This is a genomic window from Mesorhizobium kamtschaticum, assembly GCF_056174585.1.
Genome location: NZ_CM149691.1, coordinates 455031 through 512701, shown reverse-complemented (window position 1 = coordinate 512701; position 57671 = coordinate 455031). Strand labels below are relative to the sequence as shown.

General features: G+C 63.1%; 50 protein-coding genes, 1 tRNA gene and 2 pseudogenes (1 of these 53 only partly in view). 26 read left to right on the top strand and 27 right to left on the bottom strand.

The annotated features are described in order from the left end of the window. Nucleotides 1-32 precede the first annotated feature (32 nt). Nucleotides 33-1094 (bottom strand): CobW family GTP-binding protein, encoded by a 1062-nt coding sequence (locus tag AC0V7N_RS02420; RefSeq protein WP_475454370.1) that lies wholly within the window; start codon nt 1092-1094, stop codon nt 33-35. 424 nt (nt 1095-1518) lie between these two features. Between AC0V7N_RS02420 and AC0V7N_RS02415 the strand changes: the two genes are divergently transcribed. Next, the gene (locus AC0V7N_RS02415; protein WP_027040586.1) at nt 1519-1989 is read left to right on the top strand and encodes a MarR family winged helix-turn-helix transcriptional regulator; all 471 of its coding nucleotides are present in this window, start codon (nt 1519-1521) and stop codon (nt 1987-1989) included. An 18-nt stretch (nt 1990-2007) separates the two neighbouring features. On the opposite strand, the gene AC0V7N_RS02410 is transcribed toward AC0V7N_RS02415, so the two are convergent. Continuing rightward, a complete protein-coding gene (locus AC0V7N_RS02410) occupies nt 2008-2883 on the bottom strand; it encodes an AraC family transcriptional regulator (RefSeq protein ID WP_475454368.1) in 876 nt (291 codons plus the stop codon). A 52-nt stretch (nt 2884-2935) separates the two neighbouring features. Here AC0V7N_RS02410 and AC0V7N_RS02405 point away from each other — a divergent pair, with 52 nt between their 5' ends. Further along, complete coding sequence (locus AC0V7N_RS02405) at nt 2936-3343, top strand: DUF2000 family protein (protein WP_475460175.1); 408 nt, start codon at nt 2936-2938, stop codon at nt 3341-3343. 6 nt (nt 3344-3349) lie between these two features. Here AC0V7N_RS02405 and AC0V7N_RS02400 read toward each other — a convergent pair whose 3' ends face one another. Continuing rightward, the gene (locus AC0V7N_RS02400) at nt 3350-4534 is read right to left on the bottom strand and encodes a multidrug effflux MFS transporter (protein ID WP_475454366.1); all 1185 of its coding nucleotides are present in this window, start codon (nt 4532-4534) and stop codon (nt 3350-3352) included. Between the two features lie 539 nt (nt 4535-5073). Between AC0V7N_RS02400 and AC0V7N_RS02395 the strand changes: the two genes are divergently transcribed. The 4 genes and pseudogenes from AC0V7N_RS02395 (at nt 5074) to AC0V7N_RS02380 (ending at nt 8520) form a co-directional block, all read left to right on the top strand. Beyond that, nucleotides 5074-5958 carry a DMT family transporter gene (locus AC0V7N_RS02395; RefSeq protein WP_475454364.1) on the top strand — a complete coding sequence of 295 codons (885 nt, stop codon included), beginning with the start codon at nt 5074-5076 and terminating at the stop codon, nt 5956-5958. 78 nt (nt 5959-6036) lie between these two features. Continuing rightward, nucleotides 6037-7059 carry a LacI family DNA-binding transcriptional regulator gene (locus AC0V7N_RS02390; protein WP_081850252.1) on the top strand — a complete coding sequence of 341 codons (1023 nt, stop codon included), beginning with the start codon at nt 6037-6039 and terminating at the stop codon, nt 7057-7059. Beyond that, nucleotides 7056-8038, top strand: a pseudogene (locus AC0V7N_RS02385) (2-hydroxyacid dehydrogenase). Before AC0V7N_RS02390 ends, AC0V7N_RS02385 begins: the two are co-directional and overlap by 4 nt. Nucleotides 8039-8121: 83 nt before the next feature. Continuing rightward, on the top strand, nt 8122-8520 hold the full coding sequence (locus tag AC0V7N_RS02380; RefSeq protein WP_475454360.1) for a hypothetical protein: 399 nt from the start codon (nt 8122-8124) through the stop codon (nt 8518-8520). On the opposite strand, the gene AC0V7N_RS02375 is transcribed toward AC0V7N_RS02380, so the two are convergent. Further along, nucleotides 8521-9294: a gamma-glutamyl-gamma-aminobutyrate hydrolase family protein gene (locus AC0V7N_RS02375; RefSeq protein ID WP_475454358.1), complete on the bottom strand. Its 774-nt coding sequence runs from the start codon at nt 9292-9294 to the stop codon at nt 8521-8523. A 264-nt stretch (nt 9295-9558) separates the two neighbouring features. Here AC0V7N_RS02375 and AC0V7N_RS02370 point away from each other — a divergent pair, with 264 nt between their 5' ends. Then, a complete protein-coding gene (locus AC0V7N_RS02370; RefSeq protein ID WP_027040577.1) occupies nt 9559-10668 on the top strand; it encodes a TRAP transporter substrate-binding protein in 1110 nt (369 codons plus the stop codon). A 54-nt stretch (nt 10669-10722) separates the two neighbouring features. Here AC0V7N_RS02370 and AC0V7N_RS02365 read toward each other — a convergent pair whose 3' ends face one another. The 5 genes from AC0V7N_RS02365 to AC0V7N_RS02345 form a co-directional block, all read right to left on the bottom strand. Continuing rightward, nucleotides 10723-11097, bottom strand: a complete 375-nt coding sequence (locus AC0V7N_RS02365; protein ID WP_475454356.1) for a VOC family protein — start codon at nt 11095-11097, stop codon at nt 10723-10725. Nucleotides 11098-11447: 350 nt separating this feature from the next. After that, nucleotides 11448-12476, bottom strand: coding sequence for a zinc-dependent alcohol dehydrogenase family protein (locus AC0V7N_RS02360; protein WP_475454354.1), 1029 nt, complete (start codon nt 12474-12476; stop codon nt 11448-11450). A gap of 13 nt (nt 12477-12489) precedes the next feature. After that, entirely contained in the window at nt 12490-14283 is a 1794-nt protein-coding gene (locus AC0V7N_RS02355) for a TRAP transporter large permease subunit (protein WP_496627685.1), read from the bottom strand. Continuing rightward, nucleotides 14280-14864, bottom strand: coding sequence for a TRAP transporter small permease subunit (locus AC0V7N_RS02350; RefSeq protein WP_475454350.1), 585 nt, complete (start codon nt 14862-14864; stop codon nt 14280-14282). Before AC0V7N_RS02350 ends, AC0V7N_RS02355 begins: the two co-directional genes overlap by 4 nt. Nucleotides 14865-15046: 182 nt before the next feature. Continuing rightward, a complete protein-coding gene (locus tag AC0V7N_RS02345; RefSeq protein ID WP_475454348.1) occupies nt 15047-15952 on the bottom strand; it encodes a branched-chain amino acid ABC transporter permease in 906 nt (301 codons plus the stop codon). Nucleotides 15953-16103: 151 nt separating this feature from the next. On the opposite strand from AC0V7N_RS02345, the gene AC0V7N_RS02340 reads away from it, so the two are divergent. From AC0V7N_RS02340 to AC0V7N_RS02315, 6 genes are all read left to right on the top strand, one after another. Continuing rightward, nucleotides 16104-16715 (top strand): CGNR zinc finger domain-containing protein, encoded by a 612-nt coding sequence (locus AC0V7N_RS02340; RefSeq protein WP_475454346.1) that lies wholly within the window; start codon nt 16104-16106, stop codon nt 16713-16715. Then, nucleotides 16696-17247: a hypothetical protein gene (locus tag AC0V7N_RS02335; protein ID WP_475454344.1), complete on the top strand. Its 552-nt coding sequence runs from the start codon at nt 16696-16698 to the stop codon at nt 17245-17247. Before AC0V7N_RS02340 ends, AC0V7N_RS02335 begins: the two co-directional genes overlap by 20 nt. A 211-nt stretch (nt 17248-17458) precedes the next feature. Continuing rightward, complete coding sequence (locus AC0V7N_RS02330) at nt 17459-20938, top strand: indolepyruvate ferredoxin oxidoreductase family protein (protein WP_475454342.1); 3480 nt, start codon at nt 17459-17461, stop codon at nt 20936-20938. Nucleotides 20939-21074: 136 nt separating this feature from the next. Continuing rightward, on the top strand, nt 21075-23399 hold the full coding sequence (locus tag AC0V7N_RS02325) for an EAL domain-containing protein (protein ID WP_496627684.1): 2325 nt from the start codon (nt 21075-21077) through the stop codon (nt 23397-23399). A gap of 297 nt (nt 23400-23696) precedes the next feature. Further along, nucleotides 23697-24428 carry an N-acyl amino acid synthase FeeM domain-containing protein gene (locus AC0V7N_RS02320; protein ID WP_475454340.1) on the top strand — a complete coding sequence of 244 codons (732 nt, stop codon included), beginning with the start codon at nt 23697-23699 and terminating at the stop codon, nt 24426-24428. A 117-nt stretch (nt 24429-24545) separates the two neighbouring features. Then, nucleotides 24546-24695, top strand: a complete 150-nt coding sequence (locus AC0V7N_RS02315) for a DUF3096 domain-containing protein (protein WP_080680904.1) — start codon at nt 24546-24548, stop codon at nt 24693-24695. An 89-nt stretch (nt 24696-24784) separates the two neighbouring features. Here AC0V7N_RS02315 and AC0V7N_RS02310 read toward each other — a convergent pair whose 3' ends face one another. After that, the gene (locus AC0V7N_RS02310; protein ID WP_475454337.1) at nt 24785-24892 is read right to left on the bottom strand and encodes an alpha/beta fold hydrolase; all 108 of its coding nucleotides are present in this window, start codon (nt 24890-24892) and stop codon (nt 24785-24787) included. Next, nucleotides 24871-25599, bottom strand: a complete 729-nt coding sequence (locus AC0V7N_RS02305; protein ID WP_475454335.1) for an alpha/beta fold hydrolase — start codon at nt 25597-25599, stop codon at nt 24871-24873. Before AC0V7N_RS02305 ends, AC0V7N_RS02310 begins: the two co-directional genes overlap by 22 nt. A 260-nt stretch (nt 25600-25859) precedes the next feature. Here AC0V7N_RS02305 and AC0V7N_RS02300 point away from each other — a divergent pair, with 260 nt between their 5' ends. From AC0V7N_RS02300 to AC0V7N_RS02285, 4 genes are all read left to right on the top strand, one after another. Continuing rightward, nucleotides 25860-26084, top strand: coding sequence for an aa3-type cytochrome c oxidase subunit IV (locus AC0V7N_RS02300; protein ID WP_172220556.1), 225 nt, complete (start codon nt 25860-25862; stop codon nt 26082-26084). A gap of 87 nt (nt 26085-26171) precedes the next feature. Then, nucleotides 26172-27563 carry a Re/Si-specific NAD(P)(+) transhydrogenase subunit alpha gene (locus AC0V7N_RS02295; protein ID WP_475454333.1) on the top strand — a complete coding sequence of 464 codons (1392 nt, stop codon included), beginning with the start codon at nt 26172-26174 and terminating at the stop codon, nt 27561-27563. Next, on the top strand, nt 27451-27876 hold the full coding sequence (locus tag AC0V7N_RS02290; RefSeq protein WP_140660057.1) for an NAD(P) transhydrogenase subunit alpha part 2: 426 nt from the start codon (nt 27451-27453) through the stop codon (nt 27874-27876). Before AC0V7N_RS02295 ends, AC0V7N_RS02290 begins: the two co-directional genes overlap by 113 nt. A gap of 6 nt (nt 27877-27882) precedes the next feature. Continuing rightward, a complete protein-coding gene (locus AC0V7N_RS02285) occupies nt 27883-29289 on the top strand; it encodes an NAD(P)(+) transhydrogenase (Re/Si-specific) subunit beta (RefSeq protein ID WP_475454331.1) in 1407 nt (468 codons plus the stop codon). A gap of 74 nt (nt 29290-29363) precedes the next feature. Here the strand turns inward: AC0V7N_RS02285 and AC0V7N_RS02280 are convergent, their stop codons facing one another. From AC0V7N_RS02280 to AC0V7N_RS02260, 5 genes are all read right to left on the bottom strand, one after another. Next, nucleotides 29364-30278, bottom strand: coding sequence for a hypothetical protein (locus AC0V7N_RS02280; RefSeq protein ID WP_475454329.1), 915 nt, complete (start codon nt 30276-30278; stop codon nt 29364-29366). Nucleotides 30279-30512: 234 nt separating this feature from the next. Next, a complete protein-coding gene (gyrB, locus tag AC0V7N_RS02275; protein WP_496627683.1) occupies nt 30513-32984 on the bottom strand; it encodes a DNA topoisomerase (ATP-hydrolyzing) subunit B in 2472 nt (823 codons plus the stop codon). A 145-nt stretch (nt 32985-33129) separates the two neighbouring features. Further along, nucleotides 33130-35796, bottom strand: coding sequence for a caspase family protein (locus AC0V7N_RS02270; protein ID WP_475454325.1), 2667 nt, complete (start codon nt 35794-35796; stop codon nt 33130-33132). Nucleotides 35797-35883: 87 nt separating this feature from the next. Then, a complete protein-coding gene (locus AC0V7N_RS02265) occupies nt 35884-38517 on the bottom strand; it encodes a caspase family protein (protein ID WP_496627682.1) in 2634 nt (877 codons plus the stop codon). Nucleotides 38518-38605: 88 nt separating this feature from the next. Continuing rightward, the gene (locus AC0V7N_RS02260; protein WP_475454321.1) at nt 38606-39175 is read right to left on the bottom strand and encodes an NADPH-dependent FMN reductase; all 570 of its coding nucleotides are present in this window, start codon (nt 39173-39175) and stop codon (nt 38606-38608) included. A gap of 212 nt (nt 39176-39387) precedes the next feature. Here AC0V7N_RS02260 and AC0V7N_RS02255 point away from each other — a divergent pair, with 212 nt between their 5' ends. After that, a complete protein-coding gene (locus tag AC0V7N_RS02255; protein WP_475454319.1) occupies nt 39388-40761 on the top strand; it encodes a cytochrome P450 in 1374 nt (457 codons plus the stop codon). Between the two features lie 9 nt (nt 40762-40770). On the opposite strand, the gene AC0V7N_RS02250 is transcribed toward AC0V7N_RS02255, so the two are convergent. The 7 genes and pseudogenes from AC0V7N_RS02250 to AC0V7N_RS02220 form a co-directional block, all read right to left on the bottom strand. Further along, a complete protein-coding gene (locus AC0V7N_RS02250) occupies nt 40771-41748 on the bottom strand; it encodes a complex I NDUFA9 subunit family protein (protein WP_475454317.1) in 978 nt (325 codons plus the stop codon). A 110-nt stretch (nt 41749-41858) separates the two neighbouring features. Beyond that, nucleotides 41859-42311 (bottom strand): DoxX family protein, encoded by a 453-nt coding sequence (locus AC0V7N_RS02245; RefSeq protein ID WP_475454315.1) that lies wholly within the window; start codon nt 42309-42311, stop codon nt 41859-41861. Between the two features lie 333 nt (nt 42312-42644). Next, complete coding sequence (locus AC0V7N_RS02240) at nt 42645-43646, bottom strand: Ldh family oxidoreductase (protein WP_475460173.1); 1002 nt, start codon at nt 43644-43646, stop codon at nt 42645-42647. A gap of 166 nt (nt 43647-43812) precedes the next feature. After that, nucleotides 43813-44622, bottom strand: a complete 810-nt coding sequence (locus tag AC0V7N_RS02235; RefSeq protein WP_475454313.1) for an ABC transporter permease — start codon at nt 44620-44622, stop codon at nt 43813-43815. Beyond that, on the bottom strand, nt 44622-45335 hold the full coding sequence (locus AC0V7N_RS02230; protein ID WP_197033211.1) for an ABC transporter permease: 714 nt from the start codon (nt 45333-45335) through the stop codon (nt 44622-44624). The genes AC0V7N_RS02235 and AC0V7N_RS02230 overlap by 1 nt, the downstream gene beginning before the upstream one ends. 162 nt (nt 45336-45497) lie before the next feature. Further along, nucleotides 45498-46297, bottom strand: a pseudogene (locus tag AC0V7N_RS02225) (transporter substrate-binding domain-containing protein). Between the two features lie 55 nt (nt 46298-46352). Then, the gene (locus AC0V7N_RS02220) at nt 46353-47168 is read right to left on the bottom strand and encodes an ABC transporter ATP-binding protein (RefSeq protein ID WP_475454311.1); all 816 of its coding nucleotides are present in this window, start codon (nt 47166-47168) and stop codon (nt 46353-46355) included. Between the two features lie 214 nt (nt 47169-47382). Here AC0V7N_RS02220 and AC0V7N_RS02215 point away from each other — a divergent pair, with 214 nt between their 5' ends. The 4 genes from AC0V7N_RS02215 (at nt 47383) to AC0V7N_RS02200 (ending at nt 51522) form a co-directional block, all read left to right on the top strand. Further along, nucleotides 47383-48255 (top strand): dimethylarginine dimethylaminohydrolase family protein, encoded by an 873-nt coding sequence (locus tag AC0V7N_RS02215; RefSeq protein WP_475454309.1) that lies wholly within the window; start codon nt 47383-47385, stop codon nt 48253-48255. Further along, nucleotides 48225-48902 carry a TetR family transcriptional regulator C-terminal domain-containing protein gene (locus AC0V7N_RS02210; RefSeq protein ID WP_475454307.1) on the top strand — a complete coding sequence of 226 codons (678 nt, stop codon included), beginning with the start codon at nt 48225-48227 and terminating at the stop codon, nt 48900-48902. The genes AC0V7N_RS02215 and AC0V7N_RS02210 overlap by 31 nt, the downstream gene beginning before the upstream one ends. Before the next feature lie 93 nt (nt 48903-48995). After that, nucleotides 48996-50576: a 5-guanidino-2-oxopentanoate decarboxylase gene (locus AC0V7N_RS02205; protein WP_475454305.1), complete on the top strand. Its 1581-nt coding sequence runs from the start codon at nt 48996-48998 to the stop codon at nt 50574-50576. A gap of 238 nt (nt 50577-50814) precedes the next feature. Next, nucleotides 50815-51522, top strand: a complete 708-nt coding sequence (locus AC0V7N_RS02200) for an SDR family NAD(P)-dependent oxidoreductase (protein ID WP_475454303.1) — start codon at nt 50815-50817, stop codon at nt 51520-51522. A gap of 104 nt (nt 51523-51626) precedes the next feature. Here the strand turns inward: AC0V7N_RS02200 and rpsA are convergent, their stop codons facing one another. From rpsA to aroA, 4 genes are all read right to left on the bottom strand, one after another. Continuing rightward, nucleotides 51627-53324 carry a 30S ribosomal protein S1 gene (gene rpsA, locus AC0V7N_RS02195; RefSeq protein ID WP_496627681.1) on the bottom strand — a complete coding sequence of 566 codons (1698 nt, stop codon included), beginning with the start codon at nt 53322-53324 and terminating at the stop codon, nt 51627-51629. A 209-nt stretch (nt 53325-53533) separates the two neighbouring features. Continuing rightward, nucleotides 53534-54178 carry a (d)CMP kinase gene (cmk, locus tag AC0V7N_RS02190; RefSeq protein WP_475454301.1) on the bottom strand — a complete coding sequence of 215 codons (645 nt, stop codon included), beginning with the start codon at nt 54176-54178 and terminating at the stop codon, nt 53534-53536. A 33-nt stretch (nt 54179-54211) separates the two neighbouring features. Continuing rightward, nucleotides 54212-54715, bottom strand: a complete 504-nt coding sequence (locus tag AC0V7N_RS02185) for a hypothetical protein (protein WP_475454299.1) — start codon at nt 54713-54715, stop codon at nt 54212-54214. A 56-nt stretch (nt 54716-54771) separates the two neighbouring features. Then, the gene (gene aroA, locus AC0V7N_RS02180) at nt 54772-56130 is read right to left on the bottom strand and encodes a 3-phosphoshikimate 1-carboxyvinyltransferase (protein WP_475454297.1); all 1359 of its coding nucleotides are present in this window, start codon (nt 56128-56130) and stop codon (nt 54772-54774) included. Nucleotides 56131-56336: 206 nt separating this feature from the next. Between aroA and AC0V7N_RS02175 the strand changes: the two genes are divergently transcribed. The 4 genes from AC0V7N_RS02175 to AC0V7N_RS02160 all read left to right on the top strand — a co-directional run. Further along, nucleotides 56337-56723 (top strand): TIGR02300 family protein, encoded by a 387-nt coding sequence (locus tag AC0V7N_RS02175; RefSeq protein ID WP_496627680.1) that lies wholly within the window; start codon nt 56337-56339, stop codon nt 56721-56723. A gap of 172 nt (nt 56724-56895) precedes the next feature. Then, nucleotides 56896-56971, top strand: a tRNA-Ala gene (locus tag AC0V7N_RS02170). A 243-nt stretch (nt 56972-57214) separates the two neighbouring features. Beyond that, a complete protein-coding gene (locus AC0V7N_RS02165) occupies nt 57215-57418 on the top strand; it encodes a hypothetical protein (RefSeq protein WP_475454295.1) in 204 nt (67 codons plus the stop codon). 99 nt (nt 57419-57517) lie between these two features. Then, nucleotides 57518-57671: the start of a hypothetical protein gene (locus AC0V7N_RS02160; protein ID WP_475454293.1), read on the top strand. Its footprint extends 512 nt past the window's final position; the window shows 154 of its 666 coding nt (coding positions 1-154); its start codon is at nt 57518-57520; the stop codon falls past the right edge of the window.

Here is a 57671-nt window from a genome sequence, read left to right as displayed (position 1 = left end):
AGGGGCAGCGCTAGCGTTATAAGGCTTGGAAATCAAGCCGCCTGGCAGGCGTCGAAACTCTTCTTCAGCCGCTCGGCGTCGAGTTCGCGGCCGATGAACACCAGCCGGCTCTCATGCTTCTCGCCGTCCTTCCAGGCGCGCTGGTGGTCGCCCTCGATGATCATGTGCACGCCCTGGATGACATAGCGTTCATCGTCGCCCTTGAGCGCGATGATGCCCTTCAGCCGCAGGATGTTGGGGCCTTCCATCTGGGTGATCTTCTCGATCCACGGGAAGAATTTTTTCGAATCCATCTCGCCGCCGCGCAGCGACACCGACTGCACTGTCACGTCATGGATGTCGGAAGGATGCGCATGGTCGTGGTGATGATGATCATGCCCGTCATGTTCATGGTGGTCGTGGCCATCATGGTCGTGGTCATGATGATCGTGGTCGTCATGTGCCTCGAGGAAATGCGGGTCGTTTTCCAGCGCCCGCGACAGGTCGAAGGCGCCGCGGTCGAGCACTTCAGACAGGGCAACACCAGCGCGCGTCGTGCGGTGGATCCTGGCCGCCGGATTGATGGCGCGGATCGTCGCCTCGACCTTGGCCAGCTCTTCGGGGGTGACCAGATCGGTCTTGTTGAGCACGACGACGTCGGCGAAGGCGATCTGGTCTTCGGCTTCCTTGGAATCCTTGAGCCTGAGCGGCAGGTGCTTGGCGTCGACCAGCGCCACCACCGCATCGAGCCTGGTCTTGGAGCGCACGTCGTCATCCATGAAGAAGGTCTGCGCCACCGGCACCGGATCGGCGAGCCCGGTGGTTTCGACGACGATGGCGTCGAAGCGGCCGGGCCGGCGCATCAGGCCTTCGACGACGCGGATCAGGTCGCCGCGCACCGTGCAGCAGACGCAGCCATTGTTCATCTCGTAGATTTCCTCGTCGGATTCCACGATCAGGTCGTTGTCGATGCCGATTTCGCCGAATTCGTTGACGATGACGGCGTAACGCTTGCCGTGGTTCTCGGACAGGATGCGGTTGAGCAGCGTCGTCTTGCCGGCACCGAGATAGCCGGTGAGAACGGTTACGGGAATCTGCGTCTGTGCGTCGCTCATGGCTTGCCTCGAAAATGACCGGGCCTTGAAAATCCAGGCCGCGAAAAGGGATTGTCGGCTCCATATAGGATGTGTGCCGGGCTTTTGCACGGGGCAAACCAATGGTCCAAAGCGGCCGGTTTGGCTTGTCTTGTGGTTATCGTCGGCGGGAAGGGTCGCCTCTTCGGCGACGAGACGATAAAGAGAGTGTGTTGTCCGGGGCCGCCGATCGTCAGACCGTGCCTGCGACGAGGTCGCTGTGAATCCGGCGCTTCGGAAACTCGTTTGTCATCTAACTGAAATAAACATCTGGCATCACCACGGCGGACACCACAATGCTTGCCGGCAAAGCTGTTTGGAGCGCCGGAATCTTTTCGATCGTCGATTGCCAACCGGCCGGCTGCGTCTATGCTGCACGCACCGGTACGGCCGAAGAGGGATGACCATGGCCAAGGCGGACAAGACTGCAACAATGAGCCGGCTGCATTCGGCGGCAAGGCTGGCAAGAACCGCGCTGGCGGCCCGGCTTCTGGCGCACGGCTTCTATGCCGGCCAGGACCAGATCATGCTGGCGCTCGATCGCGAGGACGGCCAGACACCGGGCAATCTTGCCGGTCGCCTCGGCGTGCGCCCGCCGACCATCACCAAGACCATCAACCGGCTGCAGGCGCAGGGTTTTCTGGAAAAGCGCGCCTCCGAGTCCGATGCCCGCCAGGCGCATATCTTCCTCACCGAGACTGGCCGCGAAACCATCCGCGCCATCGAGAAGTCGGTGAAGAAGACCGAAAAGCAGGCGCTTAAGGGCCTCGACAAGAAGGATCAGAAGGCGCTGTTCAAGCTGCTCGCCCGCATCGAGGCCAACCTCTCCAATGAGGAACTGGTGTTGATGGACGACGACGCCGAGTCGGACGACTGATCGCAACGATCAGGGCGATCAGGCGGCCGCAGCCGCGGCAGATCCATGGATCAGCGACGACCAGCGTCCCGGCGTCATGCCGAACGCCTTCTTGAATTGCCTGTTGAAGTGGCTCTGGTCGGTGAAGCCGGCCTCGACAGCGATCTGCGCCAGCGGTTCGCCGGCGGTGATCATCCGCCGCGCGCGTTGAAGCCGGCGCATTACCAGGAAACGATGCGGGCTGGTCGAGAACGCAGCGCGGAAATGCCGCGACAAGGCATAGCGGTCAAGCCCGGTGATGGCTTCCAGCTCGCCGGAGCGCACGGGGCGCATTGCGTTCTCTGTCAGATAGTCACGCGCCAGCGCCGCCGCCCGCCATGCCGTCCTGGCCATCGGCTTCGCCGGCTGGCCGGCATGCCGCGCCAAGCTTTGCATCAGCAGCGCCAGGAAGTCGTCGACGAACAGTTCGTCGAGTTCCTGCTGCAGCGGCCCCAGCGCTGAAAGCAGCGTGGTGCAGAAAGCGTCGTCCCTCACCACGGCATCCCTGACGAAGGGCAACGAAGCGCCGCCAAGGCAGTCCAGCATCAGCGACGGCTCGAGATAGAGCATCCTGTAGCGCAACCCGTCCTCGGTGCCGGCGCCGCCATCATGCAATTCGTCGGGATGCAGCACGATGATCTGGCCGGGCAGGCTTAGCCGCGTCGCGCCGCGATAGCGAAAGGTCTGCACGCCCTGCAGCGTCACCCCGATGGCATAGGTATCGTGGCGATGCAGATCGAAGGCGCTGCCGTGGAAGCGCGCCTCGATCCGCTCCATGCCCGCAGGATCGGGAGCCGAGATGATGCAGTTTTCAGCCGCATCGGCGCACAAACGTCCAAGACCCTCGAAGGCCTGGCTGCCTAGATCGTGCGACATCGTCTCCTTCAGCCCCGACATCGGGGCACAACCTCGAATGGTCCATTTTCTCATGTTCGATACGAAATTTGCAATCGTTCTGCGGGAAGATCTGCCCGTCTGGCAGAAGCTCAACGTTACTGCCTTCCTGACCAGCGGCATCGTCGCGCAGTTTCCCGACATCATCGGCGAGCCCTACCGCGATCGCGCCGGCAATCTCTACAATCCGCTGTCGATCCAGCCGGTCATCGTACTCTCGGCCGACCAGGCGACGCTCGCCACCATCCACCGGCGCGCGCTGGAGCGCGGCGTGACGACCTCGCTCTATGTCGAGGAGATGTTTTCCACCGGCTTCGACGCCGCCAATCGCGCCGTCTTCGCCGAGTTCGCGCCAGATGACGCCAAGGTGGTCGGCATCGCCCTGCGTGCCGAGAAGAAGCTCGTCGACAAGATCACCAAGGGCGCCCGAATGCAGGCCTAGGGATACTCAGTCGGCAGGCTGCCGCCGATCAAGACGGGCGGCATACAGCGCCGCCAACAATGCGAGTGTCGCCGATATCAGCATCATGACGAACAGCGCCGGGATCGACTCTGCCAGGAACAGGCCGGCGATGGAGGCTATGAGTGCCCCGCCGCCGATCCGCATTGCGGCGGTCAGTCCTGCGGCGGTGCCAACCAGATCCGGTCGTACCGACAAGGCGCCGCTGTTGGCGGCAGGCATGGTCAATCCATTACCGATGCCGATGAACACGCAAGGTGCAAAGAAGACCAGGACGTGCCTGATGCCCAGGCTTGACAGGACCAGACCGGCCAACAGGCCGGCGCAGGTCAGGAGGCGCGCAAAAACAAGTACGGCGCCGAGCGAGGTCTTCGAGGCGTAACGCCCGGCCAGATAGCTGCCGAGAATGAAGCCGGTAGGGACCAGTCCCATGTAGAAGCCGAGCTTCGCGCTTGATCCACCGAGCGCGTCACCGACGACCAATGGGGCTCCGCCCAGGAATACGTAAAGCACCCCCATCGAGGCGGCCATGCACAGCGTGTAGGCCCAAAACCGCGTCGAACTCAGGAGCAGCCTGTAGGAGGCAAGGTAGTTCCTGTGCGCTCTCGACAATGGGGGTCTTCTGATCTCGCGCATCGATAGGGCATAGGCGGCGATACCGAGGATCGCGAAAACAACGAAGCTTGACCGCCATCCGAACAGTTCGTCCAGTGACCCGCCAAACAGAGGACCGACCATGGGCGCGAGTGCCCACCCCATGGCGAGATAGCCAAATTTGCTGGCAGTTTCGCGCTCATCCGATGTCTCCTTGATGATGACCAGAGCGACGGAATAGCAGGGGCCGATGCACGCCTGCATCGCGCGAAACAGCAGGAAAATGCCGATATTGGGAGCCAGAGCGCAGCCGATGGACGCGATGACGAAGATCGAGAGAGATATCAAGACGACCGGCCTGCGTCCAAATCGGTCCGACAGTGTGCCTCCAATCGCCTCGATGACGGCGGTGATGATCGCAAAGCCGGCAACCGACAGATTGACCAATGCGAAATCAGCCTGGAACGTTGCGGCAATGTTCGGCAGCGACGGCAAAATCATGTTCACCGGCAACACGGCAAGAGCCGAAAGCAGGATAAGGGTAATCAGTCGGGGTGGAGCAGCGGGTTCGGAGACCATCGCTCTGCCTGATATGCCTGTGCCCGGACTCCGGATGGGGGTATCGCTTGTCATGATCTCGCTCGCCGTGTCGGTGGGATTGAAGTGAGGGTCTGACGAGGTGGCCCAAGTTCAGGGCATAAAAAAAGGCCCCGTCAGGAGCCTGCTTACCGCGCATGGGTGCTTCCGCCGGATGGTTACACCATCCTGCCCATGCGCTCCCTTACGACGATCAAAGCCATTGCGATCATGGCGTCAGAGCTAGGCGGAAAGCCGCATGTCGTCAAGGCAGCATGCTTACGACGTCGATCAACAGCAGAGACAATGCATGTAGCCTGTTCTCACGCTTGGCCCGAGCGGGGGGCAGCGGTTTGGGCCATCATGCGAGACGAGGGCTGGCTAAGCCTGCCGGCGCGTCTTGTTGTGCCAGACGCTTTTGGCTTGCCGGCAAGCGACAATTCCCGCAAAGGTGGGCTTCAGCCCAGCTTTTCCCCGGCCTGCAAGTGAATGCTTCCCAAAAATATCTAGAAAGCGCGACGCCGCCGGTGGCGATCCTGTGCATGCTGACCACCTACGTCTTCTTCACCTTCCTCGACACCTCAAGCAAATATCTTGTCCTCGCCGGCGTTTCCGCGCTGATCGTCGCCTGGGTGCGCTTTGCCGTGCATGTCGTGCTGGTCGGCACGCTGCTGCGCGGCTGGCGCCAGCCGGTGCGGTTTCGCCCGGTCAACCTGCCGGCGCATGTGCTGCGCGGTGTGTTCCTGTTCGGCTCGACCATGGGCAACGTCCTGGCCCTGCGCTCCCTGCAACTGGCCGAGACCACCTCGATCTATTTCTTCGGACCGATGGTGATCACGGCACTTGCCGGCCCGCTGCTCGGCGAATGGGCTGGCTGGCGACGCTGGCTGGCCATCTTGGCCGCCTTCGTCGGGGTTCTGATCATCACAAGGCCAGGCGTCGGTGTTTTCGGCATCGGGCATCTCTTCGCACTCGGCTCGATGCTGTCGAACTGTTTCTATGTCATCATGACACGACGCATGGCGTCGACCGAGACGTCGGAAAGCCTGATCCTGTTCTCGGCGCTGGCGCCGGTGGTGCTGCTTTTGCCCATGCTGCCGTTTTCCTTCTCGCTGCCGCATGATGGCTGGCACTGGTTCGTGCTGCTCATGCTTGGCGTGTTCGGCGGTGTCGGGCACTGGCTGCTGGTGCAGGCCTATCGGCTGGCGACGACCACGGCGTTGGCGCCCTATCCCTATTCACAGATGGTGTGGATGATCATTTCCGGCTGGATCGTCTTCAAGCAGTTCCCCGACCGCTGGACGCTGGTCGGCGCCGCCATCATCGTTGCCAGCGGCCTCTATATCGTCCACCGCGAGCACCGGCTTCGGCTGCAGAGCCGCGCGGCCTCCGATGTCGAGGCCGAGGCGCTGGCAAAAAAACTTTGATTTGCCCCCGATCGGTGGCATAACGCCGCCTTTAAACAGTTTAGGTCGGAATTCAGGTCGTTCGGGGAGCGCAAAGCGCTGGCACAAAAAATCAAGCTTTCGACGATCGCCGATGCACTCGGCGTGTCCACGGCCACCGTGTCGCTGGCGCTGCGCGACAGCCCGCTGGTTGCGGGCTCGACGCGCGACCGCATCAAGGAACATGCGCGCGCCATCGGCTACATCTACAACCGCCGCGCCGCCAGCCTGCGCACTTCGCGTTCGGGCATTGTCGGTGTCGTCGTGCACGACATCATGAACCCGTTCTTCGCCGAGATCCTGCGTTCGATCGAGAGCGAGCTCGACCGCAGCCGGCAGACCTTCATCCTGTCCAACCACTACGACCAGCTCGAAAAACAGCGCACCTTCATCGATACGCTGCTTCAGCTCGGCGCCGACGGCGTCATCATGTCGCCGGCCATCGGCACCCCGGCTTCCGACATTCTGATGGCCGAGGAAAACGGCCTGCCGGCGGTGCTGATCGCCCGGACCGTCGAGGGCGCCGACGTGCCGGTGTTTCGCGGCGACGACTCTTATGGAACAGGCCTCGCCACCAACCATCTGATCTCTCTCGGCCACAAGCGCATCGCCATGATCGGCGGCACCGACCAGACCTCGACTGGCCGCGACCGCTATCAGGGCTATGTCAATGCCATGGAGGCGGCCGGCCTGGAGGTCAGGCCGTCCTGGCGCATCGCCGGCCCGCGCACCAAGCAGGCCGGCTTCGAGGCCGCCGGGCAGTTCCTGGCGCTGAAGGACAAGCCGACCGCCGCCTGTTGCTGGAACGACCTTGTTGCCATCGGCCTGATGAACGGCATTGCCCGTGCCGGCCTGGTGCCGGGCATCGACATTTCCGTCACCGGCTATGACGATCTCGAAGAGGCGGCGATCGCCACGCCGGCGCTGACCACCGTCTGGAACGGCCAGCGCGAGGTCGGCCGCCGTGCCGCCAGCGCGCTGCTCGACAAGCTCAACGGGCAGACGGTGCGGCCCTCGCAGGAATTGATCAAGCCGGAACTGCATGTGCGCCAGTCGACCGGCAAGCCGGTGGAGCGTGCATGACCAAGGCCGAACAGCTGCAAGCCGTCGCCATTCTGGTGCCGGCCGACTTCAGCGACCATGCCGTCAGGCGTATCGACCGGACCTTCAACCAGGTCAGGATCGAACGCGCCGATCCGGTGCTGGTCACCGACGAGATGCGCCGCACGGTGCGCGGCATTGCCTCCTTTGCCGGCATCAGCGCCGCGATGATGGATGCCTTGCCCAATCTCGAACTCATCGCCTCCTTCGGCGTCGGGTATGACTCTGTCGATGTCGGCCATGCGGCGGCGAAAAACATTATGGTCACCAACACGCCCGACGTGCTGACCGAGGAGGTCGCCGACACCGCGATCGGGCTGCTGATCAACACGATCCGTGACCTGCCGCGCGCGGAAAACTGGCTGCGTGACGGCAGCTGGCTGCGCAAGGGCAACTATCCGCTGAGCCGGCTGACCTTGCGCGCCCGTCGCGTCGGGATTTTCGGCATGGGCCGCATCGGGCAAGCCATTGCCCGGCGGCTTGAGGCGTTCGGCCTGCCGGTCGCCTACCACAACCGGCGCCGCGTCGAAGGCCTTTCCTACCAGTACCACCCGACGCTGAAGGACCTGGCCGAAGCGGTCGATACGCTGATTTCAGTGGCGCCTGGTGGGGCTTCGACGCAGAAGGCGGTCAATGCCGAGATCCTGTCGGCGCTCGGCGCCAACGGCGTCTTCGTCATATCGGCCGCGGCAGCACGGTCGACGAGGCCGCACTGGCGGCAGCGCTTGCCGACGGCACCATCGCCGCCGCCGGGCTCGATGTCTTCGCCGACGAACCGAACGTGCCCAAGGCGCTGCTCGATGCGCCCAACACGTCGCTGTTGCCGCATGTCGGCTCGGCCTCGGAGCACACGCGCCGCGCCATGGCCGATCTCTGCGTCGACAATCTGGTGTCGTGGTTCAGCGGGCGTCGGCCGCTGACACCGGTGCCGGAGACGGCGCATGTGAAAGCGCCCGGCTGAGTGGCAGTTTGCCACATTTATTAACGCCAGCTTAACCCTTTGAAATCATTCTTCATCCTGTCCGAGTGCATGGATGAAGAATGATGAAAGTGCTTTCCGCATTGATCGCAGCCGCCGCCCTGTTTGGCGGCGTTCAACTGTTTCATGACGGCAATGGGGAAAGCGTTGCCAATGAGGCCGCGCCGTCCAACACCTACAGGCTGGTCGCCAATGGCGATGAGGCAGCCTGCGCGGTCAGCCGCGGGGCCGAAATTTCGGATGGCTTGTCCCTGCTTACCGTTGCTCCGACATGCCGTCGCCTGCTGCCTGGCATAGAACGGGCAAAGTTTTGGCGTGAACAGAATGACGGCACCGTCGCCTTCAGCACCAACGGCGTCGATCCGATTGTCACCTTCAGCGTTGCCGACGGAGATGGCTACGAGTCCTACGCCCCGGCCACGCCGTTGCTGTCACTGGCGAGCGATCGGAAGACTGACGACTGACTATTCCGCAGCAGCCCGCGAGCCAGCCTTTGCCACCGCGTGCAGGCGCACGGCATCGCCGAAGGCGCGAAAAATCTTGACCGAGTTGCTGTCCGATTTGACCCAGTATTCCGGATGCCACTGAACGCCGACGGCAAAGGCGCGGGCGCCCTTGACCGAAACCGCTTCGACCGTGCCGTCCGTGGCAACTGCCTCGATCTCGAGCTTCGACCCCAGCCGGTCGATCGCCTGGCGATGCAAGGAATTGACCTTGATGTCACCGGCACCGAACACGCCGGCCAGGCAGCTGCCTGGCTTGATCGAAATCGTCTGGTGGATGGCGAAGCGTTCGTCCTGCTGGTCGCTCACCGGTGCGCGGTGGTCGAGCGAACCCTCGCGCTCCTGGATCTCGGTGCCCAGCGTGCCGCCAAGCGCGACGTTCAGCTCCTGGATACCACGGCAAATGGCGAGCAGCGGCACGCCGCGTTCGATCGCCCGGCGGATCAGCGGCAGCGTCGTGGCGTCACGCGCCGGGTCATAGGGACCGTTGGCTTCGCTGGCATCGCCACCATAGAGCGAGGGATGCACGTTGGATTTCGACCCGGTGACCATGACACCGTCGACCGAGGACAGAAGTTCGTCGAAGTCGAGCCTGTCGCCGAACGATGGCACCAGCAGCGGGAACACGCCGGCGCCGGTGATCGCTGCTTCCAGATATTGCTGCGGGGCGGCATGCCAGGTGTAGTTGTCGAACTGACGGACGTCGGTTGATATGGCGACGAGCGGTTGGTGCATTTTGGGTCTGTTTTCCATCGGGCAAAGGATGTCCTGCCTTCAAAATAGGCGATCTCCAGGCATTTTTCCATGCCAAGTTTCAGCGTGTCGCATAGGCCACGAAATCCCCTGTTAGACTATAGTTGCAGGGTCGCATGGCTTGGTTACCAAATCCGGCCGCCGTGCTGGACTAGACCTCTTGCCCGTGTATTGTTTCGGCCAACCGATGCGGGGAGCCGAGGATTTCCCGAAAATCGGTCTGTTGATCCAAAAGGGAGGAATTGCATGGATCGTCGTTCATTCATTCGCAAGGCCGGCGTGACCGGCGTCGGCGCCGCCGCAGCGGCGGCAACGCTCGCCGCTCCGGCAATCGCCCAATCCAATCCCAAGGTGACATGGCGGCTGGCGTCGTCCTTCCCGAAATCGCTCGACACCATCTATGGCGGTGCCGAAGTGTTCTCCAAGATGCTGTCGGAAGCCACCGACGGCAATTTCCAGATCCAGGTCTTTGCCGCCGGCGAACTCGTGCCCGGCCTGCAGGCCGCGGACGCCACCACGGCCGGCACGGTCGAGGCCTGCCATACGGTGGCATATTATTACTGGGGCAAGGATCCGACATGGGCGCTGGGTGCTGCGGTTCCCTTTTCGCTCAACGCGCGCGGCATGAATGCCTGGCACTACCATGGCGGCGGCATTGATCTGTTCAACGAGTTTCTTGCCACGCAAGGTCTTTTCGGCCTGCCCGGCGGCAACACCGGCGTGCAGATGGGCGGCTGGTTCCGCAAGGAGATCAACACGGTCGCCGATCTCTCCGGCCTCAAGATGCGCATTGGCGGCTTTGCCGGCAAGGTGGTGCAGAAGCTCGGCGTCGTGCCGCAGCAGATCGCCGGCGGCGACATTTATCCGGCGCTGGAAAAAGGCACGATCGACGCCGCCGAATGGGTCGGCCCCTATGACGACGAGAAGCTCGGCTTCTACAAGGTCGCGCCCTATTACTACTATCCCGGCTGGTGGGAAGGCGGCCCGACCGTCCATTTGATGTTCAACAAGGCGAAATACGACGAGCTTTCGCCGGCTTACAAATCGCTGCTGCGCACCGCCGCGCAGGCCGCCGATGCCGACATGCTGCAGAAATACGACTATGTGAACCCAGCGGCGGTGAAGCGGCTGGTCGCCGGCGGCGCCAAACTGCGTCCGTTCAGCCAGGACATCATGGCCGCCTGCTTCGAAAAGGCCAACGAAGTCTATGCCGAGATGGAAGCCTCCAACGCGCCGTTCAAGAAGATCTGGGAATCGATCAAGGGCTTCCGCAAGGAGCACTATCTCTGGGCACAGGTGGCCGAGTACAATTACGACACCTTCATGATGGTCCAACAGCGCAACGGCAAGCTGTAAAAACCATCCCATCGCAAGAAAGACCCCGGGCGACACGCCAGGGGTCTTTCTTTTTCAGGTCGGCGAGCAACCGACCTCGACCAGAATTCCGCCCGGAGCAATGCAATAGAAGGTCTTTGAGTTGAAGCCGCCGCGTGTCAGGTCCTCGACCTTGCCCGGCGTGAAGCCTGCCGCGGTCAGTTCGGCCTGCTTGGCGTGCACCAGGTCTGGGCTGTCGACCAAGAAGCCGACGTGAAAGCCGTCAGGGTAAGCGGCGGGTTCTCCCTTGCCTGGCGTCATCAGGTTGAGGGCAAAGCCGTCGGCTCCGCGCAGGATCGCGAAGGCTTGTCTGCCGCGCATGGCGACGAGTTCGAAGCCGAAATAGCTGGTGAAGAAGCCGGCAAGAGCCGCGACTTCTGATGTGATGAGGTTGAGGTGGTTCAGTTTCATGGTCTTGGTCCTGTCACGGTTGAAACGCGGACAGGCTTGACTGCAGACCGAGAACCGGCGGGACCGTGGCATCAGGAAATCCGGACATGACCCAACCGGCCCGCGGGCTTTCGCCTCGCTTGCCGGCCGCGGGTTCTCCCGCACGTTCATGCGGCGAACAGGCCCCCGCCGAGCATGATCCCGAAAAGTGGCGTCCGGTTTCACGGACAAACGGCTTCCGTTTGTCCAGAGATCATGCTCGAAAAACAGAAGAGACCGGACTACCGAACCGGTCATGTCTTTTTCGGCGCGGCTTGAATAGCCGATCGGCGGGGTGGCGGCAAGCGGCCCCGGCGCGATTGGCCTTTGACTCAGGCCCGGCTTGGCACCACCAGCACCTTGACCTCGCCGGACGCCGGCGGATTGGCGATCACATCAGCCGCATCTTCGAGCGGCACCTGCCTGGAGATCAGCCGGTCGATCTCGATCGTGCCCGACGCGATAAGTTCGGCGGCGCGGCGATGCGTGTAGGGATTGAGGAACGAGCCAACCACCTTCAATTCCCTAAACAACAGGTCGAAGGGCTCGAATTCCGCCTTCAAGCCTTGCGGCGTCACGCCGACGATAACGACCGTGCCGCCGGCCCTTGCCAGCCGCATCGACTGCTCGACGGTCTCGGCCACGCCGGCGCATTCGAACACCACGTCGGCACCGCCCGGCATCAAGCCCGCCGGTCCGGCGATGGCATCGATGACATCGCCGGCGGTGGGATCGACCGTCACGGTCGCGCCGAGCGCCTCTGCAAGCGCGCGCCGCGAAGCCTGCCTGGTCGACAGGATGATGGTGGTGGCGCCGGCCAGCCGCGCCAATTGTACCGTAAGCAGGCCGATCACGCCGCCGCCCAGCACGACCACCGAACTGCCAGGCCTGATCTCGGCCAGATCGACGCCATGCAGGCAGCAGCCAAGCGGCTCGCAGAATGCGCCATGCGTCGCCGGCAAGTCCGCGGGCAGGATGAAGGCCTGCTTGTGCGGCAGAACGACATAGTCGGCAAAGCCGCCGTCGCGATGGATGCCGATGGCATTGAGATTGCGGCAGAGATTGACCCGGCCGGCATGGCAATGCGGACATCGCCCGCAGGCGATGTTGGGATCGCCGGTGACACGGTCGCCGACGGCAAAGCCGGAGACGGCGTTGCCGATCGCCTCGATAATGCCCGAAAACTCATGCCCGGGCGTCACTGGTGGCCGGCAGGGGAATTCACCATGGAAAAGGTGGCGGTCGGTGCCGCAGACACCGCAGGCCTCGATACGCACCAGAATCTCGTCCGGGCCGGGGACAGGTTTGTCGACCTCGCGCAGCGCAATGCTGCCCACCGCCTCCAGCCGCACTGCCTTCATGGCGTTGCCCCCATCAGTTGAAGCTCGGCGGCTGCGAAAGGTCCGGCGTCGGTGTCGCCGGCTTGGCCGGCGGCGAATCGCCGAAACTCGGCGGTTGCGACAGGTCCGGCGTGCCGGGCGCTGCCGGTGCGCCACCACCATTGGCAGGAACTGTGCCACCAGCCGGCGGAGTACCGAGCGGCGACAGGCCGGGCACTTCCGGCACCTTGTAGTCGATCGTGCCCGGATCAATCACTGTGCCCTTATAGCGCATCACCATTTGCGGGAAGGCGATGGTCAGTCCGATCATTACCACCTGGATCAGGACGAACGGCACCGCCCCCCGATAGATCTGCCCGGTCGTCACCGGCGCGATCTGCTTGCCGGTGAGGCGGTCGAGATAGGGCACGCGGGCGGCCACCGAACGCAGGTAGAACAGCGCGAAGCCGAAGGGCGGGTGCATGAAGCTGGTCTGCATGTTGACGCCGAGCAGCACGCCGAACCAGATCAGGTCGATGCCGAGCTTGTCGGCTGCCGGCGCCAGCAGCGGCACGATGATGAAGGCCAGTTCGAAGAAGTCGAGGAAGAAGGCCAGGAAGAAGACGAGGATGTTGACGCCGATCAGGAAGCCGACTTCGCCGCCCGGCAGCGAGGTCAGCAAATGCTCGACCCAGATGTGGCCGTTGACACCGTAGAAGGTGAGCGAGAACACCCGCGCGCCGATCAGGATGAACAGCACGAAGGACGACAGCCGTGTCGTTGAGGTCAGTGCCTGCTTGATCACGTCCAGCGACAGCCGGCCTTTTGCCGCCGCCATGATCAATGCGCCGACGGAGCCCATGGCGCCGCCCTCGGTCGGGGTGGCGATGCCGAGGAAGATGGTGCCAAGCACCAGGAAGATCAGTGCCAGCGGCGGGATCAGCACGATGACCACCTGCTGCGCCAGCCTGGACATCATGTTGAAGTTCAGGCGTTTGTCGGCAATCGCTACGATGTAGATGAAGAGCACCCCTACAGCGGCACCGAGAATGTCGGCATTGTCGCCATGGGTTGGCGCGAGATAGCGATACGCTGCGTAGGAAACCGCTACTGCGACCAGCAATGCCACCAGCAGCGACAGAACGCCGTGGCCGAGCGTGCGTGCCTCGAGCGGCAGCGCCGGCACCATTTTCGGCCGGAAGATCGACACAATGAGAATGTAAAGCGCGTAGAGACCGGTGAGCACGAGGCCCGGGATCAGTGCGCCGGCATACATATCGCCGACCGAGCGGCCAAGCTGGTCGGCGAGCACGATCAGCACCAGCGAGGGCGGGATGATCTGGGCAAGCGTACCGGAGGCGGCGATGACGCCGGACGCCAGCCGGCGGTCGTAGCCGTAGCGCAGCATGATCGGCAGCGAGATCAGCCCCATGGCGATGACCGATGCAGCCACCACGCCGGTGGTCGCCGCCAGCAGCGCGCCGACGAAGATCACTGCGTAGGCGAGGCCGCCGCGAATCGGCCCGAACAGCTGGCCGATCGTGTCGAGCAGGTCCTCAGCCATCCCCGATCGTTCGAGCACGATGCCCATGAAGGTGAAGAACGGAATGGCCAGCAGCGTGTCGTTCGACATCACCCTGCTGCCGTAGAAATTATCCGGCAGTGCGTGCAGAAGCGGCCAGGCGAGGTTGATCGATCCACCAGAATAGGGCGAGAGGAGCACGCCGATGAAGAAGAACATCAAGCCGTTGGCGGCCAGCGAGAAGGCCACGGGGTAGCCGATCAGCAGGAAGATGATCAGCGAGGCGAACATGATTGGCGCCATGTTCTGGGCGATGAACTCCATCATGAGCGCACCTCGTCGGCCAGTGCCTTGGCTTCGAGTTCGGCTTGCTCGTGTGCCGACACGAACGGATTGGGGTCGTCCATGTCGCCGCGCATGATGGCGATCTTCTTGATGATTTCGGAGATGCCCTGCAGCGCCAGCAGGAAAAAGCCGACCAGCAGGATGGCTTTGGCCGGCCAGATGATCAGCCCGCCTGAATTGTTGGACATCTCGCCGCTGCGGAACGACAGGGACACGTAGGGAACGAAGTAGAACACCATCAGCGTCACGAACGGCATCAGGAACAGGACATGGCCGAGAAGGTCGATCCAGTGCTGCACGCGGCGTGAGAACAGGCCGTAGACGATGTCGATGCGAATATGCTCGTTCTGCTTCAGCGTGTAGGCGGCGGCCAGCATGAAGGCGGCTCCGAACAGATACCATTGCAGCTCCAGCCACGCATTCGACGAAATGTCGAAGATCTTGCGGATGACGGCATTGCCGGCGCTCACCAAAACCGCCAGCAGGATCAGCCAGGATACCGATTTGCCGATGAATTCGTTGACGCGGTCGATACCCCGCGACAGAGCGAGCGGCCCTTCCATGCAGTCCTCCCTTGTATCGGCGGTGCACCGGCTCCCCCTGCCGTCACGCCGCGTGGCCCAACGGTATGCCGCGCGTGGCCGGACGGGTCAACACGGGCGGGAGCAGCAAATCGGTGTTGGATGAAGGGCGGGGCCGGACAAGGGCGGTCTGTCCCCACGTCATGCAACCAAAGTCTGATGGTTCAGACGACCTTGCCGGTATCGCGGCCGGCGCCGATCAGGATCAGCATGGCCACCAGGAACAGGTACATCCAGGCATCGCGCCATTCGACCGGGAAATAGCCGGCCCACAGCGATTCGGCCATGCCGAAGGCGGCGGCACCCAGGGCCGCCCGTGGCGGCGAGAGATAGCCGCCGACCGCCGTCACGAACAGGATCTTCAGGCCGTAGACGAGGCCGGAACCGAAGCTGACATTGCCATAGTAGAGGCTGGCCATGACACCGGCCAGGGCGGCGCAGAAGCCACCGAGCAGCACGGCATGCCGGAACACGCGGCGCACATCGACGCCGCACAGTGCCGCGGCTCGTGGGTCGTCGGAAACAGCGCGCCAGGACCGGCCGAAGTTCGAGCGGGCAAACCCCCGGGTGGCGAGTGCGACTGCCGCCAGCACCACCGCGCAGTCGAGCACCTGGATCAGTGTCAGCGTCGCTTTGAAGCCGGCGCCTTCAGCGAAGACGATGGGTTGGGCAAGCATTGGCGGCAGCCACAGATCATGGGTATCGGCCGCGATGCGGCTTGATTCCGACAGGACGATCAGGATGCCCAGCGTCGTCACCACGATGGCATTGGGCGTGCGGTCGGCCAACGGTTCGAAGACGCTGCGCGACAGGACATGGCTGATCAGCGCGGCATAGAGCAATGCCGCGACGACGCCGAACAGCACCGACGCCAACAGCGTCAGCCACAGCACCTGGTAGCCGAAGGCGACGCTCAGGATCATGACCTGGCCGCAGAAGGCGAACAGCGCGCCATAGGCGAGGTTGGTGCGGTGCAGGATGCCGTTGGTCAGCACGTAGCCGAAGGCGAGCAACGCATAGAGCGCGCCCGAATGCAGCCCGTTCAGCACCTGCTGGAAGAAATAGAGCATGCAAAACCCCAGGAGCATGTCGATCAAAACAGCGCGGCGGCTTTGGGACAACGACATGCGCAAGACAAAGGCTGCGGTGACCGCGCCCATGTGAAGGTTTGCATTGCCGAATCTAACTTGTCAAATGCGATTTATCGGTTAGATTTCTGGCATGACGGTATCCTGGACCCCACACCGCTTCACCGGCGGTATGCTTGCGCTCGACACGGCCAACACCGTCGTGCTGCGCGGCGATCCGGAGAAAACCTTCGACCGCTTCGATGATCCGGCCGAGATTGCCCGCTTCGCCGATGCGGCCACCGGCTTTCGCGCCGCCGAGCTCGGCGACAGGCGGCTGGTGGTATCCTCGCCCACGGCAATCGCGCCCGTCGTGCTGTCGATCCGCGAGACGACCGACCGGCTGTTTCGCGGCGCGGTGTCGAAAGGCGCGGTCGCCACCGCTGACCTGCCCGAGTTCCTGCGCGCCTGTGCCGAGGGCCTGGCCGGCAGCCGGACCGAGATCGGTGCGGCGGGAAGGCCGTTCGGGAACCCGGCGACACCGATCGCCTTCGAGGCGGCGCTGGCGGTTTCGGCCCTGTCATTGCTGCGCGACGACACCGTCGCAAAGCTCAGGATCTGTCCCAACTGCACCTGGCTGTTCGTCGACAGGAGCCGCAATTCCAGCCGCCTTTGGTGCGACATGGCGGTGTGCGGCAACCGTCAGAAGGCAAGTCGTCACTATCGCCGCCGCCGCTTGGCGGCCAATGAGGTCAAAGATGCTTAAAAGGTTTTCCCGTCCGATCGTTGTCGGCGCCGCATTGATTGCTGCCGCTGCGCTCGGCGCCTGCCGCGACACCGGCAAGGAAAGCGAAGGCAGGCTGTTCGAAATCTCCGGCAAGATATTCGTCTTCAACTACCGTCTCGCCAGGGCAACCTATGTCGTGACATTGCGGCCCTTGCAGCCGATGGGAGAGGGCCAGGTCGCAGTCGCCAGCTTCCAGGATCCCGCTGGCGGCGCGCCGCTGGTGGTCGAGCAGAAGGTCTGGCCGAAACTCGACAAGGTGACCCTGGAAAGCCCGGCGCTGACCTGCATCGTCAAGAACAAACCCTATGCGATCGCCATCAGCATCAAGGGCTCCGACGGTGCGGTCCTGCAGAAGATCGACACCACATTGATGTCGACGGAGGATCAGTCGGTGTTGCCCGACCGGCCGCTGGTCATCGACCAGCTCTACACGGCCAATCCCGACCTGGTCGGCCATCCCGACGGCAAGTTGCCGGGTGAGCCGAAGCCGGATTGCTCGAAAGCCATCTAGGGCGCAGCGGCAACTGCTGAAATTTTCGTGCGTCGGGCAACGTGCGCAAGTCGGTTTCGTACCGGTTCGGGAATGGCGGCGGACTGTTCGTTTCGCGTTGCCTGGCACCTGCGATTTTGTTTGACCTGCCTTGCAAGGGGAGAAAGGATGCGTCATCCGACTCCGACGTTGGCTGCCTGCCCCCGCGCGGCCTCCGCAGAGGAAATGCCTGATGACGCTGCATGATGTCGCGCTCGACGACAAGTTCGACCTCGGAAAGGAGCGCATCTTCCTGTCCGGCGCGCAGGCGGTCATCCGCATGCTCCTGATGCAGCGCGAGCGCGACCGCCGTGTTGGTCTGAACACGGCCGGTTTCGTCTCCGGCTATCGCGGCTCGCCGCTCGGCGGCCTCGACATGCAGCTGTGGAAGGCGAAGAAGCAGCTTGCCGGAGCCGACATCGTCTTCCAGCCCGGCCTCAACGAGGAGCTTGCCGCCACCGCTTGCTGGGGGTCGCAGCAGACGGAATTGCTGGGTGAGGGCACCCATGACGGTGTCTTTTCGGTCTGGTACGGCAAGGGTCCGGGCGTCGATCGTTCAGGCGACGTCTTCCGCCACGCCAATCTCGCCGGCTCGTCCAAGCACGGCGGTGTGCTCGCCCTGATGGGTGACGACCATATGGCCGAATCCTCGACCAACGCACATGCCACCGAGTTCCTGTTCGTCGACACCATGGTGCCGATCCTCAACCCGGCCGGCGTCCAGGAGATCATCGACTACGGCCTCTACGGCTTTGCCATGTCGCGTTTCGCCGGCACCTGGGCGGCGATCAAATGCGTCAAGGACAACATCGAATCGACGGCCTCGGTCGATGCCTCGCTCGAACGGCTCAACATCGTCGTGCCGGAGTTCGACATGCCGCCGGGCGGCCTCAACATCCGCCACGAGATCGACATGCTGGGCCAGGAGGAGCGGCTGCATGAGTACAAGCGTGCGGCGGCCTCAGCCTTCATCCATGCCAACGGGCTGAACCATATCGTCTATTCCGGCGGCCGCAGCCCGAAGCTCGGCATCATCACCTTGGGCAAGAGCTATCTCGATGTCCGCCAGGCGCTGGAGGATATCGGCATCGACGAGGCGGCCGCCAACCGCATCGGCGTGCGGCTGTTCAAGGTCGGCTGCCCCTGGCCGCTCGACCTGCATCACATCGCCGACTTTGCCCGCGGCCTCGACACCATCGTCGTCGTCGAGGAGAAACGCTCGCTGATCGAGGTGCAACTGCGCGAAAGCCTCTACGGCACCGCCATGCAGCCGGTCATCGTCGGCAAGAAGGACGAGCGCGGCGACTGGCTATTCCCTGCCAAGGGTGCGCTCGACCCCAACGAGATCGCCATTGCCCTTGGCGAGAGGATCGTCAAAACCATCGGTCCGTCAGAGGAGATTTCGGCGCGGGTAGGCAAGCTGCGCCAGTTTCAGGCGATGCTGGCGGACGCCACCGACATCGGTTCGCGCACGCCCTTCTTCTGTTCGGGTTGCCCGCACAATTCCTCGACCAAGGTGCCGGATGGCTCCATCGCCGCCGCCGGCATCGGCTGCCATTTCATGGCGCTTTGGATGGACCGCAACACGCTGGGCTTCACCGCCATGGGCGGCGAAGGCGCGCAATGGGTCGGCCAGGCGCCGTTCTCGAAACGCGGCCACATCTTCCAGAATCTCGGTGACGGCACCTACAACCATTCCGGCACGCTGGCGATCCGCTTCGCCCTGTCGAGTGATGCCAACATCACCTACAAGATCCTCTACAACGACGCGGTGGCGATGACCGGCGGCCAGCCGCATGAGGGCGGCCTGACGGTGGATATGATCGCCAGGCAGGTGCGGGCCGAGGGCGTCGACCGCATCGCCATCGTCACCGACGAACCGGACAAATATGCCGGGAAGGCCGAATTTCCGGCCGGGGCCACCATCCATCACCGCGACGACCTCGATCTCGTCCAGCGCGAGCTGCGCGACGTCAAGGGCGTCTCGGTCCTGCTCTACGACCAGACCTGCGCCGCCGAAAAACGCCGGCGCCGCAAGCGCGGCACCTTTCCCGATCCCGACAAGCGCGTCTTCATCAACGAACTGGTCTGCGAAGGCTGCGGCGATTGCGGCGTGCAGTCGAACTGCGTCTCCATCCAGCCGGTCGAGACCGAATTCGGCCGCAAGCGCAAGATCGACCAGTCGAGCTGCAACAAGGATTTCTCCTGCGTCAACGGCTTCTGCCCGTCCTTCGTCACCGTGCACGGCGCCAAGATCCGCAAGGCTGAAGGCCTGGCCGGCAAGACCGATCCGCTCGACGGGGTGCCGACGCCTGCCGAATTCCCGCTGGGCGAGCAAGGCTGGGCGGCGATCATTGATGGTGTCGGCGGCACCGGCGTCGTCACCGTCGGCGCCGTGCTCGGCATGGCGGCCCATCTCGAGGACAAGGGCTGCGGCATGATCGACATGGCTGGCCTTGCCCAGAAGGGCGGCTCGGTGTTCACCCATGTCCGCATTGCCCGCACGCCGGACGACATCCACGCCATCCGTGTTTCGGCGGGGAAGGCCGATCTCGTGCTTGGCTGCGACCTCGTCGTGTCGGGCGCCAAGAAGGTGCTGACGGCGGTGCGCGAGGGCCACACCATCTTCCTCGCCAACACCGCCGAGATCATGCCCGGCGAGTTTGCCCGGTCAGCGGATTTCTCGTTGCCGATCGAACGCCTGAAGAAGGCGATCCGCACCGCCGCCGGCGACGACAAGGCGCATTTCTTCGATGCCACCCGCACCGCCACCGCGCTGTTCGGCAATTCGCTCGGCGCCAATATGTTCATGCTCGGCTTTGCGTTCCAGCATGGCGGCCTGCCGCTGTCGGCGGAAGCTGTTGAAAAGGCTATCGAATTGAACGGCGAAGCGGTGGCGATGAACATCGCCGCCTTCCGTTGGGGCCGCCGGGCGGCACACCAGCCGGATTTCGTGCGCGGCCTCGTCGCCCAGCCGGGCAAGGCGGGACAAACCGCCCCGGTCGCGCAGACGCTGGACGAGATCATTGCCCGCCGTGTCGCCTTCCTGACTGCCTACCAGAACGCCGCCTACGGCAAGCGCTATGCCGACAGGCTGGCGCTGCTGCGCGCCGCGGAAGCCAAGGCCGTGCCCGGCTCGACCGCCGTGACCGAGGCGGCGGCCAGGAACCTGTTCAAGCTGATGGCGATCAAGGACGAATACGAGGTGGCGCGGCTCTATACCGACGGCTCCTTCGCCGCCGAGCTGGGCAAGCAGTTCCAGAGCTACGAGAAACTCGAATTCCACCTCGCGCCGCCGATCATGGGACGTCGCGGCAATGACGGAAGCCCTCGGAAATCGAGCTTCGGGCCCTGGATGATGAAGGGTTTTCGCCTGCTGGCGGCGCTGAAGGGCCTGCGCGGCACTGCTTTCGACCTGTTCGGCTACACCGCCGAACGGCGCAGGGAACGGCAGCTTTTGGCACAATATGAGGCGGATCTTGAGCTCGTCGCCAACTCGCTGACGCCTGATAAGGCCGATGCGGCGGTCGCTCTCGTCTCGGTCCCCGCGCTCATCCGTGGTTATGGCCATGTCCGGCAGGCCAGTGCTGAAAAGGCCGCGGGCGAGCGCTCCCGATTGCTCCAGCGCCTCGCAAACGCTCCGGCGGGGCCGGCACTTCAGGCCGCTGAGTGAAGGCCTTGTTTACCTGAAGCTTGATTTCCGGGCCTGTCCTGCCTTTGCGCGCCTTCGGCAACCGAGCCGAAACCACTGTTCTAAGCCTTTCTTAAGGCGGATGTGGGATGACGAGGCCTAGCGTTGGGCCGACGACATGGGCAGAACAAAGACCGAAAACATCCCGGCGGATGTTTACATCCAGTTTGTGCGGTCGTTGTTCGACAACGCCCACATGCTGGTGATTGGCGGCGTCTGCTACTGGATCCTCGGATTCATGATCTACTTCCGCACGCACAATCCATTGTTCCTGGCTTTCTCTTTTACTCTGCTGTCCATCAGCCTTTTCCGCTACTTCGGCATTCGTGACTTCCGAAAGGCGGGCGGTGTAATAGCCAATGTCCAAGAGGCGCAGCGCTGGGAGCGCAACTACATCCTCAAGGGCAGCCTGCAGGGCCTCGGGTTGGGCGCGCTGTGCTTCATATCGATCTATGTTTATCCCGATCCCTTTGCCGAACTGGCCGCGACGTCGCTGGCCATCGCAACCTTGGTGACGGTTGTTGGCCGGAACTACGGGTCTCCGCTCATGGTGCGGATTTTCTCCGTGACCTTCATTGGCCCGGCAGCACTTGCACTCCTGCTGCGCATGGATGTCCCTTCGGTCGTTCTGGGCTTGATGATCATCCCGCTGACGTTCATCACGATCAACAGCGCCGACCACGTCCGCGACGTGCTTTTCTCGGCGGTCATCGGCCACAAGGAAGCGAGGAAGCTGGCGCACAGGTTCGATCGCGCTCTCAACACCATGTCGCACGGCCTTGTCATGCTCGGCCCCAACGGCCGCGTGGCGGTCGCCAATGCCGAAGCCGCCCATCTGATGTCGCTCAAGTCCGGGGATGCGCTGCTCGGGCGATCGATCCACGGTCTTTTGATGCGTGGTGTCGCCGGCGGCATGCTGGCGCCGAAGGATTGCCGCTATATCGAGGCCCAGCTGACACGCGCCCTGCGCGAGGGCCGCGACCGCAAGGTGCTCGTGTCCCTCGCCAACGGCCAGCACTATGAATTCTCGGCCCGCGAAGGCAGCCAGGAGTTGGGGGTCATTACCTTCGAGGACGTGACGGCGCGTGTCGAGGCGGAAGACAAGATCCGCTTCATGGCGCGCTACGACAATCTCACCGGCCTGCCCAATCGCGCCTATTTCCATGAACTCGTCGGCGAGGCGATGGCGTCCGGAGACCGCGACCGTCTCTGCGGTCTGGCCGTGCTCGACCTCGATGATTTCAAGAGCGTCAACGACACGCTCGGGCATCCGATCGGCGACGGGTTGATCTACGCGGTTGCCGAGCGTCTCGCCGGCGTTGCGGGGCAAGGCATCACCGTCAGCCGTTTCGGCGGCGACGAATTCATGGTCTTCTTCGACCGCATCGAGGATGAAAGCGATCTGACCGCGCAGATCGACGAGATCTTTGCGGCATTGCAGGGCGAGGTGGACGTCGCCGGCCATGGGCTGCGCATCCAGGCCAGCGGCGGCGCGGTATTGGCACGGGTCAAGGACAGCGATGTCGACGCCATGATCGTCAAGGCGGATCTGGCGCTTTACAAGGCCAAGGAGCTTGGCAAGAACGGCTGGCGGCTGTTCGAGGCGGCAATGGACGCGGCGTTCCGCAACCGCCAGCTGATGAAGGCGGATCTGCGCAGCGCGGTGGAAAGCAAGAGCCTGCGGGTCGTCTATCAGCCTATCGTGTCGATGAGGACCATGCGCATCGCCAGCTGCGAGGCGCTGTGCCGTTGGGATCATCCCGATCTCGGGCCGATTTCGCCCGGCATCTTCATTCCGCTCGCCGAGGAAATGGGCATCATTTCCGAGATCAGCACCTTCGTGTTGCAGGCAGCCTGCACCGAATGCGCCAAATGGCCGGATCAGACCAGTGTCTCGGTCAACCTGTCAGCCAAGGATTTCCGCAATCGCGACGTCATCCAGAAGGTTCGCGATGCGCTGGCCAGTTCCGGTCTCGCCGCCGGCAGGCTGGAGATCGAGGTCACTGAAACCGCGCTGCTCGACGACAAGTCGTTGACGCGGCAGTACATCGAGGAGTTGAAGCAGATTGGCGTTCGCATCGCGCTTGACGATTTCGGCACCGGTTATTCGAGCCTGAGCTACCTGCACAAGCTGCCGCTCGACAAGATCAAGATCGACCGCTCGTTCCTGATAGATGTCACCCAGAATCCGCGTTCGTTGGAACTGCTCAAGGGCATCGTCAACCTGTCGCGGCCACTGGGACTGTCCGTGACCGTCGAAGGCGTCGAGACCTTTGAGCAGCTCAAGATCCTGGCCTTGCAGGTCAAACCCGATCTCGTGCAAGGCTTCCTGTTCGGTGCCGCGCTCAGTGCGTCGGGTATCGAGACCATGTCGAATGTCACCTGGCCATTCGCCGCTGACCTGCGTCCCACCGGCAAACGGACAGCCCAATTAGTGCCGTGATTTCAAGCACTGCCAGGCGCGGGCGCCAAGATGATCCTCAGCCTGATATAGCCTAGCTCACGCACCTGGTTGTCGATGGAGGTGCAATGTCCCGGAGGCCATGACCCCATCCTTCTCCGGCGCATTGTTCATTAGGGCATTCTAAGATAAGTGTTCAGCCGTTAAGGTTAACATAAGGTAAATCAACAACATCTAAATTTCAGCTTGTGTCTCATTTTGACTCGAATAGCCTATCCGCAGGCGGAATTTCGAGGACAGATAATGGAAGCTGCAAGGCCTGCAAGGGATGCGTCTGGCGTGGTCAGGGCAGCCGGGGATTCGGTGCTGAACCGATCGATGATGCAATTGCTGGAGCATGTCGATTATCGCCTCATTACCGGAGGCGAGGATTTGGAGGCGATTTACCGGCTTCGCTACAAATCCTATCTGCGCTCGGGCATGTGCGGCCCAATCGCCAGCGGGATGTTCGAGGATCGCTGGGACAATCTGCCCAATTCCTACCGGTTCGGGGTCTATTTCTACGGCGAATTGGTCAGCACGATCCGCTTCCACTACATTTCCAGCGAGCACCCGAATTCGCCCTCCGTCGATGCCTATCCGGAAATATTGCTCGAGCGACTTGCCCGCGGAGAAACCTTTATCGACGGAACCCGGTTTGCAACCGATCCCGACAGCGCGCCGGCGCCCGGAGTGCTGCCGTTCCTGACACTCAGGCTTGCCATGGTGGCCTCGCTCTATTTTGGCCAGAACTCGGTGCTGACACCGGTCAAGGTCGAGCATTCCAATTTTTATTCACGTTATTTCAATGCCATACAGCGGACCGAGGCTAAGGAATTTCCCGGCGTTCTTACCCGGATCGCCCTGTTCGAAATCCCTGCCGGCGAAAATATGCACCAGACACTCGAACGGTTCCCGTTCTTCAGGTCGACGCCCATGGAACAGCGGCTGATGTTTGGCAATCCGGCCATCAATCGACTGACACCCTTGTCCATCGTGCCGACAGCGAAATATTATCGCGCCGCCGCGTAGGCGCCCCTATTTTTGCAAGGCGTCTGGAGCCTTCCGGCCAGATCCGCGTTCTGATGACGGCGGCGCGCCTCCGCTCTGCCTTTGTCATCCCATCGGATCTGCCAGAAGGACCCCGACATGCATATTTCCCAGCTCGCGCTGACGCCGCTTATCTCGCTGATCGCCGGCGTGCTGATCCTCGTCATGCCACGACTGCTGAACTATATCGTCGCGCTCTATCTGATCGTCGTTGGACTGCTCGGGCTTTTCCCGCATCTTGCCGGCTGAAGCCGGAGCAATCCCAGGAAAAGTGTGAAGCGGTTTTCCCGGGAAAACCGCATAGCGCTTTCCCTTGGGAATTGCGTCAGCATTGACTGTCAGCCGGCGAAGAAGCGCAGCGCCGCGGCGACGATCGCCTCCGGCGCGTCTTCCTGCATCAGATGGCCGGAGCCCGGAATAAGCGTCAGGCCGCAATTCGGCAGCATGGCCGCGAGCTTTGGCCGCTTTGCGGCGGTATCCAGCGGTCTTCCTCTCCCCACAGCAGCGCGACTGGGCAGCGGAATTTGCCGTAGAGCGGTTCGACCTCGTCGGTGAAACGCTGATCCATCTGGGCGATCTGCCGATAGAAAGCCGGCTGGCCAACGGGTCCGGTCCATGGCGTGATATAGGGTTCCAGATCGCTGTCGGACAAAGATTTGGCCGCGGCGCCCGAGATATACGCTTTCAGGATCGCAACCTGTATGTAGTCCGGCATGCCGACGAAGGCGGCCTCATGCTGACGGACATGCTGGACAAAGGGCGAACCCCACGGCCGCACCGCCACAGGGTCGATCAGCAGCAGCCTGTCATAGTCGCAACCGTCGATCAGATGCGCGCGCAACGCCGTGGCGCCGCCGAAATCATGGGCGATGATCTTGGGCCGGTCGAGTTTCCAGAAGGCCAGCATCGCCGCCAGCGCCTTGTTCTGGATGCCCAGCGAAACGTCCCGGCCTTCCCGTTTGTCGGATCGCCCATATCCGGGAAGATCGTAGAAATACAGCGTATGGTCGCGCGCCAGTTCCGGTGCGACGCGATGCCAGACATGCGAGGAGAACGGCGTACCGTGCACGAGCACGATCGGCGGGCCTGAGCCGGCGGTTCCCCACGCGATGGTCGTGCCGCTCCAGTCAAATGTCTGTGTGGGTATGATCATTGCGCTTCAACCCGCCGTTCATGCGGCGACGATAGTCCCTCGCGACAACGTCCAGAACCGCCAAATTCTCACAGCAGGTTCAACGAGGTTCACATGATGCGGGTGGACGGCCACGGCAGGGCTCCTATCATGCAAGGGATCGGCCGGCAGTTTCAATTTTCCCTTGAGGCAGTTGTCGGCCCCAATGCGGCAATAGCGCCATTGCTCTCGGCCCGGCTTTTCGGTATGTGCCTGAAAGATGTCTTCGAAGGGGTATTCCTATGGCTGATCACTCGCCGACCGGTCCTGTCGAACTGGGCGCGAAGATGGACTATGCCGAACATGACCGCACCTATGCGGGCTTTCTCGCGCTGGCCAAATACGGATCGCTTTTCTGCGGCGCGTTGCTCATCGCGATGGCTTTCGGCTTCTTTGCGGCCGGTTTCTTCTCGGCGCTTATCCTGTTCGTCCTGATACTGGCCGTCGGCGCCTTCATTCTGCGATAGACCTTCCAAAACCCCGTTGCCATTGACGTTGCCGGATATTCCGGCCGACACTTTGCGCAAACAGGTTCCAGCCGAAAGGATCATGCGGTGGGACAGACGGTTTTCATCCCTCGTGAGCTTGATGCGAACGAGCCGCGGGTCGCGGCCTCGCCCGATACGGTCAAGCGGCTGGCGGGGCTGGGCCTCGATGTGATTGTCGAAACCGGTGCCGGCACAAGGTCGCGCATCCCGGACGAAGAGTTCGCCAAGGCAGGTGCTGCCATCGGCAAGGCTTCCGATGTCGCCAGGGCCGATGTCGTGCTGAAGGTTCGCCGGCCGACGGACGCCGAGCTGAAGAGCTACAAATCCGGCGCGGCGGTGATCGCCATCATGGATCCCTACGGCAACGATGCCGCAGTAGCGGCTCTGGCCAAAGCCGGGGTGACTGCGTTCTCGATGGAATTCATGCCGCGCATCACCCGCGCGCAGTCGATGGACGTCTTGTCCTCGCAGGCCAACCTTGCCGGCTATCAGGCGGTTATCGACGGCGCTTCGGAGTATGATCGCGCCTTGCCGATGATGATGACGGCGGCCGGCACGGTGCCGGCGGCGAAGGTCTTCATCATGGGTGTCGGCGTCGCCGGCCTGCAGGCGATCGCCACGGCGCGCCGCCTCGGCGCGGTCGTCACCGCCACCGACGTGCGCCCCGCCGCCAAGGAACAGGTCGCCTCGCTCGGCGCAAAATTCCTGGCCGTCGAGGACGACGAGTTCAAGGCCGCCGAGACAGCCGGCGGCTACGCCAAGGAAATGTCGAAGGAATACCAGGCCAAGCAGGCGGCGCTCACCGCCGAGCACATCGCCAAGCAGGACATCGTCATCACCACGGCGCTGATCCCCGGCCGCCCGGCGCCGAAGCTGGTGTCGGCGGCGATGGTCGCCTCGATGAAGCCGGGCTCGGTGCTCGTCGATCTGGCAGTCGAGCGCGGCGGCAATGTCGAGGGCGCTGAAGCCGGCAAGGTCGTCACCACGGCAAACAACGTCAAGATCGTCGGCCACCTCAATGTGCCCGGCCGCGTCGCCGCATCCGCCTCGCTACTCTATGCCAGGAACCTGTTCGCTTTCCTCGAGACGCTGGTCGACAAGACGACCAAGACGCTTGCCATCAACCGCGATGACGATCTGGTCAAGGCGACGATGCTGACCGATGGCGGCAAGGTCGTTCATCCGGCCTTCGCCAAGGTCGACCAGCAGCCGCATGTCGAACCCGCGGCGATCCCGGCCACGACCATGGTCGCCGATGCTTCCGCGCCTGCCGCGCCTAAAAGGCAGCGGCAAAGAAAACTGCCGCATCCAAGTCGCCCGCGTCCAAGTCGAAAGGCACAGCGTGATGGATCAGACCCTGCAGAAAGCCCTCGACCAGCTCGACCAGGCAAGTGCCGCCGTCAGGCTTGCGGTGCAGAACCTGGCCAACGCTCCAGGTGGTGCCGATGCGGCGGGTGACGCCGCGCACGCGCTCTCCGGCGGCGCCATCGATCCCTTCGTGTTCCGTTTCGCCATCTTCATCCTGGCGATCTTCGTCGGCTACTACGTTGTCTGGTCGGTGACGCCGGCACTGCACACGCCGCTGATGGCGGTCACCAACGCCATCTCCTCGGTCATCGTCGTCGGCGCGCTGCTTGCGGTCGGTATCGCGGCTTCCGGTGTCGCCGCAGGCTTCGGCTTCGTGGCGCTGATGTTGGTCTCGGTCAACATCTTCGGCGGCTTCCTGGTCACCCAGCGCATGCTGGCCATGTACAAGAAGAAGGACAAGTAGAGCGCCATGAACGCCAACTTCGCGTCCTTCCTCTATCTGGTCTCCGGCGTCCTGTTCATCATGGCGCTGCGCGGCCTGTCGCATCCGACCACCAGCCGCCAGGGCAATATGTACGGCATGATCGGCATGGGTATCGCCATCGCCACCACGCTAGCGCTGGCGATTCCGTTTGTCCCGTCGGCCGGCCGCTACGGCTTGATCGTGCTTGGCCTCGCCATTGGCGGTAGCGTCGGCGCCGTCACAGCGCGCCGCATCGCCATGACCTCGATGCCGCAACTGGTTGCTGCCTTCCACAGCCTCGTCGGCCTTGCCGCCGTCATGGTCGCGGCCGCGGCCATCTACGCGCCGGAGAGTTTTGGCATCGGCACGGCGGGCGACATCCATGCCCAGGCGCTGATCGAGATGAGCCTTGGCGTCGCCATCGGCGCCATCACCTTCACCGGCTCGGTCATCGCCTTCCTCAAGCTCGACGGCCGCATGTCCGGCAAGCCGATCATGATCGGCGGCCGCCACTTCATCAACGCAGCCCTTGGTATCGCGCTCATCGTGCTGATCGTTCTGCTGGTCGGCACCGAGTCCAAACTGGTGTTCTGGCTGATCGTCGCCGCCTCGCTGGTGCTCGGCATCCTGCTGATCATCCCGATCGGTGGCGCCGACATGCCGGTCGTCGTCTCGATGCTCAATTCCTATTCCGGGTGGGCAGCGGCTGCACTCGGCTTCACTCTCGGCAATCTGGCGCTGATCATCACCGGCGCGCTGGTCGGCTCGTCCGGCGCGATCCTGTCCTACATCATGTGCAAGGGCATGAACCGCAGCTTCATCTCGGTCATCCTCGGCGGCTTCGGTGGCGAGACTGCTGCTGCGGCGGACGACGGCATCGAGCGCACGGTCAAGCAGGGCTCGGCCGACGACGCCGCCTACCTGATGATGAACGCGCAGAAGGTCATCATCGTGCCTGGCTACGGCATGGCGGTTGCCCAGGCGCAGCATGCGCTGCGCGAAATGGCCGACAAGCTCAAGGCCAACGGCGTCGACGTCAAATACGCCATACACCCCGTCGCCGGCCGCATGCCCGGCCACATGAACGTGCTGCTGGCCGAAGCCAACGTGCCTTATGACGAAGTGTTCGAGCTCGAGGACATCAACTCCGAATTCGCGCAGGCCGATGTCGCCTATGTCATCGGCGCCAACGACGTCACCAACCCTTCGGCCCGTGACGACAAGTCCTCGCCGATCTACGGCATGCCGATCCTCGACGTCGACAAGGCGCGCACCTGCCTGTTCGTCAAGCGCTCGCTCGGCTCCGGCTATGCCGGCATCGACAACACGCTTTTCTACAAGGACGGCACCATGATGCTGCTCGGCGACGCCAAGAAGATGACAGAGGAAATCGTCAAGGCCATGGATCACTGATCCAGCCGCAAACTCCCGCAACAAAAAAGCCCGGCTTCACGCCGGGCTTATCTTTTTTGGCGGTGTAGTCAGTTTCAGCGGGTGGTCAGGAACACCGCTTCCTCTTCGTCGCGCTGCCTGCCGCCGAGAGCGGCCGCGGCACTGGCGATGAAGGCACCGATGACCAGCGACAAGGCACCGAGCAGAGCAAAGGTCGCGCTGCCCTTCCTGGCGGTGTCGGCGGCCTGCTTGGCCTTGACCTTGGCGTCCTCGACCTTGGCAACCAGGGCATCGACCCGCGCCTTGGCGTCGGCCTCGGACAGGCCGGTGCGGGCGGCAACCAGTTGCGACAGATAGGTCTTGTCGTCAGCCGAAATCTCGCCGGCCGCGCTGGCGACCAGGATGCGTGAAGCTTGGGCGACCGCGGCGGCATTACCGTCCGGACCAGCCGCCGCGAGCTTGCTCGGATCGGCAGGGCGGAACAGCGAATCCACCAGATAGGAGGTCGCATTATCGGTCGATGCGCCACCGGCATTGGCGGAAGCGCCGGCCGATGCACCCATGGCGGCACCCGACGCTACTGTTGACACCGCCTGTACGCCTGTACCAAGAGCTGCGGAAAGCGCCGAGCCAAGCACGCCGACGACAAGCAATGTAGCCAACGCCCAGGCAAGGAAGCCATGAGCGGTGTCACGGAAATACACCTCGTCGGTGTGGATGCCGACCCATTTGGTGCGCAGGCGTCCGGCAAGGTAGCCGCCGACGCCGGAGGACAGCCATTGCACGATGATCAGCCAGATGGCGGTGGACACCGCGAAGGTGGTGATCGACGCGCCGGACCCTGACCATGGCGAAACCATGCTGAGCCCAAGCCCTGAGCCGAGCAGCATCAGGATAAAGGTCAGGGTAGAGGCCGCGAAGGCGCCGGCGATGATCGGCCCCCAGCTGACGGCTGTGGCGGATGATTCTTCTGAAGCGGACAGGTCGATAGCCGATACGGTGGACTGCATCAACGCCCCCTACCGTACGAAAAGCATGATGAGGATGATGATCGGAATCGGAATACCGAGCAACCAGAGCAAAATGCCACGTCCCATGAAAGGCCTCCTGTGAGAAATTGTGATCGATGCTGTCACAATGTCGTCGGAGGCCTTCCGTTCCGGCGGGGTGTAAAATGATTTTATTGGTACAGACGACACAATTGGCGCGCCGCGGCGCGCCAATGCCAGAGATCGATATCGAGATCAGATATCCAGATTGGCCACCGACAATGCGTTGTCCTGGATGAATTCGCGCCGAGGCTCCACCTCGTCGCCCATCAGCCGCGAGAACAGGCTGTCGGCGTCGGTCGCATCGTTGACCTTGACCTGCAGCAGCGAACGCACATTCGGGTCGAGCGTGGTTTCCCACAGCTGTTCGGCATTCATCTCACCGAGACCCTTGTAGCGCTGCATGGTCAGGCCCTTGCGGCCGGTCGCAAAGACGGCGTTGAGCAGCGCCAGCGGCCCCGAGACGATTTCGGACACATCCTTGCGGCGCAGCACCGGCGGCGTCCCGTAGACCTCGCTGAGGCGCTGTGCGTAGCGGTCGAGCTGACGGGCGTCGGCCGAATTGATCAGCCCCATGTCGAGATGGGCGTATTCCTTGACGCTGCGCACGGTGCGTTCGAATACATAGCCGCCACTGCCGTCATTCGAGGTCGACATGCGGCCGGTCCAGCCGCGCTCGGTGTCCTCGGCGATGATGTCGAGGCGTTGCGCAATCCGCTCCGCCATGGCGTTGGCGCCACCAAGATCATTGAAGACGTCGGGGTTGAGCCCGCCGGCGATCGCGGCTTGTTCGACGACGCCTCTGTTGTAGCGTGTGTGCAGGCCGTTGATGAGCTGGCGCACAGCCAGCGCGTCTTCGATGGCGCCGCGCAGATCTTGTCCGATCCGCACTTCGCCCGAACCCAGCGTAAGCGAAGCTTCCTCCAGCCCGGAATCGATCAGGAACTCCTCGAAGGCGCTCTCATTCTTGATATATTGCGAGCTCTTGCCGCGCGTCACTTTGTAGAGCGGCGGCTGGGCGATGTAGAGATGGCCGCGCTCGATCAGCTCCGGCATCTGCCGGAAGAAGAAGGTGAGCAGCAGGGTTCTGATGTGGGCGCCGTCGACGTCGGCGTCGGTCATCAGGATGATCTTGTGGTAGCGCAGCTTGTCGGCGTTGAACTCGTCCTTGCCGATCGAGGTGCCGAGCGCGGTGATCAGGGTGCCGATCATCTCGGAGCCGAGCATGCGGTCGAAGCGCGCCCTCTCGACATTGAGGATCTTGCCGCGCAGCGGCAAAATGGCCTGGTTCTGCCGCGACCGGCCGCCCTTGGCCGAGCCACCGGCCGAGTCACCCTCGACGATGAAGATTTCGGATTTCGCCGGATCGCGCTCCTGGCAGTCGGCCAGCTTGCCCGGCAAGGAAGTGACGCCGAGCGAGCTCTTGCGGGTGATGTCGCGCGCCTTGCGCGCCGCTTCACGCGCCGCCGCGGCCTGGATCACCTTGTCGATGACCACCTTGCCCTCGGTCGGGTGTTCTTCCAGCCAGGTGCCGAGGGCCTCGTTGACCAGCCCCTCGACCACCGGACGCACTTCCGACGAAACCAGCTTGTCCTTGGTCTGCGAGGAGAATTTCGGGTCGGGAACCTTGACCGACAGCACGGCCGTCAGGCCTTCGCGGCAATCGTCGCCGATCAGCGAGACCTTTTCCTTCTTGGTCAGGCCCGAGGACTCGCCATAGCCGGTGATCTGGCGCGTCAGCGCGCCACGGAAACCGGCCAGGTGGGTGCCGCCATCGCGCTGCGGGATGTTGTTGGTGAAGGCCAGCACGTTCTCGTGGTAGCTGTCGTTCCACCACATCGCCACTTCGACGGTGATGCCGTCGCGCTCGGCCTTGATGGCGATCGGCTTCTCGATCAGCGGTTTCTTGACCCGGTCGAGATATTTGACGAACTCTTCGAGGCCGCCATCATAGTGCAGCTCATGCCGAACGATATCGGCGTGGCGGGCATCGGTCAGAATGATGCGCACACCGGAATTGAGGAAGGCGAGCTCGCGCAGCCGGTGCTCCAGCGTGCCGAAGTCGAACTCGACCATGGTGAAGGTTTCGGATGACGGGAAGAAGGTAATCTGACTGCCGCTGCGGCCCTCATAGGTGCCCGGCTGCTTGTCCTGTTCGTAGCTGCCCGTCGCATTCAACGGCGCATCGGCATTGCCGTGCGTGAAGCTCATCTCGAAGATCTGGCCATTGCGGCGGATTTTCAGCTTCAGCCATGCCGAAAGGGCGTTGACCACAGAGACGCCGACGCCATGCAGGCCGCCAGACACCTTGTAGGAGTTCTGGTCGAATTTGCCGCCGGCATGCAGCTGCGTCATGATCACTTCGGCAGCCGAAATGCCTTCGCCGGTGTGGATATCGGTCGGAATACCACGGCCATTGTCGATCACCGTCACCGAACCATCGGGGTTGAGCGTTACGGTGACGAGGTCGGCGTGACCGGCCAAGGCCTCGTCGATGGCGTTGTCGACCACCTCATAGACCATGTGATGCAGGCCCGAACCGTCGTCGGTGTCGCCGATATACATGCCGGGGCGTTTGCGGACAGCGTCCAACCCCTTCAAAACCTTGATGGAATCGGCGCCGTATTCGGCTTCGGCGCCGTTTGTGTTCTCGGTCTGGTCGCTCATGAAAACCTGTTGTCTAGATGCCGTTTGTACAGCGCGAAAAATCGGCCCCGAATCGCGCGTCTGATATAGTACAGATATAGGCGCTAAAGGCGGTTTTTCCAAGGTTTGCGGGCATTTCCGACCCAAATCCCGGGCCGGCAGCCGGCTATTTTTTCCGGCCGTTGAATTTGGCGAGAAGGCCGCGCAAATATTTGATCGTGGATTTGTCCCGGGGCGCCAGCCGACCCGTGCGGTCGAGCTCCAGCGTCAGGTTCAGCGCCTTCGTCAGCACCGCCTTCGGATCCTTGGCCACATACGCATAGTTGATGTAGGCCTGTACCAGATCAAATTGCCAGATCGCATTGTTCGGATCGGACTGGGCCAGTTTCTGGCGGATGCCGAGGCTCGCTTCGAAAGCCTTCTTGGAGACCTCGAAATGGCGCTGCTTGGTCTCCAGCATGCCGATTTCCGACAGGGTGATCGACAGGTCGCGTTGCCAGTCGGAATTACCTGGATCGAGCTTCGCCAGCCGGTCGGCGATGGCAAGGCTGTCCTGATAGTTTTGCAGTGCGTCGCCGACATTGCCCTGGGTATCAAGCACACCGGCAACCTTTTCCAGACAGACCGACAGGTCGCGCTGCCATTCGGTGTTGCCGGGGTCAGCAGCGGCAAGTTCACGCGTCACGGCCAGTGCTTGCTGATAGGAAGCCAGCGCTGCCGGCCAGTTCTCCTGATCGTTGAGCGCGTTGCCGATCTTGGCGTAACCGATCGACAGGTCGCGCTTCAAGTCGGTGTCGTTAGGGTCACGGCGCACCAGGTCTTCGGCGATCGTCTGGCTCTTGTTGTAGGCCACGAGCGCACCGGCGGGGTCGCCGCGCAGGCGCAGCACGTCACCGATCCTGTCGTGGCTGACAGCGACAGCGCGCTGGCGCTCCGGGTCACCGGGTTTGTTCTCGGCCAGCACCAGCCGAATTCTCAGGCTCTCCTCAAAGGCCGTCTGGGCGCCGTCCAACTGGCCGGCGGTACGGGCAAGGTCGCCGATCTCGTCATAGGTTATGGTCAGGTCGCGCAGCAGATAGGCGCTGTTCGGCTCGGCATCGGCCAATTTCTGCTTGATCGACAGGCTTTGCTGATAGGCCTGGGCCGCCGCAGCCACGTCGCCTTGCGTCGCCAGCACGTTGCCGATCTTGTCATTGGCCATGGCAAGATCGCCGAGCCAGCCTTTCTTGTCCGGCACGCTTGCGGTCAGATTCTGCAGCATGCCCCTGGCCGCCTCATAGTTTTCCAGCGAGGTCGGCAGGTCGCCTTGCGCCATCTCAGTGTTGGCGAGCTTGATATGGCTGATGGCGAGATCGCGCTTGACGCTGGGATCGGTTTCCTGACGCGACCGCTGCTCGAGATTGGCCAACAGGGCTGCGAAGGCGCGGCCGGCCGCCTCGACATTGCCGACCGTCGTATAGAGAATACCGAGTTCCTCCAGCGTGCGGCTCTGGCGGTCGGCCTGTTCCAGGTTGAGCGAGGTCTGCCCGGCCTCGCCATACAGCGCCAGCACCGATTCATAGTCCCCAATGGCGGTGGCGTAGTCTAGGTCGGCGCGCGCCGCACCGCCGGAGAGGAAGCGCGTCGCGGCCTCGGACAGGGTCCGGCTGACGAAATTGACTTTCAGCGCCTGACGCGAAACATTGTCGATGTCGGCGGCCTTGGCGAGAAGGGCGCGGGCGCCATCGAAGGCGCCGAGCGAAAGCTGCTCTTCGGCCTGCCGGCGCAGCTCCGTCACCTGCGGGTCGTCGGAGGCGAGCGTCTTCATTTCACTGCGCACCTTGACGAAGGCGTCGGCCGCCTCGCGCAGCCGGGCGTTCAGGCTGTCGGCAGAGAGATGGCTGGTGTCGGAACCGATCAGCGCGCCATAGAGCGGCGCCAGCGGCATGTCGGCATCGCTGGCGATCTGCTCGACCTCGCCACGCATTTCCGGCGTCACATCGGCCATGGCCAGCAGCAGCCGTTCGCGCTCCGGCAGCTGTTCCTTGGCCGCAGTGGCAAAGAACAGTTTCGGCAGGCCGCTCTCGACATAGGGCAGCTGTTTGCCGCGGGAGAGGTCATAAACCTCCTGCTGCACCAGCGTCAGCACCGAGCGGATTTCCAGCCCGTCGGTGCCGAGATATTTGGTCAGCGCCGTCGTGAAGGGCGAGTTCTGGCCGGTTCCGTCGGCGGCCGTCTCGCCGGGTGCTGCCGAGAAAGCGAACAGGATGTTTTCCGCCCGCCCGATGCGGCCGAGACCCGGCTTGACCTTGTCGGCGACATCCTTGGCCAGCGTGGTAGCGCCGCGACCCCCGCCACTGCCGCCCGAGAACGGATCGCTGCGGCAGGCGTCGAGCACGATCAGCCCAACCTTGGCGGTGGCGGCCACCGCAGCGCGCACTTCTTCCAGCGGCAGGCTGGTCTTGTCCAGCGCGTCGAGTGAGGAGGCGTCGGCATCGACCGGCAGCAGCCGGTTGTCGCCTGATATTTCGACGCCATGGCCGGAGAAATAGACCAGCGCCACATCGGCGCCTTTGGCATCCTCGCGAAAATCATCGAGCGCGCGCCGCATGCGCCGCAGATCCCGGTTGGTTTCAAGGACGACCTCGAAGCCGAGCTTCTTCAGCGCCGCTTCCATCGCCTCGCCATCATGGATGGGATTGGCGAGCGGCCGCACCAGCCGGTAGTCGTCTTCGGCCATGACCAGCGCCACGCGCCGCTCCGCCACCGCCGTGGCAGTGGTCGCAATCATCAGCAGCAAGGCAAACAGCAAGCGCAAGTCGAACCGCCCCCGGCTCAGTCGTTTGCCGACCATTCCACCTCTTTATGGCGCGAGCAAGCCAGGCCGAAAACCGGCTCTTTCAGGCAGCGTCACCCGCCAGGGTTTCCGGTGCTGGCTTCCTCATTTGGCCGGGGCATCCAGCAGCTTGAGCCGCCTGCGCAATTCATCCGGAATCCAGGCGTCCGTGGGCGAGAGGATTCCCGCCTGCTGCATGCCGGACGCAATCTTGAGGGCCGTCGTTAAGTTGGAACGGACATCAAGGCCCATCTCGGCCATTTTGAAATGGTCGATGATCATATCGCGCAGCCACATCGAATTGTCCGGATCGATGGCAGAGAAGCGCTCGGAGATATCGAGCGACTGCTGGAAGAATTGGGCCGCGAGATCCTTGTTGCCCGATCTTGCCAGGAGATCGCCGATCTTGCCGCAATTGATCGCCAGATCGCGTTGCCAAAGGCTGTTGCTGGCGTCGTTTCCGGTGAGGGCGAGAGATGCATCGAGTGCCGATTTGTAGGCGGACAGCGCTGCTTCCGGCTCGCCATTCGCCAGGTGCGCGTCGCCCAGCTTGCTGTAGTTGATTTCAAGATCGCGCAGCCATCGCGTGTTGCTCTGGTCGGTCGTGACCAGCGTTTCCCAGATGTGGTTGGCCTCGTTGAATGCGGCGAGAGCCTCCGCATTTGCCTGCAGATTGAGCTGCGCGTCGCCGATGCTGTCATGCAGGATCGCGAGATCCCGCTGACCTTCGAGATTTTCAGGATCGGCGCTGGCAAGCGCCGAACTCACGCTCAAGCCGGCCTGATAGGAAACGATGGCGTTCTTATAGTCGCCCAATATCTGCAAACTGTCGCCGATCTTGGTGTAGGAGACGCACAGGTCGCGTTGCCAGGCAAGATTGGCGGGATCCAGCTCCGTCAGCTTCCGCCATATTGCAAAGCCCGAACTGAAGGCGTCGAGCGCCCGGCTGTAGTCGCCCTCCATGATGAGCACGTCACCGATCGTGTCGTGGGCCACGCCGAGCCGGCGCTGCCAGGCAACGTTGTCCGGTTCGAGCCCGGCCACCCGTTTGGAGATGTCCAGCGCCTTCTGGTAATAGGGCATCGCATCCTTGAGGTTGCCTTGTGAGCGCATGACGTAGCCGATGCGGTCATAGGCAAAGGAAAGATCGCTCTGCCATTCGAGCTCGGTCGGGGCCGCGGCAGCCACCTTCTCGGCGATATCGGCCGATGCCTGGTAATCGGCAAGGCCATCGGCGAGCTTGCCTTGGGCGACGGCGGTATCGCCCATCTTGTCCAGACTGAGCGAAACGTCCCGCTGCCAGAAGGTGTTCTTCGGATCGGTACCGGCGCGCCTTGTCGATGCTTCGTTCCATTCCTTGTAGGTCCTGCCAGCTTCATCCAGCCTGCCCAGCGTCGTATAGACGTCGCCGAGCCGGGCAAGCGTGAGAAGCTGCTGCAGCCGATCGTCAGCTGGAATGCCCTCGCCATTGACCTCGCGATAGAGCGCTGTCGCCTTCTCATAACCATCGGCGGCCAACTGGTACCGGAGCAAAGCGCTTGCCGCGCCGCCTTCCAGCGAATGGGTTGCCGCTTCCGAAAGCGTGCGTTCCACATAGTTGGCCTTGAGCCGCTGGCGCGAATCCTTGTCGATTCCCGCCGCTTCGGCGAGCTTGGCGCGAGCGGCGTCGAAAGCGCCGAGCGAGAGCTGCCGTTCCGCCTCTTGCCGCAGCTGCGTCACCTCCGGATCACCCGAGGCCAGCGTGGTCATTTCCCGCTGCACCTTGACGAAGGCATCCGCGGCTTCCCTCAGCTTGGCCGAGCGCTGCTCGGGACCGAGTGAGGCAAGATCCTTCGACAGCAGCGCGCCATAGAGCGGCGCCAGCGGCATGTCGGCATCGCTGGCGATCTGTTCGACCTCGCCGCGCATTTCCGGCGTCACATCGGCCATCGCCAGCAGCAGCCGTTCACGCTCCGGCAATTGCTCTTTGGTGGTAGCAGCAAAGAACAGCTTCGGCAGGCCGCTCTCGACATAGGGCAGCTGCTTGCCGCGCGACAGGTCATAAACCTCCTGCTGCACCAGCGTCAGCACCGAGCGGATTTCGAGCCCGTCGGTGCCGAGATATTTGGTCAACGCCGTCGTGAACGGCGAGTTGTCGCCGGTTCCGTCGGCGGCCGTCTCGCCGGGTGCTGCCGAGAAAGCGAACAGGATGTTTTCCGCCCGCCCAATGCGGCCGAGGCCCGGCTTGACCTTATCGGCAATGTCCTTGGCCAGCGAGGTCGCGCCGCGCCCGTCGCCGCTGCCTCCCGAGAAGGGGTCGCTGCGGCAGGCGTCGAGCACGATCAGCCCGACCTTGGCGGTGGCGGCGACGGCAGCGCGCACCTCTTCCAGCGGCAGGCTGGTCTTGTCCAGCGCATCAAGCGAGGAGGCGTCGGCATCGACCGGCAGCAGCCGGTTGTCGCCTGATATTTCGACGCCATGGCCGGAGAAATAAACCAGAGCGACGTCGGCGCCCTTGGCATCGTCGCGAAAATCGTCGAGCGCGCGCCGCATGCGCCTGAGATCCCGGTTGGTTTCGAGCACAACCTCGAAGCCGAGCTTCTTCAGCGCCGCTTCCATCGCCTCGCCGTCATGGATGGGATTGGCGAGCGGCCGCACCAGCCGGTAGTCGTCTTCGGCGATGACCAGCGCCACGCGCCGCTCCGCCACCGCGGTGGCGGTCGCCGACAAGAACAGCAGCAAGGCAAACAGCAAACGCACGTCGAACCGCCCCCCGGCTCAGTCGCGTGCCGACCATTCCACCTCTTTATGGCGCGAGCAAGCCGGGACTCGGCTAAAACGGGCTCCTTCAGACAGCGCGCATCGGCTTCAACGCCTCGCTCCAGCGCAACAGTTCGTCCAGCATGGTCCTGGCGCCGCCGGTCACCTGTTCGCTGGCGCTGAAGGCACCGTTCTCGTCGAGCAGTTTCTGGTACATCGGCAGCGCGACGCCTTCAGAGATAGGCATGACACCCACCGCGGTCAGCAGCGGCTTCAGCGCCTGCGCCGCGCGCAGGCCGCCGGAGACCCCGCCATAGCTGAAAATGGCGGCCGGCTTGTATTTCCATTCGCGTGCGAGGTAGTCGATCGCATTGACGATCGCGGGTGCGGCGAAATAATTGTATTCCGGCGCCACGAAGACGAAGGCGTCGGCGGCGGCGATCGCCTTCGACCAGGCCTTGGTGTGGTCGTTCTGGTAGTTGCCAAGCCTGGGATGGTGCGGCTCGTCCAGAACCGGCAGATGGAACGCGGCGATATCGGTCAGCACCGGCTCGAATTTCCCGTGCTCGCGCGCGAATGTCTCCAGCCATTCGGCAAAAACCGGGCCGGCGCGGCCGGGCCGCGTGCTGCCGATGATGATGTTCAACTGGTGCTTCAAGGCGGGCTTCCTTCGTTAGACGGTATCTGTTGGTGACTGTCACTACGGCAGAGTGTTCCTGCGGACAAGGCGGGACGCCTGGCGGAGCGGTCACGATCGGATGAACAGACTGTCTGTCTTCGCGTCTTCTGCTGTCGTGGTTCGGTCTGCCGTTCGGTCACATGGACGTCCGGGGTGCCAGCCACTACATTGATGTAACAGCGGAGCACTTCATGGACATTCAGCCCGCCCCCTTCGTTCCCCCCGCACCGAAGCCGCGCACGACGCCGCCTTCGACGCTGGAGATGATCCGCATTGTCTACCGCAATCCGCTCGAATTGTGGGGTGAGCATACCTATAACGAGCCCTGGATTTCTGCGAATGGCGTCGGTGGTCATCTGATCGTCGCCAACGATCCGGGCCTCATCCGCCATGTGCTGGTCGACAACGCCAAGAACTACAAGATGGCGACGGTGCGCCAGAAGATCCTGCGGCCGATCCTGCGCGATGGCCTGCTGACCGCCGAGGGCGAGGTCTGGAAGCGGTCGCGCAAGGCGATGGCGCCGGTGTTCACGCCGCGCCATATCTTCGGTTTCGCCCAGCCGATGCTGAAACGCACCAAGGAGTTCGTCACCCGCTATGAAGAGGGCGGCATATCAGACATCGCCCATGACATGACATTGCTCACCTACGATATCCTCGCCGAGACGCTGTTCTCGGGCGAGATCGCCGGCGAGCCGGGCAGTTTCGCCAATGAGATCGACCGCCTGTTCGAAACCATGGGCCGTGTCGATCCGCTCGACCTGTTGCGCGCGCCCGACTGGCTGCCACGGCTTACCCGCATCCGCGGCCGCAAGACCATGGCCTATTTCCGCAAGATCGTGACCGATACGGTCAAGATGCGCGAAGAGAGGGTCAAGCGTGACCCCGATGGCGTGCCGCAGGATTTCCTGACGCTGCTGCTCAAGGCCGAAGGCCCGGAGGGACTGACGCGCGCGGAAGTCGAGGACAACATCATCACCTTCATCGGCGCCGGCCATGAGACGACCGCGCGGGCGCTGGGCTGGACGCTCTATTGCCTCGCCGAATCGCCATGGGAGCGCAACCGGGTCGAGCAGGAGATCGACCATGTGCTGGCGCGCGAGCCCGACCCGACGAAGTGGCTCGACGCCATGCCGCTGACCCGCGCTGCTTTCGACGAGGCGCTCCGGCTCTATCCGCCAGCGCCATCGATCAACCGCGAGCCGATCGAACCGGAAATGTGGAAGGATCTCTATATCCCCAAGCACGCCGCCGTGCTGGTCATGCCCTGGGTCGTGCATCGACACAGGAAATTATGGGACAGGCCGGATGCCTATCTGCCGGAGCGGTTCCATCCGGGAAACCGTGAGAAGATCGACCGCTTCCAGTATCTGCCGTTCGGTGCGGGTCCGCGCGTCTGCATCGGCGCCAGCTTCGCCATGCAGGAAGCGATCATCGCGCTCACCATCCTGTTGTCGCGCTTCCGCTTCGACACCACGGCCGAGACCAAGCCTTGGCCGGTGCAGAAGTTAACGACGCAGCCGCAAGGCGGGTTGCCGATGCAGATCACCCCCCGCAGTCGTTGAGAGCTGGATTTATGCCACGGGCTTGCGCTGCTGGAACTGGCCGGCGGCGCGGAAGCGCCAGAGGTAGCTCGGCAGGATCGTCGCGATCGATTGCGGCTGGATGCCAAGCCCGGCGAGGGTCCGGTTGGCCTTGGTGGCGGCCTCCGAAACGATGTTGTGCTCGCGCAGCTGCATCACCTGGTCCTTGGTCAGCAGCGGATTGGGCAACAGGCCGAGGATCGAGGCCTGGATGTTGGCCACCCACCACGGCACCGGCACCAGCAGGCGCTTGCGCTCAATGACAGTGAGCAACTCTTCCATGCACTCCTTGAAGGTGAGCACATTGGGGCCGCCAAGCTCGTAGGTCTGGCCGCCACCGATCTTGCCGTCGACCGAGCGCGCCACCGCTTCGGCGACGTCGCCGACATAGACCGGCTGGAACTTGGTCTGGCCGCCGCCGATCAGCGGCAGCACCGGCGAATAGCGTGCCATGTTGGCAAAGCGGTTGAAGAAGCCGTCTTCCGGTCCGAAATTGATCGACGGCCGGAAAATCACAGCGTCGGCGATCGTCTCCAGCACGGCCTTCTCGCCAAGCCCCTTGGTGCGCGCATAGTCCGATTCGGAGTCCGCATCGGCACCGAGCGCAGAAATATGGGTCAGGCCGGCACCGACCGTGCGCGCGGCCTCGGCAACGGCGCGGGCGCCGAATTCGTGCACGGTGTTGAATTTCTGCCGGCCGGTCTCATGCAGGATGGCCACAAGGTTGACGACATGGTCGGCGCCTTGCACGGCGCGGTCGACCGACCAGCGCACGCGCACATTGGCCTGCACCGGCTGTATCTGGCCGACATTGCCGAGCGGCTGCAGATGGCCGGCAAGGTCAGGCCGCCGGCAGGCGACCCGGATGCGGTAGCCGCGCTTGGCCAGCGCGCGCACGACATGGCGGCCGACAAAGCCTGACCCGCCAAAGACGACGACGAGCTTTGGGGTCTGCAGGATTTCGGTCATGGCTGGCTCCGGCGCACGTTCCAGATGGCTTGGCTGAAGCCGTTTCATAGTCGGTTTTGCGCCAAAGGCAAAGGGCGACGCGTCGTCGCGTCACCCCTCTCGAAAGCTTGTTAGAATGGCCTGCCGATGCGGGCATCGACGGAGTGGCGGTTGCCGCCACGAATGACGAAGAAGAGCAGGATCGCTGCCCACAAAAGCGACTTTTCAGCGCCCGAAAAGCCCTGGCCCATCGTCACCCAATGGAACCAGACCGTCACCAGCAGCACGAACAGGCCGGCAAAGGCGGCCGGGCGCGTCAAAAGGCCCATGGCGATGAGAATACCGCCAAAGAACTCGGTGCAGGACAGAAGCAGCGACCAGAAGGCGCCGGGATAGAAGCCGAGGCCTTCGACCATCTCTGCGGCGCCGAAAGGATTGGTGATCTTCTGCGAGCCATGGATGGTGAGCAACGCACCGGCGACGACGCGCAGCACGGTTTCGCCGGCATCGTGCAGCGACGAATACAGGCGGCCAAGCGCCGGAATGATCAGTCTGCCGCGGGAAGCGTCGGTGGTTACGGACATCGTAGCTCCTGTTGTTGTGATGACCCTTCGCAAACGCCCGATGGCTCCCATCAAGTCAAGTTAACAAAAGTTAACTATCGAAGTCATGTTTTACTCTATGCCCAGCACGAAACGCAGAAAACCCCGCCGAAGCGGGGTTTTCCGGGTGAGGTTCATGTCGAAACCAGGGTCCAACGAGACGGCCTGACCTGAGACGGTATCAGCGTGGCGTGAGACGCCCGCCCCAGCCCTGAACGCATCCGACAGAAGACACCGCCCGGGCAAACCCGACCCGGACAGCTATTCGTCGTCGTAACGCGCGGGAAGGTTCACCGAGGCGCGGAAAAATTCTGTTCAGGCGGAATAGCGCTCGGCGAATTCGGAAATACGCTGCACCACTGCCTTGGGCGCGGTGATGCCGCGTGCCTGCGCCTTCTCGGCGGCTTCAGCCCGGGCACGGCCCGGCACATGCACGCCATAGCGGCGGCGCAGGCGATCGAGCTGGTTCTTCATCCGCTGTTCGAAATCCGGATCGAGCAGCTTGGGCTCGACGGCAAGCACGAACAGGCCGGTTCCGGGGCTGTCCGGGCCGCCGCTGAACCAAGGCGCATCGAGCGACCAGTTGGCGCCCGACAGGCCGGCCGCCAGCACTTCGACCATCAGTGCGATGTTGGCGCCGCGCTGGCCACCAAAGGCAAGCATGGCGCCCTTCATGGCCGCCCCGGGATCGGTGGTCGGGTTGCCGCTGGCGTCCAGTGCCCAGCCTTCGGGGATTTTCTTGCCGTCCTCGGCCGCCTTGCGGATGTTGACGAAGGCGGTGGCGCTCGACGACTGGTCGATGACCAGCGGCGCGCCATCGGCGGCGGGGGCGGCAAACGACATCGGGTTGGTGCAATAGACCGGCTTGACCGAGCCCGAGCCGGCCAGCACGGCCGGACCGTTGGTGGCGGCGAAAGATACCAGCCCCTGTGCGGCCAGCCTGCCGGTGAAATAGCCGAGCGCGCCGCACGTATAGGCATTCTTCTGCGAGAAGATGGCGACGCCGAACAGCTTTGCCGCCTTGGCAAGGTCGTCGATCGTCCGGTCGAAGCCGGTATGCGCCAGGCCGCCGCGTGCGTCGGAGAGATAGACGGCCAGCGCCGGCCTTGTGATCACCGGATCGGCATTGCCGTCGATGCGCCCGGCCTCCAGCGCTTCGAGATAATCGATGAAATGCGACAGTCCGACGGTCGAAAGCCCTTCCGCCTCGGCTGCGATGATCGAGGCGGTCAGCGATTGCGCCGCCTCCTCATTGGCGCCGGCGCCGAGTGCCGCCATCCGGCACAGTCCTCTTGCCTGGTCGAGACTGAGTTGCATCATGGCCGTCCTGCGATTGCTGTAACTGGTTGGTTGGGTCTAACAGCACATGAGGCGGCGTTTGTGTTGAAAATCGTCCGCAACTGCAAGAAAAACGGCGGACACGTCCGCTGTTGCAAGTCCACGCTACGGGCCTGGCGGCTCCAGGGCAATTCCAGGCAATGCTCTAGCCGATCTTGTTCGGGATCCGCGCCTCGATCCTGCTGAAGGCGAAGACCAGGATGCCGGTGATCGTCATGTAGATCAGCGCCAGCAGCAGCAAGGGTTCGTAGGTGAGGTAGGTGTCCTGCCGCACCTTGGACGAGACGGCGAAGATGTCGATGACGCTGATGGTCGCCACCAGCGGCGTCGACTTCAGTTGCAGCACGGTTTCGCCGGTCAGCGTCGGCAGCGCCCGGTAGATGGCTTGCGGCAGCCAGATGCGCCGGAATGCCTTCCAGCGGCTCATGCCGAACGCGCGCGCGGCCTCGAGTTGCCCCTTTGGCACGCCGGCAAAGGCGCCGCGCATCACCTCGCCCTCGTAGCCGGCGAAGGACAAGGTCAGTGCCAGCACGCCATAAGGCCAGGCTTGCCTGAGATACGGCCACATCCAGGACTCGCGAATCCACGGATATTGCGGAAACAAGGAGCCCAGGCCGTAATAAAGCAGCCACAACTGGATCAGCAATGGCGTGCCCCGGATGACGGTACAGAAGACCTTGGCGGGTGCTGCGAACCAGAACGATCCGGCCGCCTGCGCCAACCCCAAGGGCACGGCGAGCAGGAAACCCAGCACGCAGGTGACGGCCAGGATCCACAGCGAGCGCCAGATGCCGAGCAGACCCATCTCGTAATATTGCGGCAGCCAGTCCCAGCGCATGAAGAATATGGCGCCCAGAACCAGCCCCAGCGCGATCAGGATCAGCACGATGCGGTGCGGCTGCAGCCACAGCGACGTTCGCGCGACGACGTTGATGATGGCCGCCTCGTTGGCCATCAGCGCGCTTCCTTGAGCGAAGGCATGCCGCGCCGCGACCAGACCTCGACACGGCCGATGAGGAAGTTGGAAAGCAGCGACAGCAGCAGGTACAGCACACCCGCGGCGAAGAAGAAGGTGAAATAGGCTTTGGTCACGCCCGCGGCCTGCCGCGTTGCCAGCGCCAGTTCATAGAAACCGACGACCGCCAGCAGCGCGGTGTCCTTGGTGGCGATCAGCCACAGATTGGCGAGGCCCGGTATGGCAAACGGCAGCATGGCCGGCAGAGTGATGCGCCGCAGCATCAGGCCGGGGGACATACCATAGGCGCGGGCGGCTTCGATCTGGCCCTGCGGAATGGCCAGGATCGCGCCGCGTATGACTTCTGTCGAATAGGCGCCCTGGACGAAACCGAGCACGGCAATGCCGGCGGCAAGTCCGCTGATGTCGATGCGCTGATAGCCCATTGCCGCCAGCGCCTGGTTGATCAGGTCGGTTCCGGCATAATAGAGCAGCAGGATCAGCACCAGTTCGGGGACGGCGCGCACGATGGTGGTGTAGACGGCCAGCAGATCGCGCACCACCGGGCCGCCATAGAGCTTGCCATAGGCGCCGCCGGTACCGATCAACAGACCAAGGCAGGTCGCGCCGAGCGCAATTTCGATCGAGTGGAGCAGCCCGAGCAGCAACGTTCCGCCCCAACCCGGCGGATAGGGCGAGAGAAGGTCGATGATGCCGGCCGCTGAGGCCGAAAGGAATGCGTCGATCAGCTTTGCCCCCGGATTGCTGGCGTCAGCCGCTGGCCATTTTCGTCAGCGAAAGCGTGCGTGGACAGGTTCAGGCGAAACCGCACGGCGCACGATGCGCCGCGCGGTCACAAGCCCAGGCTTTGCCGATCAGTTCGACTGCGCGCCGCCGCCGCCGTAAATGTCGAAATCGAAGTACTTCTTCGAGATCTCGTCATATTTGCCGTTGGACCGGATGGCCTTGATGCCGGCGTTGATCTTTGCCTTCAGGTCGGTGTCTTCCTTGCGCACGCCGGCGCCGACACCCGGTCCAAGCACCTCGTCGTCCGGAGCCACCATGCCCTTCAGGTCGCAGCAGGCCTTGCCCTGGTCGGACTTGAGGAATTCGCCAAGCGCGATGGAGTCGGCCTGCACCGCGTCGAGGCGGCCGGCGGCAAGATCGTTGTTGGCTTCGTCCTGGGTCTGGTATTCCTTGATCTCGGAAGCCGTGGCGCCGAAGTGCTTCTTGGCGTAGACGGCGTGCACGGTCGACACCTGGACACCGATGACCTTGCCCTTGAGGTCGTCAGGCCCGGGGCCGAATTTCTGGTCCTTCGGTCCGATGATCGCCGTCGGCGTGTTGTAATATTTGTCGGAGAAGTCGATCGTCTTCTCGCGTTCGGCGGTGATCGACATCGACGAGACGATGAGGTCGATCTTCTTGGTGGTCAGCGCCGGGATGATGCCGTCCCAGGCAACAGGCGTGATGACGCAGTCGAGTTTCTCCTCGGCGCACACGGCATCGATGAACTCGATTTCCCAGCCGACCCATTTGCCGAAGCATCCGGCGAGGTGAAGGGCGGATAGGGTTCGGCCGCGACGCCGATCTTGACCGGATCGGCCTTGGCCACGCCCATGGCGGCGACGCCGAGCAGCAGCGCTGCGGCGAATGTCTTCAGAACAGTCTTCATTTCACGACTCCCAGTTTGTTGTTGGTTCCCGGTTTTCTTCCGTCTCGGCCTGTCCCTAGCCGATGTTGCGGATGAACTGCTTCAGCCTTTCGGATTTCGGCGCGCCGAAGATCTGCTCCGGCGGGCCTTCTTCCTCGACCAGCCCGTTGTAGAGATAGACGACGTGGGTCGCGACCTCGCGGGCGAACTTCATTTCGTGGGTGACCAGCACCATGGTGCGGCCCTCGCGCGCCAGGTCGCCGATCACCTTCAGCACCTCGCCGACCAGCTCGGGGTCGAGCGCCGAGGTCGGCTCGTCGAACAGCATGACGCGCGGATTGATGGCGAGCGCGCGGGCGATCGCCGCGCGCTGCTGCTGGCCGCCCGACAGATAGGCGGGATAGACGTCGCGCTTTTCGGCGAGCCCGACGCGCACCAGCAGCTTTTCGGCTTCGCTGATCGCCACCTCGCGCTTGACGCCGAGCACATGGACGGGAACCTCGATGACGTTTTCGATCAGCGTCATGTGGCTCCACAGGTTGAAATTCTGGAACACCATGCCGAGCTTGGAGCGGATGCGCTCGATCTGCCGGCGGTCGGCGGGAATGGTGTGACCGTGGCTATCCGCCCTGAGTTTGATCTCTTCGCCGTTGACGCGGATGATGCCGCTGGTCGGGTTTTCCAGGCAGTTGATGCAGCGCAGCAGCGTCGATTTGCCTGAGCCTGAGCCGCCGATGATGGCGATCACCTCGCCATCGCGCGCCGACAGCGACACGCCCTTCAGCACATGCAACTGGCCGAACTTCTTGTGCAGGTTCTCGACATGGATGGCTTCGGCGGCGCCGTCCTGCGCCTTGCCGGATTGGACTGCGGCAGCTTCCACCGCGCTCACCAGGTGACCTCTGTATGGTCGGCGGCAGTTCGTCGAACGTCCATTCGGCTAATCAACATATACGCTGTACTGCCCCGCTCCAGACTTCAGCATGGACCCAACGGCGCGAGCCCGTCAATCCCACTCATTACGGCACTTGCGAGCTTGTTGTGCAAGTGTATAAATAGCTCTCCATGAAATTTTCTCGATTTTTTTCAGCTAAAAAAGGGCTTCGATGAGCGCTTTCGGATCACAGTCCATGGCGGCGCCGCTGCAGCGCGTGCTGATGCGGTCGGCGGCCAACGCCATGCGCAACGCCGACAGGGCTGCCTGGCACTATGGCCCAGGATTCAATCCGGCGAAAGCAGCATCGCAGCACGCGCTCCTTGCTCAACTGGTGGCGGCTTCCGGCGCCGAAATCGAATGGATCGAGGACAGGGCCGATGGACTTTCGGATTCGGTGTTCACGCACGACCCATCGCTGATGACCGACCGCGGCGCGCTGATTCTGTCCATGGGCAAGCCCTTGCGCGCCAGGGAGCCCTCGCTGCATGAGGAAACCTACAGAAGACTGGGCATCCCGATCCTCGGCCGCGTTGAAGCGCCTGGCCAGGTCGAAGGCGGTGATTGTGTATGGCTGGATGCCCGCACGCTGGTGATTGGGCGCGGTGTCCGCTCCAACCAGGAAGGCATCCAGCAGGTTTCCAACCTGCTGGCACCGCTGGGCGTTTCCGTCTACGGCTTTGACCTGCCGCTGTGGCAGGGCGAAGAGGCCTGCCTGCATCTGATGTCGGTGATCAGCCCGCTGGCCGACGACCTCGCTTTGGTCTATTCCCCGCTTTTGCCGGCCCCGTTTTATCAGATGCTGAAGGCGCGCAACATCCGGCTGGTCGAAGGCGACGCCGAAGAGTTCGCGGCTTCCAACGGCCTCAGCCTGAACGTCCTGCCGACCAGCCCATTCAAGGTCATTGCCGTTGCAGGCTTTCCAAAGACCAAGGCCGCGATGGAAGCCGCCGGGTGCACGGTCGAAATCTTCGAGGCGGATGGGCTCTGCATCGCCTGCGAGGGTGGGCCGACATGCCTGACGCGACCGATCCTGCGCCAATGAATGTGCCATCCCGCCGCAGGTTCCGTCGCGAGGGCGAGGAGCGGCGGCGGCAAGATCTGATCGAGGCAACTCTGGACAGCGTGGCGGAACATGGCCTGCAGGGCGCCACATTACGCACCATCGCGTTGCGTGCCGGCGTCACAGCTGGGCTCATCCGGCACTATTTTCCCGGCAAGGAAGAATTGCTGCAGGAAGCCTATGCTGCGCTCATGGGCCGCATGACCGAGCAGGCGAAAGCGGCGTTGGTCATGGAAGATGCCTCGCCGCGCCAGCGCCTTGCGGCTTTCGTTACCGCCAACCTCAACGCGCCGATCATCGACGCGCGGGTGTTTTCGCTCTGGGCAACCTTCATCGGCCGCGCCGGTGCGGACCCGGCCCTGGCTCGTGCTCACCGTGAAGGCTACCTTGGCTTTCGCAACGAGGTGGAAGCCGTTGTGGCCGAGGTGCTCGCTGCAGAACAGCGCGAGCCGGACGCAAACCAGTTGCGCCACCATGCGATTGCGATCAACGCGATCATCGACGGGCTCTGGGTAGAAGGCTGCCTGGCCGGCGAGATGTTCTCGCCTGGCGAATTGGCGGCGATTGGCATCAAGACTATCGAGGCCGAACTGGGCCTCGCGCCGCTAAAGCAATTCCAGGAAAAGTGACATGCGGTTTTCCGTCCGGAATTGCGTTGAAAACAAAGGGACCGAGCCGATCACTGTTTCCGAACAGTGATCGGCTCTAAGGGGAGAAAACCAATGACAACGCTCGGCGAAGCCCTCATCACGCTGCTCGAAGCCCATGGCGTTGACACCGTCTTCGGCATTCCGGGCGTGCACACGGTTGAGCTCTACCGTGGCCTGGCGCGCTCGAAAATCCGCCATGTCACGCCGCGCCATGAGCAGGGCGCCGGCTTCATGGCCGACGGCTATGCCCGCGCCAGCGGCAAGCCGGGCGTCGCCTTCGTCATCACCGGGCCGGGGCTGACCAACACCATCACTGCCATGGGGCAGGCGCGCGCCGATTCGGTGCCGATGCTGGTCATATCGGGCGTCAACGCCATGCCGACGCTGGGCAAGGGGCTGGGCTTCCTGCATGAGCTGCCGGACCAGCGCGGCATGATGGAAAAGGTGGCGCTGTTGTCGCAGCGCGTCACCCAGGCCAGCGAATTGCCCGGTGCATTGGCGCAGGCCTTCGCCCTGTTTTCATCGTCGCGGCCCGGCCCGGTGCATATCGAGATCCCGACCGATGTCATGGTCAAGCCGGCTGACGGCATCGCGGCACTGCTGAGCAACGCGGCACCGCCGGCGCCGGACGGCGCGGCAATTGCGAGCGCGGCCAAACTCATCGCCACTGCCCGCCGTCCACTGATCCTGGCCGGCGGCGGCGCCAAGCGCGCCGAAGCGCCCTTGCGGCGCCTGGCCGAGAGATTGGGTGCGCCGGTCGTCGAGACCACCAATGCGCGCGGCCTGCTGCACCGCCACCCGCTCTGCGTGCCGGCAAGTCCGAGCCTGAAGGCGGTTCGCGCGCTGATGGCGGACGCCGATCTGGTGATTGCCGCCGGCACCGAATTCGGCCCGACCGACTATGACGGCTATGGCGACGGTGGCTTCGTGCTGCCTTCCAACCTGATCCGCATCGACATTGGCGCCGACCAGCTCGCGCGCCGCCCGGTGACGGTTGGCATCCAGGCCGATTGCGCCGAGGCAATCGAAGCCCTGCTTGCTGCCATCGGCTCCGCTCATGTGGCCGCGCCAGACGGCGAGGCACGCGCCGCCGCGACGCGCAAAGCGGCGGTCGCCGAGCTGAGTCCGGCCTATCTGGCACAGGTGCATGCCGTGGAGATGATCCGCGACACGCTGCCGGGCGCGATCATCGTCGGCGACTCGACGCAGCCGATCTACGCCGCGAACCTCTACTACGACCACGACCGGCCGGCCGGCTGGTTCAATGCCGCCACCGGCTTCGGCGCACTTGGCTATGGCCCGCCCGCGGCTATCGGTGCCGCCCTTGCAATGCCCGACGTGCCGGTCGTCTGCCTGACCGGCGACGGCGGCTTCCAGTTTACGTTGCCGGAACTGGGTGTCGCGCTTGATTCCGACGCGCCGGTCATTTTCGTGGTCTGGAACAACAGGGGCTATCGCGAGATCGAGACCTCGATGCTCGATGTCGGCGTCGAACCCGTCGGGGTCTCGCCGGCGCCGCCGGATTTCTGCAAGCTGGCCGAAGCCTATGGCATATCAGCCGAACGGCTGGCCGATATCGGCGCCTTGCCACAGGCGCTGAAGCGCGCCCGGGCAACCGGATTGCCGTGCGTCATCGAAATCATGGTCGATTGAAGCCTTCAGGCCGGCGTTGATTTTCCAACCTGCATCGGACCCTTCGCCGGCTCGGCTGTTGTACCGCGACAGCCGGATGGCTGACGGCATTGCCATTATATGCGTCCCGACGCATGCAAAGACGTGACGGCTGCCATGTCGAGATATCAGTTGAGTGATCGCCCGAAAGGCGCGACGCTTCGCGTCGGCGCGGCTAACAAGCGACGAAATCATAAAAATACGACAGGAGCGGTCCAGGATGACGGAAACACTTCAAGGCAGACATATCGTTGTGACCGGTGGAACCGGCGCGCTCGGCGGTGCGGTGGTTGGCCGGCTGCTGGAACAGGGCGCGATCTGCCACGTGCCGAACGCGCACGCCGCCGCACCCCAGCATTTTCCCTTCGCTGAACATGAGAGCGTCAAGCTGGCGCACAATGTCGACCTGTCGGACTCCGCCAAGGTTGAAGCCTTCTACGCCCAGGTTCCTGCCTTGTGGGGATCGGTCCATCTCGCCGGCGGCTTCGCCATGGCGCCGGTGGAAAAGATCGAATCGGCGTCCTTCGCCGAGATGATGGATACCAACGCCCGTACCACCTTCCTGTGCAGCCGCGCGGCGATCCGCTCTATGCTGGCGTCGGGCACATCAGGCCGCATCGTCAACGTCACCGCGCGCGCCGGGCTCGACCCCAGGCGCGGCGCCGGCATGGTCGCCTACACGGCAAGCAAGGCGGCGGTGGCGGCCATGACGGTGGCGATGGCGGAAGAGCTCAAGGCCAAGGGCATCCTGGTCAATGCCGTGGCCCCGTCGACGCTCGACACGCCGGCAAACCGCGCCGATATGCCGGATGCCGATTTCGCCAAATGGGTCAGCCTGGAAGCGGCGGCCGAGGCCATCGCCTATCTCGCTTCGCCCGCCAACCAGGCGATGAGCGGAACGCTGGTGCCGCTCTACGGCCGGGCATAGCTCAGCATCCGTCGAGCTGGCTTTCGCCAAAGAAAAACCCCGCCGGATCGCTCCGGCGGGGTTTTTTGTATGAAGTGACGTCGCGTGCGGGGCGCGCGGCGGCCTTAGCTGCCCTGCTTCTTCAGCGCGGCACCCAGGATGTCGCCCAGCGAAGCGCCGGAGTCGGTCGAGCCGTACTGAGCGACCGCTTCCTTCTCTTCGGCGATTTCCAGCGCCTTGATCGAGACCTGCAGCTTGCGGGTCTTCTTGTCGAAGGCGATGACGCGGGCGTCGACCTTCTGGCCGACGGTGAAGCGCTCGGGGCGCTGCTCGTCGCGGTCACGGCTGAGGTCGGAACGCTTGATGAAGGTCTCGATGCCGCTGTCGACCAGCCGCACTTCCAGACCGCCATCCTTGACGCCGATGACTTCACAGGTGACGACGGCGTTCTTGCGCAGTTCGCCGCTGTTGGCTGCCTCGCCGACCGTATCCTTGGCCAGCTGCTTGATGCCGAGCGAGATGCGCTCCTTCTCGATGTCGACGTCGAGCACCTGCGCCTTGACCATGTCGCCGCGATTGTACTCTTCGATGACCTGCTCGCCCGGACGGGTCCAGTCGAGGTCGGAGAGGTGCACCATGCCGTCCACGTCGCCTTCCAGGCCGATGAACAGGCCGAACTCGGTCTTGTTCTTGACCTCGCCCTCGACCTGGCTGCCGACCGGATGGCTGCGCGCGAACGCTTCCCACGGATTCTCAAGCGTCTGCTTGAGGCCGAGCGAGATGCGGCGCTTGGCCGGGTCGACCTCGAGCACGACAACGTCGACTTCCTGCGTCGTCGACAGGATCTTGCCGGGATGCACGTTCTTCTTGGTCCACGACATTTCCGAAACGTGGATGAGGCCTTCGATGCCCGGCTCCAGCTCGACGAACGCGCCGTAGTCGGTGATGTTGGTGACGGTGCCCTTGATCTTCTTGCCGATCGGGAACTTGGTGCCGATCTCGGACCACGGATCGCTCTCGAGCTGCTTCATGCCGAGCGAGATGCGGTGGGTTTCCTGGTTGATGCGGATGATCTGCACCTTGACCGTCTGACCGATGTTGAGGATTTCGGTCGGATGGTTGACGCGGCGCCATGCCATGTCGGTGACATGCAGCAGGCCGTCGATGCCGCCGAGGTCGACGAACGCACCGTAATCGGTGATGTTCTTGACGACGCCTTCGACAACCTGGCCTTCTTCGAGGTTCTGCACGATTTCCGAACGCTGTTCGGCGCGGCTCTCCTCGAGCACGGTGCGGCGCGATACCACGATGTTGCCGCGGCGGCGATCCATCTTGAGGATCTCGAAGGGCTGCGGGTTGTGCATCAGCGGGGAGACGTCGCGGATCGGGCGGATATCGACCTGGCTGCGCGGCAGGAACGCCACGGCGCCGTCGAGGTCGACGGTGAAGCCGCCCTTGACCTGGTTGAAGATGACGCCTTCGACGCGCTCACCCTTGGTGAACTTCTCTTCGAGACGGACCCAGCTCTCTTCGCGGCGGGCCTTTTCACGGGAAAGCATCGCTTCGCCAAGCGCGTTCTCGATGCGCTCGACATAGACTTCGACGGTGTCACCGACCTTGAGGGTGGTGTCCTTGCCCTTGACGCCGAATTCCTTCAGCGGCACGCGGCCTTCGACCTTGAGGCCGACGTCGATGATGGCCATGTCTTTTTCAATGGCGGTGATGATGCCCTTGACGACCTGGCCTTCGCCGGAATGGCCGGCGGTAAAAGATCCTTCGAGCAGGCTCGCGAAATCATCGCGAGTGGGATTTGCAGCTGACATATTTTCTCCTGGAGTGCCCCGCATCTCTGAGCGGGACGGGCGCCGTGGGTTAGCGTTGCGTTGGCCTGCCGGCGTTCCGGGCTTAAAAAAGCCCTGGGCCGCTTTCTAAGCGGCAATTCCGGCGCATGAAGAATGCTGGCAGGCTGGTTCGTGCCCGATATGGGTATTTTCTATGCTTCCGGCAACGGAAACACGGGAGAAAACCCGGATCAGGCCTTGTTTCTCCTGGCCAGCGCGTCGTCGATGATCGCCATGGCCGCGAGAAACGCGGCTTCTATAGCCATTTCGCTGGTATCAAGCAAGTGCGCGTCGGCGGCCGGCTTCAGCGGTGAGTCGGCACGGCCCATGTCGCGCTCGTCCCGGCGCGCGATATCGGCGAGGATTTCAGCAAAGTTGGCGGTGCCGCCGATGCTTTCGATCTCGGCCAGCCGGCGCCTTGCCCGCACCTCCGCACTCGCCGTCACATAGAGTTTGATGTCGGCATCGGGGCATACGACTGTGCCGATGTCGCGCCCGTCCAGCACCGCGCCCGGCGGCGTCCTGGCAAACGCGCGCTGCTTTTCGACCAGGATGCGCCGCACGGTCGGGAAAGCGGCGACCTTCGAGGCCGCCTCGCCAACGGCATGCGCAGACAGCACCGCCCGGTCGAGCTTGGCCAGATCGACCTGGCGCGCGGCGGTTTCGGCTGCCGAGACATTGTCGAGCGGCAGGGCGTGCTGGATCAGCGCATAGGCCACCGCGCGATAAGTGAGGCCGGTGTCGAGCAGGTTCAGCCGGTAGTGGTCGGCGAGACGCCGGGCGAGCGTGCCTTTGCCGGCACCGGCGGGGCCGTCGATGGCGATGGTAAAGGGCAATTCGCTACCTCGAAGACTTAATGCTTGTAAGTGCTAGGGTCGAAACTGGAAACCCGCATCTTTCAGCTTCAGAGCCTCATTTCCAGCGTAAAAGCCACTGTGCAGATGATTTAGATTTTTCCGGACTAGGCGTAGCAGTGCGTCGCCAATCTTGGTGAACGTCGCACGCTTCTCCACCAATTGCCCAAGATCGTCGAAGTCGCGCGCTTGGAGATAAAATCGACCCTGAAAAATTGAACTGCCTTCGGTCCGGCATGGGTTGTACTGTATCACAGGTGAGCGGCTGAGATCTGGATCATACGTATCGTTGTATGGGTTGTGCTCCCAAACGATTTCCTCACTCAGTGCCTTGGGAACGAGATGAAAGCCCTCGACCTTGTGGTCCAGGTGCACCCGTTCAAATTTTTCTTTCAGCAAGGGGGTCGGAATCTTCGACTGGCTGTTGATCACCGCGAATATCCCCTTTGAAAGGATGATAGACTGAAGCTCAGTTTGATCTTTGTCTGACAACCAGAAATTGACCTGCCTGCCCATCATTGCCGCGGTTCCGACATTGCGCCCTTAGACACGAGAACTGCACGTTGACGCAGGAATCACCCGATCTCCGCGCCCAGCCCCGTCATCAGCCCCATGAACTCCGGAAAGCTCGTTGCGATCATGTTGGCGTCGTCGATGGTCACCGGCTTTTCCGTCGCCAGCCCCATCACCAGAAAGCTCATGGCGATGCGGTGGTCGAGATGCGTCTTCACCGTCGTATCCAGGCCGTTCGGATGCCTGCCCAATCCCTTGCCACCGGGCTTGCCGCGCACGGCAAGCGAAGCCTCGCCCTCGGTGCAGTCGACGCCGTTGAGCTTCAGCCCGTTGGCGACGGCCGCCAGCCGGTCGGATTCCTTCACCCGCAGCTCTTCCAGCCCCTGCATCAGCGTCTCGCCTTCGGCGAAGCTGGCGGCAACAGCCAGCACCGGGTACTCGTCGATCATCGACGGTGCCCGCTCCGGCGGCACGGTGACGCCCTTGAGCTCGGAATAACGCACGCGCAGGTCGGCGACATCCTCGCCGCCGGCATTGCGCGGGTTCAAGATGTCGATCTGGCCGCCCATTTCCTGCAGCGTCAGCAAAAGTCCTGTGCGGGTCGGGTTCATCAGCACGTTTTCGATGACAATGTCGGAACCCGGCACGATCAGCGCGGCGACCAGCGGGAAGCCGGCCGAGGACGGGTCGCCGGGCACGGCGATCGTCTGGCCGGTCAGTTTGCCCTGGCCCTCGATGAAGATGTGGCGCACGCCGCGCTCGTCGGTCTCGACCGACAGATTGGCGCCGAAGCCCTTCAGCATCTTTTCAGTATGGTCGCGCGTCATCACCGGTTCGATGACGGTGGTGATGCCCGGCGTGTTGAGGCCGGCGAGCAGCACCGCCGACTTCACCTGCGCCGAGGCCATCGGCACGCGGTAGGTGATCGGAGCGGCGTGCTTGGGTCCATGCAGCGTGATCGGCATGCGGTCGCCGGGTGTGGCCTTCAGCACCTGCACGCCCATCTGGCGCAGCGGCTCGAGCACGCGGCCCATCGGCCGGCCGGACAGCGAGGCGTCGCCGATGAAGGTGGTTTCCATGTCATAGGTGCCGACGAGGCCCATGGTCAGCCGCGAGCCGGTGCCGGCATTGCCGAAATCGAGCGGGCCTTCCGGCTGCAAGAGTGCGCCATTGCCGGTGCCGCGGATCACCCATTCGGGGCCGCGCTTCTCTATATGCGCGCCCATCGCCTTCATGGCCGCGCCCGTGCGCATCACGTCCTCGCCTTCGAGCAGGCCGGTGATGCGGGTTTCGCCGGAGGCGAGCCCGCCGAACATGAAGGAACGGTGCGAGATCGACTTGTCGCCCGGCACGCGGGCCGTGCCGGAAAGGGCTGACGATTTGCGGGCGGTGGCCGGCTTGGCAGCGGCGGCGTGAGACATGGAATTTCCCTGGACGGAATGCCGGCGTGCCGGCGCTTTTCATTTGTTGCGGCGGTCTCGTATCACGGCGGGGTGAAATGGTCATCCCCTATGGTCGTCACTTGCCGCGAGGCCTTTCAGGACTTGGTTTTGTGACGCCGGCTTTTCGCTTTGACAGCGCTGCAAACTGTGGTTAAGGGGACCACTCTTTATTGACGAGGCTCGCCGTGGCAAAAAACGAACTTGGCACAAAACGCATCGACCCGGAAACGGGCCGAAAATTCTACGACCTGAACAAGGACCCGATCGTCTCGCCCTACACCAACAAGACCTATCCGCGTTCCTATTTCGAGGAAGGCAAGATCGCCGCCATCGAAGAGGAAGAGGAAGTGGCCGAGAAGGAAGTGGACGCCGAGGACGAAGAAGGCGTTGAAGTCGTTTCGCTCGAAGAGGCCGACGAGGACGTCAAGGGTGACGACCTGCCGGACCTCGGCGATGACGAGGATGTCGATCTCGGCGACGACGAGGATGACACTTTCCTTGCCGACGAAGAGGAAGAAGACGACGACGTTGCCGACATGATCGGCGTCGGCGACGACGACGACGAGGTCTGATCGACCTGAGACGTGAGCGTTTGCAGGCTTTCTCGGCCTGTGAACAAAAAGCCGCTCTTCAAGGCTTGATATCTGGGAAAGGCGGGGTTAGAAGCCGCCTGCACTAACGGCGCGGTGTTCCAACCCGTGCTGATCTCTTCGCCGGAAACGGCGCCGGCTGACTGCCGGAAGTGGGGCCATAGCTCAGTTGGGAGAGCGCTTGAATGGCATTCAAGAGGTCGTCGGTTCGATCCCGATTGGCTCCACCAAGTTTCCTAGAATGATTTCAGATAATTAGCTGCTAACCCTCTTAGGGCTGACGCTTCCGAAGACGGTCGGGGCACCGCCGGGGCATCGCGAGGCTCATTTTCGAGCTTGCCTTCCGCGCGCAATGTCCAGCATCGCGAAATCCTGTGGCCGGCGCGCCGATATCATGCGGTGCGGCCTTTCTTCCGCCACCCGAAGCGCGTTCGTAGCCCCTTCACGTATTCACTGAGTACAAAGGATTTCACATGGCTGCTACCGCAGTTCTGGTCTGGTATCTGGTAATCGCAGGTCCGCAAGGCGGCATGGTCGTGCTGCCCAACACCTTCGACAAGCGCGAACAGTGCACCGCCGCCATCACGGAATATCAGAAGCAGCCGGCGCCGACCGGTTGGTCGTTGCAATGCGTCCCCAGCGCCTCCCCGTTCACCGACAATGGATCAGCCGAATAGCTGCGGTTCGCTTTCCGGCTGCCTATCCAACGCATGCGAATTGCCCGACATGGAATGACGTGCAATCATCATTCGAACGCTTTGCAGGGGGGAATATCCATGGCGTTCGACTATTGCCATCCGACCGCGCCGCACAAAAAGCTGCGCTTGCCCAACTGGTATGTTTCCAGCCTTATGATGGATAGGGCGCTCGATGCTGTGGCGCGCAAGGTCAAGACACTCGACCGCAAGCACGACATCCCCTATCTCGCCG

Coding starts and splice junctions, on each gene's coding strand:
- AC0V7N_RS02420 (WP_475454370.1), bottom strand. CDS start 1,094: ATGAGCGACGCACAGACGCAGATTCCCGTAACCGTTCTCACCGGCTAT.
- AC0V7N_RS02415 (WP_027040586.1), top strand. CDS start 1,519: ATGGCCAAGGCGGACAAGACTGCAACAATGAGCCGGCTGCATTCGGCG.
- AC0V7N_RS02410 (WP_475454368.1), bottom strand. CDS start 2,883: ATGTCGCACGATCTAGGCAGCCAGGCCTTCGAGGGTCTTGGACGTTTG.
- AC0V7N_RS02405 (WP_475460175.1), top strand. CDS start 2,936: ATGTTCGATACGAAATTTGCAATCGTTCTGCGGGAAGATCTGCCCGTC.
- AC0V7N_RS02400 (WP_475454366.1), bottom strand. CDS start 4,534: ATGGTCTCCGAACCCGCTGCTCCACCCCGACTGATTACCCTTATCCTG.
- AC0V7N_RS02395 (WP_475454364.1), top strand. CDS start 5,074: ATGCTGACCACCTACGTCTTCTTCACCTTCCTCGACACCTCAAGCAAA.
- AC0V7N_RS02380 (WP_475454360.1), top strand. CDS start 8,122: ATGAAAGTGCTTTCCGCATTGATCGCAGCCGCCGCCCTGTTTGGCGGC.
- AC0V7N_RS02375 (WP_475454358.1), bottom strand. CDS start 9,294: ATGCACCAACCGCTCGTCGCCATATCAACCGACGTCCGTCAGTTCGAC.
- AC0V7N_RS02370 (WP_027040577.1), top strand. CDS start 9,559: ATGGATCGTCGTTCATTCATTCGCAAGGCCGGCGTGACCGGCGTCGGC.
- AC0V7N_RS02365 (WP_475454356.1), bottom strand. CDS start 11,097: ATGAAACTGAACCACCTCAACCTCATCACATCAGAAGTCGCGGCTCTT.
- AC0V7N_RS02360 (WP_475454354.1), bottom strand. CDS start 12,476: ATGAAGGCAGTGCGGCTGGAGGCGGTGGGCAGCATTGCGCTGCGCGAG.
- AC0V7N_RS02355 (WP_496627685.1), bottom strand. CDS start 14,283: ATGATGGAGTTCATCGCCCAGAACATGGCGCCAATCATGTTCGCCTCG.
- AC0V7N_RS02350 (WP_475454350.1), bottom strand. CDS start 14,864: ATGGAAGGGCCGCTCGCTCTGTCGCGGGGTATCGACCGCGTCAACGAA.
- AC0V7N_RS02345 (WP_475454348.1), bottom strand. CDS start 15,952: ATGCTCTATTTCTTCCAGCAGGTGCTGAACGGGCTGCATTCGGGCGCG.
- AC0V7N_RS02340 (WP_475454346.1), top strand. CDS start 16,104: ATGACGGTATCCTGGACCCCACACCGCTTCACCGGCGGTATGCTTGCG.
- AC0V7N_RS02335 (WP_475454344.1), top strand. CDS start 16,696: ATGAGGTCAAAGATGCTTAAAAGGTTTTCCCGTCCGATCGTTGTCGGC.
- AC0V7N_RS02330 (WP_475454342.1), top strand. CDS start 17,459: ATGACGCTGCATGATGTCGCGCTCGACGACAAGTTCGACCTCGGAAAG.
- AC0V7N_RS02325 (WP_496627684.1), top strand. CDS start 21,075: ATGGGCAGAACAAAGACCGAAAACATCCCGGCGGATGTTTACATCCAG.
- AC0V7N_RS02315 (WP_080680904.1), top strand. CDS start 24,546: ATGCATATTTCCCAGCTCGCGCTGACGCCGCTTATCTCGCTGATCGCC.
- AC0V7N_RS02310 (WP_475454337.1), bottom strand. CDS start 24,892: ATGCTGCCGAATTGCGGCCTGACGCTTATTCCGGGCTCCGGCCATCTG.
- AC0V7N_RS02305 (WP_475454335.1), bottom strand. CDS start 25,599: ATGATCATACCCACACAGACATTTGACTGGAGCGGCACGACCATCGCG.
- AC0V7N_RS02300 (WP_172220556.1), top strand. CDS start 25,860: ATGGCTGATCACTCGCCGACCGGTCCTGTCGAACTGGGCGCGAAGATG.
- AC0V7N_RS02290 (WP_140660057.1), top strand. CDS start 27,451: ATGGATCAGACCCTGCAGAAAGCCCTCGACCAGCTCGACCAGGCAAGT.
- AC0V7N_RS02285 (WP_475454331.1), top strand. CDS start 27,883: ATGAACGCCAACTTCGCGTCCTTCCTCTATCTGGTCTCCGGCGTCCTG.
- AC0V7N_RS02280 (WP_475454329.1), bottom strand. CDS start 30,278: ATGCAGTCCACCGTATCGGCTATCGACCTGTCCGCTTCAGAAGAATCA.
- gyrB (WP_496627683.1), bottom strand. CDS start 32,984: ATGAGCGACCAGACCGAGAACACAAACGGCGCCGAAGCCGAATACGGC.
- AC0V7N_RS02270 (WP_475454325.1), bottom strand. CDS start 35,796: ATGGTCGGCAAACGACTGAGCCGGGGGCGGTTCGACTTGCGCTTGCTG.
- AC0V7N_RS02255 (WP_475454319.1), top strand. CDS start 39,388: ATGGACATTCAGCCCGCCCCCTTCGTTCCCCCCGCACCGAAGCCGCGC.
- AC0V7N_RS02250 (WP_475454317.1), bottom strand. CDS start 41,748: ATGACCGAAATCCTGCAGACCCCAAAGCTCGTCGTCGTCTTTGGCGGG.
- AC0V7N_RS02245 (WP_475454315.1), bottom strand. CDS start 42,311: ATGTCCGTAACCACCGACGCTTCCCGCGGCAGACTGATCATTCCGGCG.
- AC0V7N_RS02240 (WP_475460173.1), bottom strand. CDS start 43,646: ATGCAACTCAGTCTCGACCAGGCAAGAGGACTGTGCCGGATGGCGGCA.
- AC0V7N_RS02235 (WP_475454313.1), bottom strand. CDS start 44,622: ATGGCCAACGAGGCGGCCATCATCAACGTCGTCGCGCGAACGTCGCTG.
- AC0V7N_RS02215 (WP_475454309.1), top strand. CDS start 47,383: ATGAGCGCTTTCGGATCACAGTCCATGGCGGCGCCGCTGCAGCGCGTG.
- AC0V7N_RS02210 (WP_475454307.1), top strand. CDS start 48,225: ATGCCTGACGCGACCGATCCTGCGCCAATGAATGTGCCATCCCGCCGC.
- AC0V7N_RS02205 (WP_475454305.1), top strand. CDS start 48,996: ATGACAACGCTCGGCGAAGCCCTCATCACGCTGCTCGAAGCCCATGGC.
- AC0V7N_RS02200 (WP_475454303.1), top strand. CDS start 50,815: ATGACGGAAACACTTCAAGGCAGACATATCGTTGTGACCGGTGGAACC.
- rpsA (WP_496627681.1), bottom strand. CDS start 53,324: ATGTCAGCTGCAAATCCCACTCGCGATGATTTCGCGAGCCTGCTCGAA.
- AC0V7N_RS02185 (WP_475454299.1), bottom strand. CDS start 54,715: ATGATGGGCAGGCAGGTCAATTTCTGGTTGTCAGACAAAGATCAAACT.
- aroA (WP_475454297.1), bottom strand. CDS start 56,130: ATGTCTCACGCCGCCGCTGCCAAGCCGGCCACCGCCCGCAAATCGTCA.
- AC0V7N_RS02165 (WP_475454295.1), top strand. CDS start 57,215: ATGGCTGCTACCGCAGTTCTGGTCTGGTATCTGGTAATCGCAGGTCCG.